A 56,160-nucleotide genomic window follows, 5' to 3' on the forward strand; every position below is an offset into this window, starting at 1 on the left:
AGCGGGCTCTCGTCGGCGAGCGCCTTGGCCAGCCGCTCGGCGAACTCGGCGGCCGGCTTCTCGATCTCCTCGGCCTCCATCTCCTTGGGGAGGTCCCAGACCGGGACGACCAGGCCGCAGGCCCGGAAGGCGCCGACGTAGCGGGTGTTCTCGCCGAGGTTGGACTGCTTGGCGGCGTGCAGGCGCGCCAGCGCGTCCATCAGCTTCTCCTCCTCGTACGGCATGACCCAGCGGAGGTGGCCCTTCTCGCGGATGCGCGTCCAGTACGCGGAGGGGACCGACTCCAGCTTCTTGGTCGGGTACGCGGCGGCGTTCGCGTGCTCCAGCGAGAGCTGCGCCTCGGCCGACACGTCCGCGCCGTCGATGATCCAGAAGGAGAAGTCCTCGTGGACGGTGATGTCCAGGCTGTCGCCGCTGGTGTCCAGCAGGTCCCGCAGGCGCGGGCCGTCGCTGGTCGGCGCCGCCGAGTCCACGACCGTGCCCGGCTCGCTGTCCAGGGCGCGCAGCAGCGCGTCGGCCAGGTCGCGGTCCGGGTCGCCGGAGGTGGCCAGCGTCTGGAGCGCCAGCATGATCTCGCCGGTGTCCCGGTGCACCGCGGGCGCGGCCATCGGCAGCACGGTGGCCAGGGTGACGCTGCGGCCGGCGTGCTCGCCCGCGAGCTTCAGCGGCGCGGTGGCGGCCGGCACCAGCTCGCGCATCGCCACGATGTCGGCCTCGCCCGGCAGGCCCTCGAACGGCCGCTTGTTCGCGGTCACCTCGGCGGCCTGCTGGTGCGCCGCCGCGGCGGCCTCGCGCCCGTGGCAGGCCTTGTAGCGGCGCCCGGAGCCGCAGGGGCACGCCTCACGCGCTCCGACGACCGGGATCTCGCCGTCTGCTGTCTTCACGGCGGCGGACTGAGCCGGCCCGGCCTTAGCGGTCCTGCTCGACTTCTTGCCCATGCGTGCCGGCCCTTCCTTGCTGGGGAGTTTGCTTCCTGCTCAGCCTAGTAGGCCCGGAGGGTGAGACGAGCCCACACAGCGGGTGACACCCTGCTACTGTGCGGTCATGCGCTCTTTCCCACAACAGTGGTGGTGGTCCGTCCCAGGCGGACCCCGGTAAAAGCGCGCACCCACGCTCCCGAACCGGCCGCCTTGCGAGGCGGCCGGTTCTGTTTTCTCGGAAGACCTTCCGACAAGACCCGGTGAGCCTCACGGAGCGGCCTCCACAGAGAGGCATCGCCATGGCACACCAGGACTTCCCGGACCGCCTCCCCGACGGACCGTTCGCGCTGATCCGGCGCGGCGCCGAGGCGGAGGTCGAACTGCTCACGGGACAGGCTTTCGAGCAGTTCCCGGCACTGGCGGATCTCCCTACAGAGGACTCCGACTCACTCCTGGCGCTCGTCCCCTACCGACAGCTCACGGAGCGCGGGGACGAGTGCCACGACGACCACGCGCCGCTCCTGGCCATGCGGATCACCGGACGCCACCGATACGGCATCGCGCAGTTGCCCCCGGCGACAGCGCCGGTGCTGCGGGACGGCGCCTTCGATGTGGACGACGAGGCGTACGGCGCGTCGGTGAAGCGGGTTCTGGACGAGGAGATCGGGGCGGGCGAGGGATCGAACTTCGTCCTGCGCCGGACGTTCGTCGGGCACTGTGACTCGCCCCGGGACACGGCTTACGGAGCGTTCCGCGCCTTGTTGGAGAAGGAGAGGAATGCTTACTGGACGTTCCTCATCGACACCGGCGAGGGACTGATGGTCGGTGCGACACCGGAGCGGCACGTGTCGCTGGCCAGAGGCGTCGCGGTGATGAACCCCATCAGCGGGACACTGCGCGAGGCCCCCGCGACGGCTTCGCGCGAGCGCGTGGTGGCGTTCCTGAAGGACGCCAAGGAACGCGAGGAGCTGGCGATGGTCGTGGACGAGGAGCTGAAGATGCTCGCCGAGGTGGGCGACCTCGGCGGCCGGGTACGCGGCCCGTTCCTGAAGGAGATGGCGAACCTCGCGCACACGGAGTACTACATCGAGGCGCGCACGACGATGGACCCGCGCCAGATCCTGCGCACCACCATGTTCGCCCCCACCGCCACCGGCTCCCCGATCCGCAACGCGTTCCGCGTGATCAAGCGCCACGAACGCGGCGGCCGCGGCTACTACGCGGGCGTCGCCGCCCTGATCGGCCGCGACGGGGAGGGCGCGCCGACGATGGACGCGCCGCTGCTGCTGCGGGTGGCGTACGTGGGGACCGACGGGACGGTGCGGGTGCCGGTCGGGGCGACGCTGGTGCGCGGGTCGGATCCGTACGAGGAGGTGCGGGAGACGTACGCGAAGGCGGCGGGGGTGCTGCGGGCCTTCGGGGTGGGGTTCGGCGCGCGGGACGGTGACCTGTCCTTGTCCGTTTCTCGGTCTCAGTCCCTGTCCCCGCTCGGCGAGCCCTCGAAGGCCGTCACCACCCCGGACGCCGCGACCGTGCGCACCGAGCCCTGGTCCGAGGACCCGGAGATCGCCGCCCTGCTGGCGTCCCGCAACGCATCACTGTCGGCGTTCTGGCTCAACGAACACGAACCCGCGGACCTCGTCGACCCGGCCCTGGCCGGCCGCGAGGTGCTGATCGTCGACAACGAGGACGCCTTCACCTCGATGCTGGCCGTCGAACTCCGGGCCCTGGGCCTGCACACAACCCGCGTCGCCCACGACGAGGTCCCGGATCACACCGCCTACGACCTGGTCCTGCTCGGCCCCGGCCCCGGCGACCCCCGCGACCAGACCTCACCGCGCATGAACAGCGTCCGCAACCTGGCGAAACTCCTCATCGACCACCGCACCCCGACCCTGGGCCTGTGCCTCGGCCACGAAGCACTGGCGGCGGCCCTGGGACTGGAACTGGTACGGCTGCCCACCCCGATGCAGGGCACGCAGGTCGAGCTGGACCTGTTCGGCAGCACGGAGCGCGTGGCCTTCTACAACTCCTACGCGGCCCGCATGCCGGAGTTCCTGGTCCTCGACACGGTCGCCCTGCCCGGCACCAGCCTCACGGCGGCCCTGCGCGGCCCCTCCTTCACCGGCCTGCAGTTCCACCCCGAATCGGTGGTGACGATGGACGGCCTCGGCATCCTCGGCCGCGAGATCCGGCGCCTGCTCGACCGTTGAAGGGCCGAGGGCGCGGTCGGACGGGAGACCGACCGCGCCACCGCCGGATGCGAGTCAACCTCCGCATCCGCCGGCAGCTCACCGCAGTCGCATGCCAAAACCCTGCTCGGCCGCGCCGCACCGCCGCCAAGGCGAGTCAGCCCTCGCCTCAGGAGCAGCGCACCACAGCCTGCCTGCTCAGTCCGCACCACTGCGGCATCGCTCGGCCGCACCGCGCCACCGCCGAAGCGAGTCAGCCCCCACCCCACCAGCAGCGCGCCGCAACCGAACCTCCGCTCACATCACTCACATCCCTCACACCCCCGCAGCCCGATCCCGCTCAGGCCGCGGCCGCGCACCCCACCCGGGCCTCCGGGTAGCGGGGCACCCAGGCCGTATCCGACCCGACCGCGTCCCCGTCCGGTCCGCCGCGGGCCTCGCCCAGGCGCGAGCCGCCGAGCCTGCCGCGCATGCGGCCGCGGCCGGTGCCGGGCAGGTGCGCGGTCAGCGCCACGCGCATGCGGCGCCACCAGCGGCGGTCGTGGTCGTCGGGCGGTGGCGGCGCGGCGTGGCGGGCGTGGAGGCGGACCGCTGCCCAGACCGTTTTGGGGGCGCTGGGGTCCGTCGGGTCCAGGGGGCCCGTCCGGGTCTTGGCCGCGTCGTGCAGGTACTGGCCCGGGGCTTCCGTCTCCGGGGCGTACCAGGGTTCCACGCCCCAGGAGTCGGCCAGGAGGCCCACAATGCCGAGTCCGCGGCCGTCCACCGCGGACTCGTCTACGTCGTCCAGGTCTGTCGCCACCAGATCTGGAGCCTGTGGTCGCGGGTCGGGGGCCGGCTGCTGGCGGCCTCCGTCGGTCACGGCGATGCGCAGGACCTTGTCGTCCGCCATCCACCACGCCACCCGGATGGTGCCGCCGGCCAGCGGCAGAGCGTGCCGCAGTGCGTTGCTCACCAGTTCCGAGAGGATCAGGACCGCGTCGTCCGCGGCCGAGGGTGCCACGCGCATGCGCTGCAACGCGTCGGCCAGCGCGTGGCGGGCCGTGCCGACGCTCTCGGGTGTGTACGGGAACTCGATCCCGCCTATGCCTCTGGTGTCCGTGGGCCGCGGCGCCGGGGCGCGCGTGACCGTATGGGACATCCTTGCTGTTTCCCGGGGATTCTCCGGTTGCACCGACATGACGACCCCCACGGCTCCCTCCCTGCCGACGAGGAGCTACTCGCGGTAGATGCCCGGTTCGTCCTTGCGGAAAACGACAAACTCAGGGTGAATCAGGGTTCAGCTCGATGACGCCATGCCGCGCCGTGGCCGGGGGCGCCGTGCCGTCCCGGCCCAGCCTGGCCAGCACCGCTTTCGGGCGGTTGGAGATGATCGCGTCCACGCCCAACTCGACGCACAGGTCGATGTCCGAGGGCTGATCCACCGTCCAGACGTGCACGCGATTTCCCATGGAATGCACGCGCTCCACATATTCCGGATGCGTTCGCAGAATATGGATTCCCGGTCCGGCGATGCGCACTCCGCGCGGCAACGACCCGTCCCGCAACCGCAGCGGCACCCGGTCCAGCAGCAGCACCGTGTCCAGGGACGGGGCCAGGCGCCGGATCCGGCGCACCGACATCGCCGAGAACGACATCACCCGCACCGGCGAGGTCTGGCCGAGCCGCGGGTGCGCCAGCCCGAACCGGTCCAGCAGCGCCACCAGGTGCTCCTCGACCAGGCCGGCGTAGCGGGTCGGGTGCTTGGTCTCGATCGCCATCTCCACCCGGTACGGGTGCTCCACCACCAGCTCCAGCAGCCGCTCCAGGGTCAGCACCCGGTGCGCGCCCTCGCGCCGCAGGTCCGGGTACTCGGCGTACTCCTCGTCGCCGGCCGCCGGCTGCTTCCAGGAGCCGAAGTCCAGCTGCCGCAGCTGGGCCAGCTCGAGTGTCGAGACCACGCCGCGGCCGTTGGAGGTGCGGTTCACCCGGCGGTCGTGCACGCACACCAGCTGCATGTCGGCCGTGAGGCGCACGTCACACTCCAGGCCGTCGGCGCCCTGCAACAGCGCGGCCTCGTACGCGGCCAGCGTGTGCTCCGGCACGTCCTCGGACGCGCCGCGGTGGGCGATGACGGGGATCTCCAAAGCCGTCCGGCGGGGGAGCGCGGGACCGGAGGCGCCGGCGCGCGGCCCGGCACCGGGCCCGTCTGCCGACACCGGCTCGGAGCGGCGCCGTTCGGACGGACGGGGCTCTGGGCGGCGCAGGGATTGCACACCCCGAATCTTTCCAGACGAGCCAGGCTGCGGGGCACCGGAGTCGATCAGAAAGAGCCAGGTGTTCAAAACGCTTTCACCGGCCCTTGGGGCTGCGGACATACTGGCCCACCAGACCGGGGGTCCCTTGTCGTATCGTCGTAGCGACGGACCACCCACCGATCGCCCAAACCCAGGGGGACACATGAGCCAGCAGCCGTACGGTCAGCCCGGTTACCAGCAGGGGCCGCCGCCGCAGCAGGGGTACGCGCCCCCGCCGCAGCAGCAGCCGCAGTTCCAGCAGAACTTCCTGTGCGTCACCACGAACGACATCCCGGGCTACCGCATCGACGCCGTGTACGGCGAGGTCTTCGGCCTCACCGTCCGCAGCCGCAACGCCTTCAGCCAGATGGGCGCCGGCCTGAAGTCGATGTTCGGCGGCGAGCTGAAGGGCATGACGAAGGCGCTGATGGACAGCCGCAACGACGTCATGCAGCGGATGATCCAGGAGGCGATCAACCGCGGCGGCAACGCCATCGTCGGCATGCGCTTCGACACCTCGGAGATGGGCGACGTCTGGACCGAGATCTGCGCCTACGGCACGGCTGTGACCATCAGCCGCCAGGGCTGATCCCCCGCGTCGGCGCTCCTCGGGCGCGGCCCCCGCTTCCGGGGTCCGCGCCCGACGCGTGTCCACGCGGGCTGGATGCACGACCGATGCAGGACCGATGCACGACTGGCTCATGCGCACGGTTGCCGAGCCCGGCCCCGCGGCGGATATCGTGAAGCGATGATCCGACGCTCACTCACCGCGCTGGCCGCCGCCGTGGCCGCCGAGCTGTGCTGCGTCGCGGGCAGCTTCCTACACGCGGTACGCCTGGTCGCGCACGTGGAAGGCGTCTCGGTTTGGACCGCGCTGAGCTCGCACTGGAACACCTCGCTCACCGCCTGGCGCGCCTCCCTGACAGCCGGCGACCGCCTGCTGTTCGTCGCCGTCGCCGCGGTGGCCGCGGCCGCGGTGCTCGCCGGGCCGTACCTGAAGCCGACATTCGGGCGTATCCGTACCCGAATCACCGGCGTTCGCAGGCAGCCGCGTGCATAGGGGATAATCTGCGACCATGGCCGAGCTCGTCTTCTTCACCGGAACCATGGACAGCGGCAAGTCGACCCTCGCCTTGCAACTCGACCACAACCACAACGCCCGCGGCCGCGCCGGGCTCATCTTCACCCGCGACGACCGCGCGGGCAGCGCCACCATCTCCAGCCGGCTGGGCCTGAAAGCCGCCGCGGTGGAGGTCGAGAACACCACCGACCTGCTCAACCACGTGGTGCAGATGATGTCCTCCGGCGGCAAGGTGGACTACGTGGTCGCCGACGAGGCGCAGTTCTACACCGAGGACCACATCGAACAGCTGGCGCGCATGGTCGACGAGCTGAGCATCGACGTCTACGCCTTCGGCATCACCACCGACTTCCGCACCCGGCTGTTCCCCGGCAGCAAGCGCCTGATCGAACTCGCCGACCGCATCGAGGTGCTCCAGGTGCAGACCCTGTGCTGGTGCGGAGCCCGCGCCACGCACAACGCGCGCACCGTCGGCGGCGAGATGGTGGTCGAGGGCGAGCAGGTCGTGGTCGGCGACACCGCGGTCGCCGACGAGATCGGCTACGAGGTGCTGTGCCGCCGCCACCACCGCCGCCGGCTGACCGCGGCCCGCTCGGGAGCTGCCGCGCTGAGCCCGGACACGCTTCCGTTCGGCGCCGCCTGAGGGCCACGGGCCGCGACCGGATTGTGAGAGACTTTCTGCTCACGAGCGCCTGGGCGCTCGTGAGGAGGATTTGCCTAGTGGCCTAAGGCGTTGGTCTTGAAAACCAAAGTGGCGAGAGTCACCGTGGGTTCGAATCCCACATCCTCCGCACGATCAATTCATGCCTTGACCTGCGGTTATGTGATTTAAGCAAGCTGACTCACGCCGGGGACGTGGGAGCGTGCGGGGTTCATCATCCTCGGTCTTCCTCATCGGGCCACGGGGCGCGGCCCGCGTCGGCAATTCTGGGACGCACGCTGGGCGATCAAGGCTTCCAGACCCGTTCAGGATGCGCTCGATTCCAAAGGCCAAGGCCTGGCCTCCGCCCCCGACCGACGTGGTAGTCGCCGCCCGAAGGGATGAGTACGCATCGCGGTGCTCCCGCAGCACGATGTCGAGGGCTGCGATGAGATCAGCTTCGGCATCCCGCACGCCATGATATCATTTCCCTGGAGAAACGATATCATCAGCCGGAGGCGCCCCCATGGCCAGGACCGTCATCGACTTGGACGAGAAGACCGTTGCCGAGGTCATGGAGATCTTCGGCACCAACGTCAAGGCGCAGGCCGTACGTGCCGCACTTGAGGACGTGGTGAAGCGTCGCCGCCGACAGGTGGGGATCGACATGCTCAAGTCCGGGGAGCTCGTCATCCAGGACCGGAAGGGCGGGGCAGGGGCGGACGCCGCGTGAACCATCGCAGTGCCCTTTTCCTCATCGACAACTCCGCCTTCGCCCGGTGGCGCCAGCCTTCCGTAGCGGCCGTGCTGGACCCGCTGCACGAGCGTGGGTTGCTGGCTGTCACCGGGCCGATCGAGATGGAGGTCATGTACTCCGCACGCAATGCGAAGGAGGCGATGGTACTACGCTCCTTCCTGTCAGGCTTCGACTACCTGCCCTGCGATGACGAAGCGTGGACCCGTGCATTCAACCTGCGCGAGCAGGCCGTAGGGCGGGGCAACCACCGCGCCCTGTCCACCACCGATCTGCTCATCTGCGCTGTCGCCGAACTTCACGGGGCCACGGTGCTGCATTATGACCAAGACTTTGAGCAGATCGCCGCGTTGGCCGGTAACAGGTTCACCCACCAGTGGGTGGCTTCGGCAGGGCTGGCGGACTAGGCATGAACGTGCGGCATTTTGCAGCGACCTGCGGATGCTGCTGGAGCCAGTTCCAGGCGGCGTCGCTGATCGTCCACTGGCCGGTGAGCAGGATCGGTTCGCCGAGGTCCGCTGCCAGCGGTCCGGCCGCCAGCGCGTCGGCGAAGTCGGTGCCGGTGGCGATCACGGCGCCGGGTGCGGACGGGAAAGCCTGCTGCGCGACGGACAGCGCGGTTCCGGCACGATCCGCGCCGAAGTAGCGGACGACGCGGTAGCCGGCGGAGACCAGCCCCTTCTCGATCGCCGGCGAAACCGCCGACTCGCCACCGAGGATGTACACAGTCCGGTGGGATGCCGGGCCCCCGAGGACGCGGTCGATCTCGGCGCGGGTCGTGGCCTCCAGCGCCGCCGGATCGGTCAGCAGCAGGGGACCGCCGACGTGAGCGGCCGACGGGACACCGGACAGAGCGTCAGGGGCCTCATCGCCGCGGGCCAGCACGACGGCCCGAGCCGAGCCGCTGGTCCAAGCACTCCGCGAAACCGCGATCGCGGTCCCGTAGCGGTCCGATCCGGAGATCCGAGACACCACGTGAGTCCCCGGCGGCAGCGTGGACGCAACAGTCACGTCCACCCACGCGACGGCCGTACCCGTCGAGCCCCCGGAGTCGGTGTCGGTCAGCTCGACCTGATACCGGCCGCTCGCCTGGTAGGTGTAGTAGACCTGGGCCTGGCTATCGGCACCGCGCAACGTGGTGCCGTCGCCCATGGAGAGCGAGTACTGGCCGCCGAGGTCGGGCATCGTCACCGCGACCAGGCCGTGGTCGTTCTGTGCGGTGACCGTCACCGACGGCTGGAACAGCGATGCCGCGGGAACCGCATCGGCCGGGGCCAACGGTCGGAGGTTGGTGCCGAGCACGGCGACGAGCACCAGGCCGAACCCAATGGAACGACGCATTTCTCCCCATGCATGAAGCAGAGCCGCGAAGAACGTCGCGATCCGGCCCCGTCCGGAAAGACCTGGGCTCACGGATTCTGACGGCGCCTGATACGTGAGTCAACCTCTGATATTGCGGCATTCCCTGATACCCCCGCCTCGCCGGAGGTGCTGGGCTACCTCGCCTCGCAAGATCGACCTGGGCGGTCCGAATCCTCAACATCACCAGGTTCGACGGGCTGACCAGGTGAAACCCTGGCAGAATCCTGAGTCGGAACCCCAGCTCCGCTCAAAGAAGGCACCGACGATGGCCAAACCCTTCCGCATGGACGATGTCGTCCGCGTCGACGACGACGTCCACGCCGTCCTCGGCAGCGACGTCACCTGGGTCGTGGTGAAGGACGGCGACAGCGCGACGCTGATCGACACCGGCTACCCCGGCGACTACGACAACCTCCTGGCCTCGTTGGCGATGCTCAAGGTGGCGCCGGAGGCGGTCAGCGCGATCCTGGTCACGCATGCCCACAACGACCACATCGGCTCCGCCGAGCGGCTGCGGGCCGCGTACGGTATTCCGGTCCTGATGCATGCCGAGGAGGTGCCGCACTCGCGGCGCGAGTTCCTCGACCAGGTGTCCGTGGGGCAGGTGGCGGCCAACGCGTGGCGGCCGGGCGTCGTGCCGTGGGCGGTGCGGGCGTTGCGCAACGGTGGTACCGCGGATGTCGCCGTCGCCGAGCCGCAGGCCTTCCCCGCCGACGGGCCGCTCGACCTGCCCGGGGCGCCGGTGCCGCTGCACACGCCCGGGCACACGGCGGGGCACTGCGCCTATTTCTTGCCGGCGCGGGGGATCGTGGTCTGCGGGGACGCCCTGGGCACCGGGCATCCGACGTCGCGGGTCAGCGGTCCGCAGTTGCTGCCCGCCATGTTCCAGAAGGACCGGGACGGCGCGCTGGCCAGTCTGGGTGTGCTGGCCGAGACCGACGCGGATGTGTTGATCCCCGGGCACGGGCCTGTGCACCGCGGGTCGGTGCGGGACGCCGTCGAGCGGATCCGGGAGCGCGGCTAGCTCTTGACCTTCAGCTCTTGACCTTGCCCCGGGGGGCAGGGTTTACGGTCGGTGCACAAGCTCCCCCGGCACCGAGCGAGGAACCATGAGGATCGGCGATCTGGCCCGCGACGCCGGTGTCACGCCCAAGGCGGTCCGCTACTACGAGTCGCTGGGCCTGCTGGTCCCCGCGCGGTTGGGGAACGGCTACCGCGACTACTCCGGGCAGGACGTCCGGGTGGTGCGGGAGGTCCGGCGGCTGATCGGGCTCGGCATCCCGGCGGCGCGGACCCGGCCGTTCCTGGACTGCCTCGCCGACCACGGGGAGATCGACGACTGCCCGTCCTCGCTGGCCGAGTACCGGGACGCCATCGACGACCTGGACCGCCGCATCAGGGAGCTGACGCGGCGGCGCGACACCCTCGCCGCCCGCCTGGACCGGGCCGCGGGCCGCTGCCCCGGCGACGCCCCGGAGGACGGCGCGGCCCCCGAACCCGAGGAAGCCATCGTGGACGACATCTACACCCTCCCGGCCGATCTGCCGGTCCCCCAGGACGACGGCGCCGCCGGCCATCTCCCCGGCGTCGCCGTCCCGGGGCTCGCGCTCCCGAGCACCGCGAAGGAGACCATCGAGCTGGCCGCGCTGGGTACCGGCCGAACGATCGTCTATATCTATCCGCTCAGCGGCCGCCCCGGCGAGGACATTCCCGAGGGCTGGAACGCCATCCCGGGCGCCCGAGGCTGCACGACACAGGCCTGCGACTTCCGTGACCACCACGAGGAACTGCTCGACGCCGGCGCGACGCGGGTCTTCGGTCTGTCCAGCCAGGACACCGCTTATCAGCGGGAGTTGGTGGAACGGCTGCGGCTGCCGTTCTCCATGCTGTCCGACACCGGGCTCCGCCTTGCCGGGGAACTGAACCTGCCGACATTCGAGGCGGACGGCCAGGTCCTCTATAAGCGCATCACTCTCGTCATCCGCGACGGCCAGGTCGAGCACGCCTTCTACCCGGTCTTCCCGCCGAACCGCCACGCGGGTGAAGTGCTGTCCTGGCTTAAGGAGAATCCCGTATAAGCGTGGGGGCTTTAGGCGCTAAAGCTGTCAGTGACTCAGCGATTCGGCGGTCGTCCTGGCCGTCGCGATGTCCTGGGTCACCGCCGCCGCCGCCGTGTCCAGGGCCGCCTGTGGCGCCGTTCCCTGTTGGTACTGCCCGGCGGTGGCGACCCAGTCACCCATATCGGACTTGAGCTTGGCCATGTCCTTCAGCCACTGATCGAGCCGTCCGCCGTGGTCGCCGCCGTAGGCCGCGGCGGCTTGGCGTTCGGCGTCCAGATAAGTCGTGTCGCTCTCGGGGTTCGGCGACGTGCGGAACTTCGAGAACTGCGAGGCCGGGGAGTTCGGGTCGCTGAAGGCGTTGCCGTAGGCCGTCATGTCGGCGTAGTGCGTGTGGCCCACGATCTTCTGCCCGTCCGCCAGCAGATCCGCGTAGTGCTGGACCGATCCGAGCAGGATCTGCGTGGTCTTGGTCGCGTCCTTGGGAGCCGGTGGGGACACGGCTCCGCCGGATATGCCAGGGGCCGTATCCGCCCCGGAAGGCCGGCCGGACGTGGGCGAACCGGAGTCGTCGAACGCGCCGAACGCCGCGGCCATGGCGAACACGACGGCCACGACGGCCAGTCCGTACATCACCAGCAGGCCTTGTTGTTGGCCCATGCCCAGCACCCGGCGCAGCGGCCTGCCGCGCCGGCCCCGTCCCGGAGTCCAGTCAATCTTCGGCACCTGGAGAACCTACCGCCGATCACCGGCTATTCACCAGGGCGTCAATAAGTCCGCCACAAGGTCGATTCCGCCAGGTCACGAACTGATAACGACACGCTTGAGACTGAACGGACCCCTTCACCTTCGCTTCAGTTACTGGGGACAACCTCTGGCGCCATGACCGATAGCCCGCGACTCTCTAAAGGGGTCTGGATAAACACCTCGCTCGCCGTGGTGGTTGCCGCCGGTGGAGCGGGCGCCTGGGCGCTGCTCGGCTCGTCGAGTTCCGACAAGTCGTCCTCCGGCCGCACCGTCGCCGTTCAGCGCGGTGATGTCACAGCCCAGGTATCCGCCTCCGGCAATGTCACGCTTCCCACCCAGCTCGACTTGGCGTTCACCGCTTCGGGCACGGTGACCGAGGTGGACGTGAAGCCCGGCGACGAGGTGAAGGCCGGCCAGGTGCTGGCCAAGATCGACACCACCGACGCCAACCAGCAGCTCGCCTCCGCGCAGGCCCAGCTGACCACGGCGCAGGCCCAGCTCACCAAGCTGCAGCAGGGCCAGACGCCGCAGCAGGCCGCGCTGAGCCAGCAGCAGCTGACGACCGCCGCCGACTCGCTGTCCTCGGCGAGGACGTCGTACTCGGACACCCAGAACAGCCTGGCGCTGGATGCCAGCACCCTGGCTTCCGCCGTCACGACGGCGAAGAACAGTCTGAGCGCTGACGAGGCCCAGCAGACGACCGACTGCGCAGGGACGAGCGCCGCAGCGCAACAGTCTTGTAACAGCGACAAGAACAAGGTCACCCAGGACACCAACGCTGTCACGACGGCCGAGAACGCTCAGAAGACCGGCGCGGAGAAGGACACCCAGTCCCTGCACCAGGCGCAGTCCTCGCTGACCCAGGCCCAGAACTCCTACAACACCGCGGTGGACCAGCAGGCGGTCTCCGCCGCGCCGGCCACGCCGGACCAGATAGCCTCCGCCGACCAGTCCGTCCTCAACGCCCAGAACGCGGTCACCAGCGCGCAGAAGGAGGTCGCCGGCACCGTCATCACCGCGCCCTCGGCCGGGACGGTCCTGTCCGTCGGCGGTTCGGTCGGCGACTCGGTGTCCGCGGGGTCGACCTCCTCCACCTCGGCCGCGTCCTCCTCGAGCGGCTCTACTGGGGGTTCTTCTGGGGGTTCTTCTGGGGGTTCGGGCGGCGGCGCCTCCGGGGGGTCGTCGAGTTCTTCGTCGTCCGCGTCCTCCGGCGCCAAGTCCGGCAGCGGCTTCGTGGTGCTGGGCAACATGTCCAGCCTGACGGTGCGCGCCGAGTTCGCCGAGACCGACGCCTCCAAGCTGAAGGCCGGTCAGGACGCGCAGGTCTCGATCAACGCGATCCCCGGCTCCTCGCTCACCGCGACGGTGCAGTCCATCGACCCGACCTCGACCGTGGTGTCCAACGTCGTCGAGTACGGCGTCACGCTCCAGTTCACGGCCGGCCAGCAGGACCTCACGGCCCTGAAGATGGGCCAGACCGCGTCGGTCTCCGTGGTCACCGACAATGTGACCAACGTTCTGTACGTGCCGTCCTCGGCGGTCACCAGCTTCGGCGGCCAGAGCTTCGTCACCGTGGTCAGCGGCAAGACCCAGACCCAGACGCCGGTGCAGGTCGGCGTGGTCGGCGACACCAGCACCGAGATCACCTCCGGGGTGAACGAGGGCGACCAGGTCCTGCTGTCCTCGCGCACCACCAGCGGCTCGAGCACCGGTTCCCGGACCGGCGGCTTCGGCGGCGGGGCGGGCGGCCTCGGCGGCGGTGCCGGCGGTGCCGGCGGCGGCGGCCTCGGTGCGGGCGGCGGCGGACGGTTCGGCGGGTGACCGGCATGAGCGGTTCGAGCGGTGTGAAGCCGGTCATCGAGCTCGCCGACATCCGCAAGACGTACGGCATGGACGGCACCGCCGTCCATGCCCTGCGCGGCGTCAGCCTGACCGTCCCAACCGGCGACTACGTCGCGATCATGGGCGCCTCGGGCTCGGGCAAGTCGACGATGATGAACATCATCGGCTGCCTGGACGTCCCCACCTCCGGGCAGTACCTGCTGGACGGCATCGAGGTCGAGCACCTGTCGGACCGCCAGCTCGCGCTGGTCCGCAACCGCAAGATCGGCTTCGTCTTCCAGTCCTTCAACCTGCTGCCGCGCACCACCGCGCTGGACAACGTGGAGCTTCCGCTGGTCTACGCCGGCGTCGGCACCACCGAGCGGCGCCAGCGGGCCAGGGCCGCGCTGGAGCTGGTGGGCCTGGGCGAGCGCCTGAACCACAAGCCGAACGAGCTCTCCGGCGGCCAGCAGCAGCGCGTGGCCGTGGCCCGCGCGCTGGTCACCGCGCCCAGCCTGATCCTGGCCGACGAGCCCACCGGCAACCTGGACAGCACCTCCTCGGCCGACGTCATGGCCCTGTTCGACCGGCTGCACCGCGCCGGGCGCACCATCGTCCTGATCACCCACGAGCACGACATCGCAGAGCACGCCGAGCGTGCGATCCGGCTGATGGACGGACAGATCGTGTCCGACGAACGCAACGGCGAGCGGGGCTGGATCTCCGAACAGCACAGCGCGAGGCACGGGAGCGCCCGATGAGATTCCGCGAAGTCTTCCGGTTCGCCTTCGCCGGCCTGAAGGCCAACAAACTGCGTTCGTCGCTGACCACCCTGGGCATCCTGATCGGCGTCGGCGCCGTCATTCTGCTGGTCGCGGTCGGCAAGGGCTCCGGCGCGCAGGTGCAGGCGAACATCGACAAGCTGGGCACGAACCTGCTGGAGGTCTCCCGGCAGGCCGGCGGCTTCGGGGCGCGCGCGTCCCGCAACACCGGGACGCAGAGCTCGGTCGGGGCGCTGACCCTGGCCGACGCGCAGGCGCTGGTCGACCCGGTGAACGCCCCGGACGTGCTGGACGAGGCCCCGGTGGTGACCGCCTCGCCGACCGCCACCTACGAGGGCGCCACGCACCCGATCGCGCAGCTGGTCGGCACCTACCCGGCCTACCTGACGGCGACCAACTGGACGATCGCCGAGGGCTCCTCGATCACCGACGACGACGTGGCCCAGGCCCGCAAGGTGATCGTGATCGGCCAGACGGTGGCCACCGACCTGTTCAACACCGCCGACCCGGTGGGGCAGCAGGTCATGATCAACAGCGTCCCCTACACCGTCGAGGGCGTGCTGCAGTCCAAGGGCTCCTCGGGCCTGCAGGACGCGGACGACTTCGCCATCGCACCGCTGACCACCGTGCAGGACTCGCTGAGCGGCTTCGGGTCGCTGAGCCAGATCGTGGTGCAGGCCAAGTCGGCCGGCGCCACCACCGCGGCGCAGGACGAGATCACCTCGATCCTCACCGCGCGGCACCACCTGGCGGCCACCGCCTCGCCGGACTTCCGGGTGCTGAACCAGCAGTCGCTGCTGGCCACGTCGAACTCCACCACGCACACCTTCACGGTGCTGCTGGGCGCGGTCGCGGCCATCTCGCTGCTGGTCGGCGGCATCGGGATCACCAACATCATGCTGGTCACGGTGACCGAGCGGACCCGGGAGATCGGCATCCGCAAGGCGCTGGGCGCGCCGCGCGCGGCGATCCTGGGCCAGTTCCTCATCGAGGCGGTGCTGCTGTCCCTGATCGGCGGGGCCCTCGGGGTGGCCGCCGGACTGATCGGCACCAGGTTCACGGTGGCCGGGGTGAAACCGGTGATCGTGCCCGCCTCGATCGCGCTGGCCTTCGCGGTGTCGGCGCTGATCGGGCTGTTCTTCGGGTCGTTCCCGGCCAACCGCGCGGCCAAGCTGCATCCCATCCAGGCACTGCGGCACGAGTAGAAACCCCCTTCAGAGCAGGAAGAGTCGGAAGTCACAGATGTCTGAGAAGCCCGGCGGCGAGGCCGCCAACAACAACGCAGAGTTCGAGCTCCTGTCCCAGGCCCCGTCCGCGCCGGACATCAGCGGCCAGCTCAAGCCGGCCCGCAGCGGCGGCGGCACCGGGATCCCGAAGGTGACGCTGGGCCTGGTCGGCGCGGTGCTGCTGGCCGGCGGGTTCGTCGGCGGGATCGCGGTGGGCAAGAACAACAGCAGCAGCACCTCCAAGTCGACGAACACCGCGGCGGGCACCCGCACCCGGGGCGGGTACGGCTTCGGCGGCACCGGGGGCACCGGCGGGACCGGCGGGACCACCGGCGGCGCGAACGGCGGCGCGCGCGCCGGCGGCGCCGTCGTCGGCACCGTCACCGCGGTCAACGGCACCACGATCACCATCACCGACAGCACCGGCAAGACGGTGACGGTGAACACCAGCCCGCAGACCACCGTCACGATCGGCAAGACCGGCGCGGTCACCGACCTGACGACCGGTTCTCAGGTGACCGTCCTGGGAACTCCGGAAAGTAGCGGAACCATCACGGCCCGTTCCGTTGTGAGCGGTATCACAGGCTTCGGGTTCGGCGGACGCGGTGGAAACCGCACCCCCGGCGGCGCCGCGTCTTCGCCGGGTGGGTCAAACGGGTGATACTGGACGGGATGGACACCCGGGAATCCCGCAACTTGCTGGTCGTCGACGACGACACCGAGATCCGTGACGCGATCGCGCGCGCGTTCCGCCTGCAGGGCTATCGCGTGCGCACCGCGGCCGGCGGCCTGGCCGCCCTGGAGCAGATCGCGGCCGACCCGCCGGACGCGATCGTGCTCGACGTGATGATGCCGGAGCTCGACGGGGTGGAGGTGTGCCGGCGCCTGCGCGGTGTCGGCGACCACACCCCGGTGCTGCTGCTGACCGCGCGCGACGCGGTCGGCGACCGGGTGGCCGGGCTCGACGCCGGCGCCGACGACTACCTGGTGAAGCCGTTCGCGCTGGCCGAGCTGCACGCCCGCATGCGGGCCCTGCTCCGGCGCGCCGAGTACGACCCGGTGCCGGAGTCCGAGCGGCTGGTGTTCGAGGACCTGGAGCTGGACCCCGAGTCCCGGCTGGCCTACCGCGGCGGGCGGACGATAGAGCTGACCCGCACCGAGTTCGCCCTGCTGGAGCTGCTCATGCGCAACGCCGGCCGGGTGCTGCCCCGGGAAGTGATCTCGGACCGGATCTGGGGATACGAACTGGGACCGGAGTCGAACTCGCTGGAGGTGTTCGTGTCCTGCATCCGGCGCAAGACGGAGGCCGGCGGCGAGCCGCGGCTCGTGCAGACGGTGCGCGGGTTCGGGTACACGCTGCGAGTGCCGGCGTGAAACGGGAGCGGTTCGGGAAGCTGCGCCTGGTCGCGGCCAAGCAGAGTGCCGACCTGCGGGCCGAGCCGGACCTCGGCGACGGCGACGGCGCCGGCGCCGGGCCGGCCGTCCAGGACGGTCCAGCCGAGTCCTCCCGGCGCCGCTCCCCCGTCGCGGTGTGGCGGCGCACGCCGCTGCGCGCCCGACTGGCCCTGGCGGCCACCATCGCGGTGGCGGCCGGCGTCGGCGGGGGCGTGGGGTTCGCGTACGTCGCGGTCCGGCACTCCCTGACGCAGCAGATAGACGACGCGCTGCTGAAGCAGGGCACGCGGATGCAGTCGCAGCAGCTGCGCCCGCGGAACGGCTCCCAGCGTCCCGACAAGATCAACCCGCTCGACTCCACGCCGCAGGTCGGCGAGACCCGGCTGAACTTCCAGTTCATCGACGACAAGGGCCGGGCGCTGGTGCTGCAGCGGCCGCCCGCGCCGACCGCGCGCTCCATCGCCGCGACCTCGGCGGCCTTCCCGGCCCTGCCGCAGCCGCTGCCGGTCACGCCGCAGGACATCCAGGTCGCGGCCGGGACGCTGGCCAGCTACATCCACTCCACGCAGTGGAACGGCCAGCATGTGCGGATCCTGACGCTGGCGCTCGGCAACGGCCACGCGATGCAGATCGAGAACCCGCTGACCACGATGGACGAGCAGCTGTCCACCCTGGGCTGGCAGCTGTTCGGCGCCGGGGTCGCGGGCATCGTGCTGGCCGCGGGCCTGGGCTGGCTGGTGACCCGTACCACGCTGCGTCCGGTCGCCGAGCTGACCAGCACCGCCGAGCGCATCGCCGCCACCCACGACCTGGCGCACCGCATCGCCATAGACGGCACGTCCGGCGAGCCCCGCGACGAACTCGGCCGCCTGGCCGCCACCTTCAACAGCATGCTGGACGCGGTCCAGGAGGCCACCGACCGCCAGCGCCAGCTGGTCGCCGACGCCTCCCACGAGCTGCGCACCCCGCTGACCTCGCTGCGCACCAACGTCGAGGTGCTGGCGCACGCGCACCGCCTGGACCCGGAGGACCGCGAGGCGCTGGTGACCAGCATCATGTCCGGCCTGGACGACCTGACCACGCTGGTCAGCGACACCGTCGAGCTGGCCCGCGGCGAGGAGCAGGCGGCGCTGTTCGAGGAGATGCGCTTCGACCTGATGGTCCAGCGCTGCGTGGACCGCGCGACCACGCACTGGCCGAAGGCGGTCTTCAAGGCGGACCTGGACGAGGCGGTGGTCTACGGCGTCACCGACCGCCTGGCCAAGGCGGTCCGCAACCTGCTCGACAACGCGGCGAAGTTCAGCCCCGACGGCGGCCTGGTCGAGGTGCGCACGACGACGGGCGCCGACGGCACGGTCACGCTGACGGTCCGCGACCACGGCCCCGGGATCCCGGAAGCCGACCTGCCGCATGTCTTCGACCGCTTCTACCGCGCCGCCAGTGCCCGCGACCTGCCCGGCTCCGGACTCGGGCTGGCGATAGTGACGCAGGTGGCGGTCGGGCACGGCGGCGGGGTGACGGCGGGGGCCGCTTCGGGCGGCGGGGCCGAGTTCCGGCTGACGCTGCCGGTGGCACGGGGCTGAGGCGGCCGGGCGGCGGCAGCGGATAATCACGCGGCGGCGGTGGCGTGGGCGGCGGCTCGGGCCCGGCGACACGGCTCAGCCCTGCCGACAGCACCGCTGAGCAACCGCAACCGGCACTTCGCTACCCAGCCCCGCCCAGCCTCTCGTAATCCGCCCCCCGCTCCTTCCGCACCCACACCGCATCCCCGCCGACGTCCCACCACCCCTGCTCCCGCAGCGCATAGCGCGACACCTTCTCCGTGGCGGTGGTCGTCAGCGCGGCGGCGATCCGGAGGTAGCGCGGCGCCATCTTGGTGCCCAGATCCGCTTGGGCCGCGAGGAAGTCCGCGAAGGCTCCCGGGTCGAAGACCGTGCCCGGCCTCAGCACCAGGGCACACATCACCGCGTCGCCGGTCACCTCGTCGGGGACCGCGTACGCCGCCACCGCCTCGGCGGGCTCCCAGCGGGCCAGGATCGCCTCCAGGAGGGCCACCGAGATGTTCTCGCCGTCCACGCGCATGCGGTCGGCCTTGCGGGCGGCGAAGTAGAGCCAGCCGTCGGTGTCGGCGTAGAACAGGTCGCCGCTGCGGTACCGGCCTTCGGAGAAGCGTTCGGCGTCGGCGGCGGGGTTGTTCCAGTAGCCGGTGAAGCCACCGGGGCCGGTGCGGACGAGTTCGCCGATGGCGGCGGCGCCGTTCAACAGGCGGCCCGCGGCGTCGAAGGCGGCCGGCGGGCAGGGTTCGCCGGTTTCCAGGTCCACGATCGACAGGGTCGGGTCCGTGGTGCCGACCGCGGCGCCGCGGGCCAGGACCGAGGGCGGGAAGGTGCGGGGCGCGACGATGTTGATGCCGCCCTCGGAGGCGCCGTAGCCCTCCGACAGGTGGCAGCCGAAGCGGCGCTCGAAGCGCTCCCGGTCGCGCGGGCCGGCCTCGGTGCCGAAGCCGGCGCGCAGGGGGTTCGCGGCGTCCGAGGGGTGCTCCGGGGTGGCCAGGATGTAGGAGATCGCGCGGCCGACGTAGGTGAAGTACGTGGCCTGGTACGCGCGCACGTCGGGCAGGAAGCCGGAGGCCGAGAAGCGGTCGCGCAGCGCCACGGCGGCCCCGGCGACCAGGGCCGGGCCCCAGTTCGCCAGGATCGCGTTGCCGTGGAACATCGGCATCGGGATGTAGCAGACATCCGACGCCGTCAGGCCGAAGCGCTCCGCCATCGCCGCGCCCGAGGCCGCGACCCGGCCCTGCCCGCACGTCACCGCCTTCGGCGCCCCGGTCGAGCCCGAGGTGAAGTACAGCAGCAGCCGGGTGTCCTCGGTGACCGGCGCCACCGGCACGACCTGCGCGGCCTTCGCGCCCCGGTACGGCGCCAGCGCCTCGGCGTACGCCGGCTCGTCGACCACCAGCAGCGGCAGGTCCTCCAGACCCAAGCCGGCCAGCAGCGGCAGGTGGCCGCGGGACGTCACCAGCAGCTCGCACTCCGCGTGCCGGATGTCGCGCGCCAGCTCGGCGCCACGGCGCGTGGGGTTCACGCCGACCAGCGCCGCCCCGGCGAGCGCCGCGGCCGAGAGCCAGAACACGAACTCGTCGGTGTTGCCCAGCAGGACCCCGATATGCGGCTGCATGCCCCGGCGGTGCCGGTCGCCGAACAGGGCGGCCCTGGTGGCCGCCTGCGCCGCGATCTCGGAGTGCTGATACCGCAGGCCGCCGGGGCCGAGCAGCCCCGGGCCCGGGTGCCGCGACTGTTCGCCGATCAACTCCGCGACCGTGGCCATGTCGCGTATAGAAGGCCATCCCGCGTGAGGCCGCAAGAGGTTACCCTGAGTGCGTGGACGTGAACGTATCGGCGACGGTCAAAGTCCGAGTGACGGTGGATGCCGACAAGTGGGCGGCGGAAAGCGGTGTGGAGACGGTCCAGGCCAGCGCATCCCTGGCCACCGCGCTGAGCGCGGCGCTGGAGCGCTTCTGCGACCTGGTGCCCGAGGTGGACCGGGCCGGCGGCCAGACCCGGGTGGAGAAGCTGACCTGGACGGCGTCCACCACCAATCCCGCGCGCCCCTCCTGACCTCGGCGTCCGGCGGCCGTCCCGGGCCGGTGGCGCGACCCGGCGGCGCGACCCGGTGGCGCGACCCGGTGGCGGGACCGGGTGGCGGGACCCGTCGGCGGCTGGGCGATGATGGTAGGGATAACCGGGGGTTGAAGTTCCGAGGCCGCACCGTGGGCGGCCGTCCCATGATCGGCGAAGCTTTTCCCATGAAGCGTTTCCTGTTGAGCCCGGTGTCGGGGCGGACCGCACGCCAGTATCTGTTCGCCCTGCTCAGTGCGCCGCTCGGGATCGCGGGTTTCGTCTACGTGGTGGTCACGCTGTCCGTCGGCGGCGCGTTGTCCTTCACCTTCATCGGCCTGCCGCTGATCGCCACGGCGATCTTCCTGGCCAAGAAGTACGGCGGCGTGCAGCGCGCGATGGCGGACCGGCTGCTCGGCGTGGACATCGAGGCCCCGCTGCCGAACGCCCGCTGGCGCACCGCGCACGGGCTGCTGGCCAAGCTCGGCGCGGCGCTCGGCGACCTGGCGGCCTGGCGCGCTCAGGCCTACCTGCTGCTGCGCTTCCCGCTGGGCGTGGCGTACCTGGCAACCCTCGGCCTGGGCGTGGTCGAGGGCATGGTCATGGTCGCCTATCCGATCTGGTGGTCGGTGTTCGACGTGCAGAACAAGGACAGCCACGGCGTCGTGCACCACTCGGCCCTCCAGCTCGGCGACGGGTTCTACTTCGACACCTGGCCGCGTGCGCTGCTGGTCACGGCGGCCGGCGTGGTGTGGGTGTACGCCGCGGTCTGGCTGCTGAAGTTCTGGCTCTGGCTGGACACCCTGCTGATGCGCGGGCTGCTCGGCCCGACCAGCAGCGAGCGCCGGGTCGAGGAGCTGACCGTGAGCCGCGCGCACGCCGTGGACGACTCGGCCGCGCGGCTGCGCCGGATCGAGCGCGACCTGCACGACGGCGCGCAGGCCCAGCTGGTCGCGCTGGCCATGCAGCTCGGCGAGGCCAAGGAGAACCTGGACGCCACCGGCGGCGGTGCCGAACTGGACCTGATCGAGACCCGGGCGCTGATCGACACCGCGCACCGCAACGCCAAGCAGGCCATCAACGAACTTCGGGACCTGGCCCGCGGGATCCACCCGGCGGCGCTGGACAACGGCCTGCGGGACGCGCTGGGCACGCTGGCGGCCCGCTCGGCGATGCCGGTGACGGTGAACGTGGCGCTGGCCGAGCGGCCGGACCGGGCGATCGAGACCATCACCTACTTCTGCGCCGCCGAACTGCTGACCAACGCGGCCAAGCACGGCGCCCCGTCCCGGGCGGCGATGTCGGTGGTGCAGGAGGACGGGAAGCTGACCCTGCTCGTCGAGGACGACGGCCGCGGCGGCGCCCACGTCGGCTACGGCGGCGGCCTGGCCGGGCTGCTGGACCGGGTGCGGACGGTGGAGGGGTCGCTGGAGGTGGACAGCCCTCAGGGCGGCCCGACCCGGGTCGTGGTGAAGCTCCCGATGCACGTGTGACGCCCGGGGCGGGGCCGGCCGGACTCAGCGGGGTCCGGCCTGCTCCGCGCGTTTCGGCTATCTTCGGACGGGTTGAGGACCGCCCGCCGAAGGAGAACCAGCCCGTGCGCATCATGATCGCCGAAGACTCCGGCGTCCTGAGGGACGGTTTGGTCCAGATCCTCACCAAGCGCGGCCACGAGGTACTGGCCGCCGTCCCGAACGCGGACGAGCTGCTGGCCGCGGTCGCCGCCGACCCGCCGGACGCGGTGGTGCTGGACATCCGGATGCCGCCGACGCACACCGACGAGGGCCTGCGCGCCGCGATGGAGCTGCGCAGGAGCCACCCGGACGTCGGGGTGCTGCTGTTCTCGCAGTACGTGGAGACCCGCTACGCCCGCGATCTGTTCAGCGGCCGGGTCTCCGGCGTCGGCTATCTGCTCAAGGAGCGGGTCGCCGACGTCAGCGAGTTCGTCGAGGCGCTGGCCAAGATCGCCGCCGGCGGCACGGTGCTGGACCCGGAGGTCGTGGTCCAGCTGCTCGGCTCCCGGCCCACCGACGCGCTGACCGCCCGCGAGCGCGAGGTGCTGGGGCTGATGGCCGAGGGCCGCTCGAACGCCGCGATCGGCAAGCAGCTGGTGCTCGCCGACAGCTCGGTGGAGAAGCACATCAGTAACATCTTCACGAAGCTGGGGCTGCCGCCGGCGGACGAGGACCACCGGCGGGTGCTTGCGGTGCTGAAGTACCTCGGGGTCACGCCGTAAGAGTCGCGACAGAAGCGCCCTGACCGAGGCTCAGCGGCCGGTCGCCGAGGTCGGCGAGGACGGCGAGGATGGCGAGGACGGCGGCGCACCGGTCGCGGCCGTCACAGAGTTCCACAGCTGCGCGTACCAGGCGCTGGAGCCCTGCGAGGGGCCCGTGGTCCCGTCCGGGCCGCCGCTGGCCGCGTCCCCGGCCCCGAGGAGCCGCAGACCGGTCTCGCCGGGGAACACGTAGTGCAGCCGGAGCCGGGCCTGGATCTTGACGTAGTCCGGGTCCTGCCACTGCGCCAGCTGCTGCTCGAGCTGGTCGACCTCGGCACGCTTGTCCGCGTTCTGCTGCTTGAGCTGGTCGATCTGCGAGCTCTGCGAGAAGTACTGCTGCAGCGGATAGGCCAGGGCCAGCACGAGCGCGCACAGCACCAGCATCAGAATCGCCGCGCGCGCGGTGTAGCGCGTCCGCTTCTTGTTCGGGCCGCCCGATCCCGGGCCCCCGTCGCCGGAGCGCGAGCCGGAGGAACGCGAAGGTCCCGACGCGGCGTCCTGCCGTTGCGTCGGGACCGCGCTCAAGCGCCGGGGTGCCGGACCCTGGCTTGCCGGTCTCATGCCTGCGACCATACCGCCTGCCGGTCGGGGCAGGCGGTATCAGCCGACGGTCGAGGGTGTCAGCCCTCGTGCGTGAAGCGCGGGAAGGCCGAGCCGCCCGCGTAGCGCGCGGCGTCGTCCAGCTCCTCCTCGATGCGCAGCAGCTGGTTGTACTTGGCGACGCGGTCCGAGCGGGCCGGGGCGCCGGTCTTGATCTGGCCGCAGTCCACCGCGACGGCCAGGTCGGCGATCGTGGTGTCCTCGGTCTCGCCGGAGCGGTGCGACATCATGCAGCGGTAGCCGTTGCGGTGCGCCAGCTGCACGGCGTCGAAGGTCTCGGTCAGGGTGCCGATCTGGTTCACCTTCACCAGCAGCGCGTTGGCCTGGCCGCCGGCGATGCCGCGGGCGAGGCGCTCGGGGTTGGTGACGAACAGGTCGTCGCCGACGATCTGCACCTTGGCGCCCAGGCGGTCGGTGAGGATCTTCCAGCCGTCCCAGTCGTCCTCGAACAGCGGGTCCTCGATGGACACCAGCGGGTAGGCGTCGACCAGCTCGGCGTAGTAGTCGGTCATCTCCGAGGCGCTGCGGGACTTGCCCTCGAACTGGTAGGCGCCGTCCTTGTAGAACTCGGACGCGGCGACGTCCAGCGCCAGCGCGATGTCGCGGCCGGGCACGTAGCCGGCCTTCTCGATCGCGACCAGGATCAGGTCCAGCGCCTCGCGGTTGGACGGCAGGTTCGGCGCGAAGCCGCCCTCGTCGCCCAGGCCGGTGTTCAGGCCCTGCTCCTTCAGCACGGACTTCAGCGCGTGGTAGACCTCCGCGCCCCAGCGCAGCGCCTCGCGGAAGCTGGACGCGCCGATCGGGGCGATCATGAACTCCTGGATGTCCACGTTGGAGTCCGCGTGCGCGCCGCCGTTGAGGATGTTCATCATCGGCACCGGCAGGGTGTGCGCGTTCGGGCCGCCGAGGTAGCGGAACAGCGGCAGCTCGGCGGACTCGGCGGCGGCCTTGGCCACGGCCAGCGAGACGCCGAGGATCGCGTTGGCGCCCAGGCGCGCCTTGTTCGGCGTGGCGTCCAGGTCGATCATCGCCTGGTCGATCAGCCGCTGGTCGGAGGCGTCCTCGCCGACGACCGCCGGGTAGATCTCGTCCAGCACGCCCTGCACGGCGCGCTCGACACCCTTGCCGCCGTAGCGGGCCGTGTCGCCGTCACGCAGCTCCACGGCCTCGAAGGCACCGGTGGAGGCGCCGGAGGGCACCGCCGCGCGGGCGAAGCTGCCGTCTTCCAGGAGCACCTCGACCTCGACGGTCGGGTTGCCGCGCGAGTCCAGGATCTCCCGCGCGTTGATGGCTTCGATGGACGCCACGTCGCATCTCTCCTTCAGCTCTGTTGGTTTCGCTCCAGAGCCTATCCTTCGGCAGGCCGGGCACCGTGCTCAGCAGGGTCGAGGGGTGAGACGGCGGGGTCGCGGCGCGCGCTGTTCGCCACGAATTCGCCGAGCAGGCGCTGAACAGAGGCGCTGAGGCCGTCTCGGGTGAGACCGAAGAAGGCCAGAAGCCGGGCCGACTCGGAGTCGGGATCCGTCGCGAGCGCCAGGAGAAGGTGTTCTGTGCCGATGTAGTTGTGGCCGAGGCCGAGGGCGGCCCGGACGGCGAGGTCGAAGACCTTGCGGGCGTCCGAGGTGAAGGGCAGTGATCCGCCTGGCGGCCGGTCGGAGGGGACGGGCCCGGCGTCGTTCGGGTCGGGCGCGGCGGCCCCCGCGGGCAGGAACTGTGCGGCGACCCGGACCCGGACCGGGTTGACGCCCCCGTCGGCGATGGCCCGGACGGCCACCGACTCGGGCTCGGCGAACAGGCCGGCGAGCAGGTGCATCGGAGAGACGCTGTCGGCTCGGGCCTCGGAGGCGGCCTTCTCGGCGGCCAGGACGCAGTTCACGCAACGGCCGGTGAAGCGGCTGAAGCGTTGCCGGTCGATGTCGAAGTCGGCGACGGTGGCCGGCTCGCGCGGCACGAAGCGCTGCTGCACGGCCTGCTTGGAGACGCCGAGCGCGACGCCGATCTGCGCCCAGGAGGCGCCAGCGGCCCGGGCCTGGTCGACGAAGTGCCCGACGAGGTGGTCGGCGAGGGCGGAGACGGCGTCCGCGGTCTCGACGGCGTCGGCGAGGCGGGCGAGCGGATCGGAGGCCGGATGTCCGGACTCCACGCGGGCGATCAGGGCCGGGAGGGTCGGGAGCTCTTCCATGCGTCAAGACTGCCTTGACGGTTCGCGCGCGTCAAGGAAAGGTTGACGGTGCTGGCGCCGGGGGGCCGGCCTCCGCGAAGAGTAGGGCCACCCCCATCGGAATCCCCGCCGCAGTCCTCGATGCTGGACCTATGATCACGACTGTGGGAGCCAAGGTTGCCGGCCGGCGGGCTGAGGACGCCGCGCCGATGCTCGGCCCGGGGGAGTTGCTGAAGGGCCCCTTCACCGGACGCGCGCTGCGTCAGCAGGGTTATCTGGTGGCCTCGTTCGCCAGCGCGTTCGTCCAGGTGCTCTGGTTGACCGTGGTGCTCGTCGTCGGCGGGCCGCTGATCCTCGTGGTCGTCGGGCTGCCGCTGCTGCTGGCCGGCATCGCGGGCGTGCGCTGGAACGCCCGGCGCGAGCGGCTTCGGATCCTGAACCTCACCGGCGAGCAGGTGCCCGAGCCGTACCGCGAGCCGGCCCCGGCCGGCAACGTGCTGCAGCGGCTGCTGGGCCACGTCTCCGACCCGGCGACCTGGCGGGACCTGGTGCACCTGATGCTGTCCTCGGCGCTGGGGTTCGGCTGGTTCCTCGCGGTCGTCAACGTCTGGGTCCTGACCCTGGGCGCGGTCTCGCTGCCGTTCTGGTACCGCGCCCTGCCGAACCACCGCATCCCGCTGATGCACGGCTACGGCAGCGAGTACTACATCAGCACCCTGCCGTCGATCCTGACGCTGTCCGCCATCTCGCTGGTGTTCGCCTGGCTCGTCGGGCCGACCGTGCTGGAGCTGGCCACCCGCGCCCAGACCAGCCTGGGCCGGGCCCTGCTGGGCCTGGGCCGGCCCGAGCTGGCGCGCCGGGAGACGGCGCTGCGCACCTCCCGCGGCCAGGCCGTCAGCGCCGCGGAGGCCGAGCGCCGCCGCATCGAGCGCGACCTGCACGACGGCGCGCAGCAGCGGCTGGTCGCGCTGGCGATGGACCTGGGCCGGGCGAAGTCGAAGCTGAAGAGCGGCGACGAGGCCGAATCCGCGGCCGCCGCGCAGCTGGTCGCCGAGGCGCACGAGGGCGTGAAGCTGGCCCTGACCGAGCTGCGCGACCTGGCCCGCGGCATCCACCCGGCGGTGCTGACCGACCGCGGCCTGGACGCGGCGCTGTCCGCCCTGGCCGGCCGCTCCCCGGTCCCGGTGGAGGTGGACGCCGCGCTGCCCTGGCGGCCCAGCCCGGAAGTGGAGTCGGCGGCGTACTTCGTGGCCTCCGAGGCGCTGGCGAACATGGCCAAGCACGCGGACGCCACCCGGGCCTGGATCGAGCTGGAACTGCGCGAGGACAACCTGCGGATGATCATCGGCGACAACGGCGTCGGCGGCGCCGAGGCCGGCCCCGGCGGCGGGCTGGCCGGATTGTCCGACCGCATCGCGCCGCTCGATGGCATCCTGTCGGTCAGCAGCCCGCTCGGGGGACCGACCCAGATCATCATGGAGATGCCATGTCCCAAGCCATCCGCGTCCTGATCGCCGAAGACGCGGTCCTGCTCCGCGAGGGCCTGGCCAGGCTCCTCGCGGATTCGGGGTTCGACGTCGTGGCCAAGGTCGACGACGGCCGGGGCATGGTGGAGGCCGCCGACGCCCTCAAGCCGGACGTGATCGTCGCCGACGTGCGCATGCCCCCGAGCTTCACCGACGAGGGGCTGCGCGCCGCGGTGGAGGTCCGGGCCAAGAACCCGGACATGGCCATCCTGGTCTTCAGCCAGGCCGTCGAGGCCGCCTACGCGCAGGAGCTGTTCTCCACCAGCGCCAACGGCCTCGGCTACCTCCTGAAGGAGCGCGTCGCCGAGGTCGAGGAGTTCGTCGACGCCCTCAAGCGCGTCGCCGCCGGCGGCACCGCGCTGGACCCCGAGGTCGTGGCGCAGCTGCTGGGCCGCCGCAAGAAGAACGACCCGCTGCAGACCCTGACGCCGCGCGAGCGCGAGGTGCTCTCGATGATGGCCGAGGGGCGCTCCAACTCGGCGATCGCGGCCGGGCTGTTCGTGACCGAGAAGGCGGTGGAGAAGCACACCTCGAGCATCTTCACCAAGCTGGACCTCACCCCGGCGGCGGAGGACCACCGCCGGGTGATGGCGGTCCTCCGTTACCTGAACGTCTGAGACGAGCCGCCGGGAGCCTGCGCTAGGCGGCGATCAGATCCCTGAGATACCGCACGGCCGGCGAGCCGTGCGCCAGCACCGCGTCGTGCAACTCCCGCTCCGACCACTCGGGATGGTCCGCCCGCAGATCGCGGATCAGGTCGGAGACCTCGACGTAGCCCACGTAGTACGTGGACAGCTGAGAACTGCTCAGCAGCGCGCGCCGCCACTTGCCCGCGGCCTCGCCGTCCTCCTGGTATCCGCGGCCGGTCATCAGCGCCATGGCCTCGTCCTCGGTCATGCCGTGGCAGTGGACGCGGCCGTCCAGGACGGTGTTGATGATCATGCGGAGCTGCATCTTCAGCTGCTGCATCCGCACCGCCCGCGCGTCGCCGTCGCCGGGATACCCGTGGCGGGCCATCAGTTCCTCGGCGTACACGGCCCAGCCCTCGACGAACGAGCCGGACCACAGCGCGGCGCGCACCGGCGTCGGGGCCTGCTGGCGCCGCGAGTGCTGCAGCTGCAGCAGGTGCCCCGGCATGGCCTCGTGGACCATCAGGTTGTGCAGCATGTGCAGGTTGTACTCGCGGAAGAAGGAGTCGACGCGCTCCGGCGTCCAGTCCTCCGGCGTCGGCGAGATCGCCAGGATCGTCTGCACCTCGGCCGGCTCCAGCGGACCCGGCGGGTCGCAGTAGGCCACGGCCACGCCCCGGTGGACCTCCGGCATCGCGGCGACTTCATAAGGGTCCGGATACACGGTCACGAGGTCGTGCTCGCGCACGAAGGCGAACTGCTTCAGCAGCGCCTGCCGGCTGTACTCCAGGATGGTCTCGTTGTCCGGCGCGGCCTCGGCGAGCCGGTTCAGGACCCGCCGCACCAGCGCCGACCGATCCGCCTCGTCCGAGGGGACCGCGACCCCCTCGTAGTCCGCGGCGGCCTCCACGATCTCGGCGGAGACCCGGTCCAGATCGGCTTGCGCCCTCGCGAGGATCGCCGCCGCGTCCGACTCCGCGTCCAGGCTCAAGGACAGCTTGCGGGCGAACAGTTCCGCGCCTATCCGCGGGTCGCGGAACTCCTCCATGCCCGCGTCGCCGGCGGCCAGCCGCTCCTTGAGCCAGACGATGTGCTCCCGCAGAGCTTCCAACGCCGCCGGCCGGACCGCGTCGATCGCCGCCCGCGCCTCGGCGAGGCCGACCGCGGCCGGATCAGCCTTCGAAGCCTGCTCGACCGCCGCGTCCAGCTCGGCCCCGACCAGGTCCACGGTGCCCTCGAACTGGCCTATCGCGAGCTCCACGTGGATGCGCGACAACGGCTTGCCGGCCACCAGCGACCGGCTGCCCGCCAGCGCCGACGGCACCTGTTCTAGCCGTCCCGCGAAGGCCGTCAGCCGCTGCGCCGCCGGGGCGTAGTCGCGGGCCAGGAGCGTGTACAAGGCGATGCCGGGGTTCGCCTCCGCCGGGTTCCACTCGTCCTCGCGCAGGTCCTCGATCTGGAAGCGCAGCGCGGCCAGGTGGTTGGCCAGGATCGCGGCGTCCGCGCGGTTCGGCACGGACAGCTCCGCGCCGTCCAGATCGGCCAGGTCCGCCGCGCGCCCGGCCAGCCAGGCGGATTCGGCGGCCAGGCCGCCGGCGGACCGGTCCGGCAGCTCCGCGTCGTACTCGTGCAGGCCCAGTGTCCCGGCCCAGTCCGGATGGCGGCGGCACAGGCCGTCCAGGATGTCGGCGGCCAGTGCCTCGAAGCGTGCGTCAGGGGTGTCTGCCATCCTCAGACCATAGAGGACTGCCCGCAGCTGAGTTCGAGTGAAGAGTCTGCACTCCGGTCATCAGTACTGCATATGCTGTGACCATGTCTTCTCAGCCGCCTTGGGAGACCCAGATCCAGCCGGGTTGGGGGTCCCAGCCACCGCCGGAGCAGCCGCAGCCCGGGCCGCAGCAGCCGCAGCAGGGCGAGGGCTGGAATCAGGGCTCGTATCCGCCTCCGCAGCCGCCCCCGGGGCCGCCGCCGCAGCCGAACCGGATCCAGTTCCCGCAGGCTCAGCCGCCGCAGCCGGACCAGGGGCCGTTCCCGCAGGGCCAGCCGCCGCAGCAGGACCGGATCCCCTACCCCCAGGGCCAGCCGCCGCAGCCGGACCAGGGGCCGTACCCGCAGTTCACCGTGCAGCCGCCGCCTCCGCAGTTCACGCCGCCGCAGATGCCGGGCATGCCCTATCCGGGCGAGGAGCCGCCGCCGAAGAAGGGCAACACCGGCCGGATCCTGGCCGGCGTCGCCGCGGTCGTGGTGCTCCTCGGCGCCGCGGGCGGTATCTATGTGCTGACCAAGGGCGACAGCAAGAAGGACACCAAGGCGCAGCCCGCCGCGGCGACCTCGTCCGCGGCCCCGACGACCCCGGCGTCGTCGAGCTCGGCGTCGTTCCCGGACAACAGCTACACCGGCTCGGCGGCCCCGCCCGCGTCGGCCTCGTCCACCGGCGGCGGCGCGAGCCTGGACAACGCGGCCACGGACAAGACGCCGTTCACCGCGCAGGCTCTGGTGGCGCAGTCGTTCACCGACGACAAGAACGTCACCTACGCGCTGAAGTACGCGCAGGCCCAGCCGTGCGCCAAGATCGGCGACACCGCCGTGCAGAACATCGTGAAATCCGCCAAATGCACGGACCTCATGGCCGCCTCCTGGATCGACCCGGACAACAACCGGATCGTCGTCAGCGCCATGATCATCCCCTACCCGGACGCCGCCACCGCCTCAGCGGTCTACAAGAAGCTGAGCGCCACGCACACGGGCGACTACGCGCAGTGGTGTCCGCCGGCCGGGCAGCCCGGCGCCGACACCTGCACCAAGCTCGCCAAGGCCGGCACGGTCACCCGCGAGGGCAAGTTCGGCAGCTTCCACCGCTACGTGCTGATCACCACGGCGGTCTACGTCGACCTGCGCAACGACGACAGCCAGAAGGACTGGCTGACCTCCGCCGCGCACGGCGCGTTCCAGAACACCCTGCCGGGGCAGTGATCCCCCTGGCGTCCGCACCGGCCCGCCGGTGCGGACGCGGACTTCCAAGGCAGCACTCAAGGCGCAAGGCAGCACTGAAGGGCCTCTCGCGAATCGCGGGAGGCCCCGAGGTGTTCAGTGGTGAAGCGCGGACCGGTCAGACGGTGTCGGTGTGCTTCTGGCCCTGGTCGGTGACCGTCGGCTGGCCGGAGTTCTCCACGGCGGGGGTCACGCGCGCGGAGTCATTGGCCTGCTTGGCGACTTCCTCGGTCTCCTTCTGGCTCTGCCGCATCTCGGACTTGAAGATGCGCAGCGACTGCCCCACAGAGCGGGCCATGTCCGGCATCTTCTTCGCCCCGAAGAGCAGGAACAGCACAACAAGGATCACGATGATGTGCCATGGCTGCAATTCGCCCATGAGTGGTCTCTCTTCTCCCGGTCAGCCAACGATTCGTGAGGAGAAGTCGGCCGGTCCGCTTCGCCTACCGCGTTCAGACTAACCCGGCACCCCTACCCTCTGGCTACCTCCACCTCGGCCGTAATGACGCGGTCACGGTACCGACGCGCGGCCGTTCGCAGGGCTTCTTCCGGATCCCAGCCGGCCGCGGCCGCCGCCACCGCCGTCGCCAGCAGCTGCTCGCCCAGCTCATCAGCGGTTTCCGGGAGGTCGGGGGCGGGACCTGCGGGCACGGCGAGGCCGGCCTTGCGGACCCGGCTCGCCAGTTTCGCGGCCAGCGCCAGCGCCGGCTGGGTCATCGGCACGCCCTCGGTCACCGACGCGCGCTGCTTCTCCTCGGCCTTGATCTGCTCCCAGTTGGCCGCGACGTGCTCGGCGGTCGGGGCGTCGACGTCCCCGAACACGTGCGGGTGCCGCCGGATCAGCTTGGCCACGATGCCGTCGGCGACGTCGTCGACGGAGAACGGATCGGATTCGTGCTCTTCGGCGATGCGTGAGTGGAACATCACCTGGAGTAGCACGTCGCCGAGCTCTTCACGCAGCGCGTCGCGCCCCGGGCCGGGGGTCAGCGGGTCGCCGTCCTCGATCGTCTCGACGGCTTCGTAGGCCTCTTCGAGCAGGTACTTCACCAGCGAGGCGTGGGTCTGCTCGGCGTCCCACGGGCAGCCGCCGGGCGAGCGCAGCCGGTTCATGACGTCCACGAGGTCCAGCAGGTGCGCGCCGGGCAGATCATAGGAACCGGGCAGGACTTCGAGCTCGGGCAGCGCCGCCGAGGCGAGGTTCACCAGACGGTTCCCCAGCGCGACCGCCAGTTCCTCGTCGAACTCCTCGTCCTCGGCGAGCCAGACGACCGTGCGGGACGGCGTGGCGGCCTCCAGAAGCCGTTCGGCGGCCATCGCCGGGCTGTGGTCCGGCAGCGCCACCACGGCGCCGGTGGCCTGCTCGACGTAGGGGATGTGCGGGTGCTCGGCGTCGGCGGCGAAGACCACGTCGGCCGCGCGCAGCGTCTCCCAGGCCGGCCAGGACAGCAGCCCGAGGGCGACCCGGGGCGAGGTGGCCAGGAAGACGATGCGGCCGGCGTCCGGCGGCGGGGCTTCGGTCATGGAGTAGATCGTAGGCGGGGCCGCGGATCGAAGCCGCTGAGATCGGCTTCGAGGAGGGCGAAGGCCCGCTGTGCGGCGGCGGCGACGGCCTCCACCGTCTCCGGGCCCTGCAAACCGTCCAGCAGCAGGCGGCGGCCGACGAAGTACAGGACCCGGTAGACCCCGGCGATCTGCGCGGCGACCACCCGCGCCGCCAGCTCCTCGGCCGGTGCCGCCTGGGCCACCAGGACGTCGGCCAGCGCCTGCTCGCGCTGGTCGTGGATCTGCCGCTCGCGCGCCGCCAGCGCCGGGCTGGCCAGCACCATCAGCGAGAAGTGCACGCCGAGGTGGCCCAGCGTCGGGTCCCCGGCCGCCAGCCGCTCGGCGTGGTAGCGGCGGGCCGCGGCCAGGACCGGCTCGCCCTCCGGCCGCGCCGCGATCGCCTCGGCCAGCCCGTGGACGATGTGCTCGGCCCGGTCGAAGACCAGGTCCTCCTTCAGCGGGAAGTGGTTCGTGACGGTCATCTTCGCCACGCCGGCGGCCGTGGCGACCTCGGCGATGGTCACGTTCTCGAAGCCGCGCTCGGCGAACATCGCGGTCGCGACGTTGGCGATCTCCTCGCGGGTCTGCCGCTTCTTGCGTTCCCGCAGCCCTGGGGCGCTCGGTGTCTCCATGCCTCCATATTAGGCTTGACCTAATAACTAGGTCCAGCCTAAAGTTTGGTCAGACCTAAGGAACTCGTCCGGGAGGGGACTCCGATGACCGCCGTCATCACCGACACCATGACCGCCGCGAACACGAACGACACGAACACCGCCGCCGCGCAGCCGAACCCCCTGAAGCAGACCTTCGGGCCGCTGGTCATCGACATCGCGGTCCCGCTCGGCGGGTACTACGCGCTGCACGCGGGCCTCGGCGTCGGCACCGCCGCCGCCCTGGGCCTGAGCAGCGTGGTGCCGGCGGCCCGCACGATCTTCGCCGCGGTGGCCAAGCGCCGGCTGAACGCGCTGGCCATGCTGATGCTGACGGTGAACGTCGTCGCCATCGCGCTGACCTTCGTCTCGGGCGACGCTCGCCTGATGCTCGCCAAGGACTCCGCGGTGAGCAGCACGATCGCGCTGGGGATCCTGTGGTCGGTGCGGGGCGGCAAGCCGATGATGTCGGCCGGGCTGAAGCCGTTCGTCACGAAGGGCGACGCGCGGCGGACCGCGGCGTGGGACGCCTTGCAGTCCGAGAGCGGGGAGTTCCGGAAGAAGGAGAACCTCTACAGCCTCATCTGGGGCGGGTGGCTGCTGGCCGAGTGCGTCGCCCGGCTGATCGGGGCGTTCACGCTGCCGGTGTCCACGATGGCCTGGCTGGGCACCGTGGTGCTGGTCGTGGCGATCGGCGCGGCCTGCGTCACCGGCGGGGCCGCGGTCGAGCCGCTGGAGAAGATGATCGAGGCCCGCGCCGGGGCCGCCTCCGGCGAAGAGCGTTGATACGATATATCGCGTCTGAGGACAGTGAACGACACAGCCATCACGGAGGGGCGGGCACCATGCGCGGCAAGGGCATCAACTACGACACCGGATTCTTCCCCGGCGGGACCGACTCGCGGCCGGACTTCGACGCCGAGACCGCCCGGCGCGAAATGGGGATCGTCGCCGACGGCCTGCACTGCACGGCCGTCCGGATCTCCGGGGCGCGGCCGGACCGGCTCGAGGCCGCCGCGCAGGCCGCGGCGGACGCCGGGCTGGAGGTCTGGTTCGCACCCTTCCCCTGCGAGGCCACGCGGGGGGAACTGCTGGAGATCCTGGCCGACTGCGCCCGGCGCGCCGAGCGGATCCGCGCGGCCGGCACCGAAGTGGTCTTCGTGGCGGGCTGCGAGACCTCGCTGTTCTGCCCCGGCTACTTCGACGGCGACGACAGCTACGCCCGCATCCAGACGCTGGGCGGCGGCGGGATGGAGCTGTGGAGCCGGCTCGGGGAGATCATGGCCTCGTTCAACGGGTACCTGGCCGAGGCCGCCGCGACGGTGCGCGAGCACTTCCACGGGAAGGTGACGTACGCGGCCGGGCCGTGGGAGTTCATCGACTGGACGCCCTTCGACTTCGTGTCCGTGGACGCCTACCGCTCGACGGAGAACAAGGACAAGTTCGCCGAGGAGATCCGCGTGCACTTCCAGCACGGCAAGCCGGTGGTGGCCACCGAGTTCGGCTGCACACCCTACGTCGGCTCCGGCGACCGGGGCGGCATGGCCTGGGCGATCCTGGACTCCTCGGTGGAACCCCCGGTCGTGAACGGCGACTACGTCCGCAGCGAGGACGAGCAGAGCACGTACTTCACAGAGCTCTACGACGTCTTCGAGGAAGCCGGGCTCGACTCGGCCTTCTGGTTCACCTTCGCCACCTACCGGGCCCGGCACGACCCGGCGGACCCGCGCCACGACCTGGACCTGGCCGCGTACGGCACGGTGAAGATGACCGGCCCGGACTCCCCCGAACTGAACTGGGAGCCGAAGAAGGTTTTCCACACGATCGCGGAGCGCTACGCGGCTTCCTGAGCCGGCACCGCGGACCCGCGACCGTGCCCGGACGTCACTGCGCCTGCTGCTGCTGGGCGGCGGCCGCGGCGGCGATCTGGGCCGCGGTCGGCCGGATCCACGTGGTCTGCGCCGCGACGATCTGCCGGGTGGCCGGGTCGAAGCTGCCGTAGCGCGGCGAGATCTTCACGTTGATCTCGGTGGCCGCCTTGGACAGCATCGGCGTGATCGCGCCCTGCAGGGCGGTCAGGCTGTTCTGGTCGTTGGGGTCCACGTGCAGCTTGGCCGCCTCGGCGTCGATCACCGCGGTGACCAGAGCCTGGATGTGGGTGTAGACCGGCACGCTGCTGGGCGCCAGGCCCGAGGAGTTCTGCTGCGACTCGGCGTCGGCCAGCGCCACCGCCTCGTTGTCGCTGCCGGTGAACCGCGCCGAGGCCAGCGAGGCCCGGGCCTGCTCGACCAGGGAGGTGTGCTCCTTGGCGTCGTCGGCCGCGGTGACCGTGATGCCCTGGTCGTCGGCGACCTTCTGCCACACCGCCTGCTGCACCAGCAGGTTGATCTGCGCCTTGGCCAGCGCCGAGCGCTGGGCGTCGGTGATGTCGCCCTGGGTCAGGCCGTTCTTCTGGACCAGCGAGACGATCGAGGCGACCTGGTCCTGCACGGTGGCGTCGGTGGTGCGCTGGCCCTGCACCACGGCCGCGGCCCCGGCCTGCATCGGGCCGCCGCACGCGGAGGTGGCCAGGGCTACAGCCCCGCCGAGGACGATGACGGCGGCGAGACGGACGGAGCGAGCGTGGTTCACGGTCCTGAACCTTCCTGGCGGCACATCAAGAAATACAGATCGACTCAGATCGACACCGCATCGTAGCGTTCCGCCACCGGCTTTGTGGAGTGGATCACACCAAGATCCTGATGAGGAAGCCGCGCCCGCCGCACCACCCGCGGCTGCGCGATCGCCATGCATCCGCACACCGCGGCGCTCACACCCCACAGCAGACCCGGCCCCGACAAGCCGAGCAACCACGTCCCCACCAGCGGCGCGAGCAGCGTGGCCACTCCCCAGCTGAGGCCGTAGACGGCGAGGTAGCGCGCCGAGGCCTGGACCGGAGCCAGTTCGCTGACCATCGCGAAGGACCGCCCCATGACGAGCAGATTGCCGAGGCTGTAGAGCGCCGTCGGCACGAGCAGAGTGGGCAGGGTGTGCGCGATCGCGTAACCGCCGAAGCCCGCGGCCATCATGAGGTAGCCGATGACGAAGGTGGCCGGGTGCGAGAGCGTCGCGAGCCGCCGGTTCCGCAAAACAGGGCGCGCGAGGACGAGCGTGCCGGTGGAGGCAGCCATGATCAGGCCGGCGTTGGCGGGATTCAGGCCGACGGCTCCGAGCGAGAGCGGCAGCAGGCTCACCATGAACATCGAGACCAGGGCGAAGACAGTCCCTGAGGCGGTGACGATGAGGAGAGTCCGATCTCGCCATGGCGAGATCGGCTGCGCCGCGACCGGTGCGGTCGGCTGGACGGTCGGCTGAGCGGTCGGCTGAGCGGTGGGCTGGACGGTCGGCTGAGCGGTCGGCAGCGCTCGGTCGGCATCCGCCTGGCCGCTGACCGGTTCTGCCTGCCGTTCCTCTGGTTTCCTGTGATCCGGCGCCAGGGCCAGCAGCACGATCACCGCGCACACCAGCCCCGTCCCGGCGTCGACCACGAACAGCCAGCGCAGACTCCAGCGCCCGACCACGTCGGCGATCACTCCGGCCGCCAGGCTCCCCACCGCCATGGCCGTGGTCAGCAGTCCGAAGGCGGCGGCCCGCCCGCCCGGCGGCACCGCGTCGGCGATCAGCGCCTGGCTCGGCGGCTCGAACAGCTCGAAGGCGAGCCCCATCGCCACCGCGCACAGCGTCGCCGCGAGCAGGTCGGGCGCGGCCGCCAGGCCCAGCTGCGCGACCGCCAGACCGACCAGCCCGGCCACGATCGTGCGCCGCCGGCCCCAGCGGTCCGCGAGCCGACCGCCGGCCAGCCGGCTGGGGATGGTCGCGAGCCCGAAGGCCGCCGACACGATCCCGGCCGCCGTCAGGCCCGCGCCGAAGGACCGGGTCAACAGCACCGTCAGGAACGCCAGCGAGAACCCGCCGAGCTGGTTCACCGCGCGCGCCATGATGAGCGCCTTGACCTGCCCGGGAAGTCGATCCGTCGCGCCCATTGCGTCCCCTGTCGCCGACCTGGTGTGCAAACTACTCGCAGTTGCAAATGATTCGCAAGTAATTCCACCAGGCCCCGCCGACAGGTTCGGGCTACATCTTCAGCACCGCGTCGATCAGGTCCCGCGCCCAGCCCAGCAGCTCCTGGTCGCGCAGCGGCTGCCCGCCGACCCGGGCGGTCATCGGCTTGGGCACCAGCATGGTGTCCGTGGCCGCCTTCACCAGCGTCTTCGGGTACAGCCGCAGCAGCCGCATCTCCTGCGACTCGCGCAGCTTCACCGGGCCGAACTTCACGAAGTTGCCCTGCACCGCGACCTCCGCGAGCCCGGCCGCGCGCGCGTCGATGCGGAACGCCGCGACCGCGAGCAGATTTTCCACAGGCTGTGGAAAACGTCCGTAGCGGTCGGTGAACTCCTGGCGGACCTCGGCCAGTTCCTCGTGCGAGCACGCGCTCGCGATGCGCTTGTAGGCCTCCAGCCGCAGCCGCTCGCCCGGGATGTAGTCGTGCGGCAGGTGCGCGTCGACCGGCAGGTCCACGCGGATCTCCACCTGCTCCTCGACCTCGCGGCCCTCGGCCTCCGCACGGTACTGCTCGACCGCCTCGCCGACCATGCGGATGTAGAGGTCGAAGCCGACGCCCTCGATGTGGCCGGACTGCTCGCCGCCGAGCAGGTTGCCGGCGCCCCGGATCTCCAGGTCCTTCATCGCCACGTACATGCCGGCACCCAGGTCGGTGTGCTGCGCGATGGTCGCCAGGCGCTCGTGCGCGGTCTCGGTCAGCGGCTTCTCGGGCGGGTAGGTGAAGTAGGAGTACGCGCGCTCGCGGCCCCGGCCCACCCGGCCGCGCAGCTGGTGCAGCTGCGACAGGCCGAAGTTGTCGGCGCGCTCCACGATCAGCGTGTTGGCGTTGGTGATGTCGATGCCGGACTCCACGATCGTGGTGCAGACCAGGACGTCGTACTCCTTGTTCCAGAAGTCGACGATCAGCTTCTCCAGCACGTGCTCGTTCATCTGGCCGTGCGCCGTGGCGATCCGCGCCTCGGGCACCAGCGCGCGCAGCCGGGAGGCCGCGCGGTCGATCGACTCCACCCGGTTGTGGATGTAGAAGGCCTGCCCCTCGCGCAGCAGCTCGCGGCGGATCGCCGCGGAGATCTGCCTCTCCTCGTACGGTCCGACGAACGTCAGCACCGGGTGCCGCTCCTCCGGCGGGGTCTGGATCGTGGACATCTCGCGGATGCCGGTGACCGCCATCTCCAGGGTGCGCGGGATGGGGGTGGCGGACATGGTCAGCACGTCCACGTTGGCCCGCGCCTGCTTCAGCTGCTCCTTGTGCTCGACGCCGAACCGCTGCTCCTCGTCCACGATGACCAGGCCCAGGCGCTTGAACTTCACCGAGTTCGCCAGCAACCGGTGGGTGCCGATGACGACGTCGACCGACCCGTCTGCGACGCCGCGCAGCACCTCCTCGGCCTCCTTGTCGGTCTGGAACCGGGACAGGCCCTTCAGGGTCACCGGGAACTGCGCGTAGCGCTCGGCGAACGTCGAGAAGTGCTGCTGAACCAGCAGCGTCGTCGGCACCAGCACCGCCACCTGCTTGCCGTCCTGCACCGCCTTGAACGCCGCGCGCACCGCGATCTCGGTCTTGCCGTAGCCGACGTCGCCGCAGATCAGCCGGTCCATCGGGACCGGCTTCTCCATGTCCGTCTTCACCTCGTCGATGCACGCCAGCTGGTCCGGGGTCTCGACGTAGGGGAACGCGTCCTCCAGCTCCCGCTGCCACGGCGTGTCGGCGGCGAACGCGTGCCCCGGCGCGGCCATCCGCGCGCTGTACAGCTTCACCAGGTCCCCGGCGATCTGCTTGACCGCCTTGCGGGCCCGGGACTTCGCCTTCTGCCAGTCCGCGCCGCCGAGCCGGTGCAGCGAGGGCGCCTCGCCGCCGACGTACTTGGTGACCTGGTCGAGCTGGTCGGTGGGGACGAACAGCCGGTCGCCGGGCTGGCCGCGCTTGGCCGCGGCGTACTCGATCACCAGGTACTCGCGGGTGGCGCCGGCGACGGTGCGCTGCGCCATCTCCACGTAACGGCCCACGCCGTGCTGCTCGTGCACGACCGGGTCGCCGGCCTTGAGCTGCAGCGGGTCGATGACGTTGCGGCGCCGCGAGGGCATCCGCCCCATGTCCTTGGTGGTGGCGCGCTGCCCGGAGACGTCCTGCTCGGTGATCACCCAGAGCTTGAGGGCCTCGGCGAGGAAGCCGTGGTCGATGCTGGCCGTCGCGACCGTGGCCAGCGCCGGCTCCGGGGCGGTCTCCAGCTCCGGGACGTACCGGGCGCCGATGTCAGCGCCCTTCAACACCTCGACCAGGCGCTCGGCCGAGCCGTGGCCGGCGGTGACCAGCACCACCCGCCAGCCCTCGGAGATCCGGGCCCGGACGTCGGCCAGCGCGCGGCCGGTGTCGCCGCCGTACTGCTCGGCGTCGTGGATCTCGCTGACCTCGGTGGCGTCCTCCTCCGGCAGCAGCTCCAGGTCCGGGGCGAAGGGCGTCAGCGACCACCAGGGCAGGCCCAGGGTGATGGCGTGCTCGCGGACCGACGCGAGGTCCTTCAGCGAGGCCGCGCCGAGGTCGATCGGGCTCTGGCCGCCGCCGGCCGTGGCGGCCCAGGAGGCGTCCAGGAACTCGGCGGAGGTGGCGGCCAGATCGGCGGCGCGGGTGCGCACGCGCTCGGGGTCGCACAGCACCACCGGCGAGCCGGCCGGCAGCAGGTCGATCAACAGCTCCATCTCGTCGACCAGGACCGGCGCCAGGGACTCCATGCCCTCCACGCCGATGCCCTCGGAGACCTTGCCCAGGATGTCGGTCAGCTCGGGGTGTTCCTCCATCAGCGCCGCGGCCCGCTTGCGGACCTCGTCGGTGAGCAGCAGCTCGCGGCACGGCGGGGCCCACAGCCCGTGCTCGGCCACCTCCAGCGAGCGCTGGTCGGCGACCTTGAAGTAGCGGATCTCCTCGATCTGGTCGCCCCAGAACTCCAGCCGCAGCGGGTGCTCCTCGGTCGGCGGGAAGACGTCCACGATGCCGCCCCGGACGGCGAACTCGCCGCGCTTCTCCACCAGGTCCGTCCGGGTGTAAGCGGCGGCGCCGAGCCGGTTCACCAGCTCGTCCAGCTCGACGTCCTCGCCGGTGCGCGCGGCCACCGGGACCAGGTCCGCCAGCCCCTTCACCTGCGGCTGGAGCACCGAGCGGATCGGCGCCACGACCACCTGGAGGGCACCGGCGCCCTCGGTGGCGGCGTCCGGATGGACCAGCCGGCGCAGCACGGCCAGCCGGCGCCCGACTGTGTCGCTGCGCGGCGACAGGCGCTCGTGCGGCAGCGTCTCCCAGGAGGGGAAGTCGACGACGGTCTCCGGGTCCAGCAGCCCGCGCAGCGCCGCGACCAGGTCCTCGGCCTCGCGGCCGGTGGCGGTCACGGCCAGCACCGGGCGGCCCGCCGGGCCTTGCGCGCGGGCCAGCGCGGCCAGCGCGAACGGCCGCACCGAGCGGGGCGCGGCCAGGTCGAAGGAGGTACGGCCGGCGGTGGCCGACGCTTCCAACAGCGCGGCGACACCCCGGTCGTCGGATACGGCGTCAAGAAGTCCGGACAGGCTCACAGGGGCCACCCTTCGCGCACGACGAACAGCCCGAAGCCATGAGACGGCGTCGGGATGCCTCTAGAGTACGCCTGGCTTACGACACTCGTTTGGGGATTATTCGGGACGAAGTCGCTCTCCAGGGGGCGACCTGGTCAGGCGACATACCCCTGACCGGTTCGGAGCCGGTACCTTTCTACCGGACCCAACAGATGTAAATAAGGCCGGAGCGAGACCTCAGATGGCACAGGCATCCGCACAGCGGCACGGCATACCGAACGGCCAGTTCGCCGGACGGATCATCGAGTTCAGCGACCCCGAACTCGACCGCAAGTTCCCGCACGGTATCTACCTGACCATGCACGGCTACCCGGAGTTCGCCGTCTACGCCCGCCACACCGTGCAGATCGCGGACCCGCCGTCCGGCCTGTCCGTGGACGAGATCAGGGTCACCGACGTCATCGCGGCCAACCTGCTGGCCGCCGACGCCGGCGACCCGCTGTGGAGCGGCCGGCCGAGCACCGCCACGCCGCAGGGCTGGACCTGGGCGCACGCCGCCGAGAGCCGCATGCTGCACTGCGTGCCGATCGAGCTGCACGGGGCGTTCCGCCACCACGGCGGCATGGCCACGCTGAAGGCCGACCGCAGCCGCTCGGGGCTGTTCACCGAGGGCATGCTGGAACCGGTCGCCTTCGAGCGCAGCGGCTCGGTCCCCGAGGACGCGATGGCGCAGTTGGAGCAGCACCTGGGCTTCGCGCTGCCGCCGTCCTACCGGCGCTTCCTGGCCGGCACCGACGGCGGCCGGCCGATCAGCCCGGCGGTGAACCTGGCCGGCGGCTTCATCGCCGACCAGTGGATGTTCGGCCTGCGCCGCGAGGACCCGCACCAGGACCTGGTGTACGCCAACCAGGCGCTCTACGACCGGTTCACCGAGGAGTTCCTCGGCATCGGCTACGTGCAGGGCGGCATGCTGGCGCTGAAGATCCGCGGCACCGAGGCCGGCTCGGTCTGGCTGTTCGACGACGACGACCCGCGCGACTCCGAGAGCCGCGACGCCGGCAGCGTGTGCGCCGAGCTGCTGAAGAAGGTCGGCAACGACTTCGACGACTTCGCCCGGCACCTGGTCGCGCTGCCGCAGCAGATCGTGGACATCGCGCGCTCCGCGGTGGACTCCGGACACGCCAAGGCCGTCACCGACATCGAACACCTGGGGGCGGCGCTCCCGGAGGGGCTGAAGGCGCCGCGGCGATGATGTGAACTCCCGTGGCGCAGGTCACACCAGACCGTGTCACGGGAGCCGGGGCTTCCCCGTCCTAGTGGTGTACCCAGCCAGAACAAGCCAGGGAGCACACCATGGAAGCCCGCATCGACACCTTCGCCACCCCGACCGGCGCCAAGTTCGCCAAGTACCTCATCGGCGCCAGCCGGGTCCTGCACGAGGGCAGCGTCCCGGTCTCGACCCTGCACCTGGTCGAGATCCGCGCCAGCCAGATCAACGGCTGCGGCTTCTGCCTCGACATGCACACCAAGGACGCCGCCGCGGCCGGCGAGACCCCCGAGCGCCTGAACCTGGTCGCCGCCTGGCGCGAGGCCGGCTGCTTCACCGACGCCGAGCGCGCCGCGCTGGAGCTGGCCGAGGCGGGCACCCGGCTGGCCGACGGCACCGGGGTGAGCGACGAGGTGTGGGAGAACGCCGCCCAGCACTACGACGAGGATCAGCTGGCCACGTTGGTCGCGCAGATCGCGCTGATCAACGCCTTCAACCGCGGCAACATCCTCGTGAAGCAGCCGGCCGGCGACTACGTGCCCGGGCAGTTCGACGCGCTCAAGTAGCGTGCCCCGTCGGGACGGCGCACCCCGACCCACCCCCCTTTGTCAGCCCTCTGGCACCGGCCGCCCAGCAGGGGCGCCGGTGCCTGCTTTTTGTTAAGTACGCCCGCACGCCACCCGAATGCTGCCTTGTGCGTGACCTGCCGATCTTCCTCCGCGTTGAGGGACCAGTTCCCCCATTCACGAACGCGATGAAAGGAGTCGGCGATGCGCAAGTACCTGTCCCTCGCCGTTGTGGCGTTGTCTTCCGGCGGGGCGCTGTTCGCCGCCGCCGGCGCGGCCAGCGCGGCCAGCGCCAACGACAACCTGGCTGCCGCCCCGTGGCTGAGCTCCAGCCCGATGGCGATGCACGCGGCGCCCTTCACCCACCACCACGATGACGACGACGCCCTGTGCGGCGTACAGAAGGCCGACTACCGCATCGGCACGCTCGACGCGAAGCTGGTCCAGAAGGGCTGCATCGGCGGCGACTGGGACCAGCAGATGCCCACCGTGCCCGGCCCGCCGCCGGTCGGCTCGCCGGATCCGTGCCCGACCAGCTGCACCCCGACCCCGCCGACTCCTCCCACGCCCCCCACCCCGTCGGTGCCCCCGCCGCCGCCGGTGCCGTGCCCGCCTCCGGTCATGACGCCGCCGCCGGTTCCGTGCCCGCCCCCCACGCCGGACCCCTGCCCCCCGGGTGACGACCACGGCTGGGCGGCGGCTCCGGCCGACGCCACCCAGGCTCCGGCCGACGCCACCCAGGCTCCGGCGGACGCCACCCAGGCTCCGTTCGCGACGGGCAACACCACCGCGGGTCTGCCGATCGCCGGCAACGCGCCAGGCGGCCTGCTCTAGCAAGCGGTGCGGGCCCGGCACCGACCGCCGGGCCCGCGCTTCGAAAGTCAAGGGAGTACCACCTTGCGTGCCCGAGCAATCCTGACAGCGGCGGCCGCGACCGCGGCCACGCTCGGTGGCGTTCTGGCCTCGGCCGGCAGCGCCGCGGCGAGGACCGCACCGCTGACGACTCCGGCGCCCCCGACAGCGCCCAAGGCCGCCCCGGCCCCGGGGATCCTGGCTGTCGAGAACGCCTTGGAGTTCGTCGACAACTGGTGCGTCGCCCCGCTGCGGTTCACCGGACCGCTGGCCGCGAACCCGTTCCCGACCGTGTCCGACGCCTGCGGAAGCCACCGCACCGGCGGCGGTGTCCGTGTCCTGAGCAACATGTGTATCGCGCCGATCACCATGGACGACCCGATGGGATCCGGTCCGGCGCTGACCACGGTGTGCAGGAACGACGACGCACCGGGACCCGGATTCGAGATCCTGCGCAACGTGTCCGTCGCGGGCGTTCAGGCCACATACTGAGCGCCGCATTCCGACCCACATTCCACACCGGCCCCGCCAATACATTTTATCTGGCGAATCGTTGGTCATACCGAACCGGCCGGACGACGGTACGCCGCCAGACCTCCGAAGGGGTCAAGAAATGCGGAATATCGTCGGCCGACCACCCTTCTCGACATTGCCCGGCACCATCCGTGAGATGTCGACAGGTCATACATCTGACCAGCTCAGATGACATGGACAGGCACCGTGGAAAGTACGAAGAATGACGTCCTATCAATCACTCGTCAGCGTCTTGGGCCGCGCGCCTCCCGACTTGATATACGATTCTTCGCGAATGGCAGTATGGTTCAAAGCAACAAGGTGGCGGGCTTCGGATTCCTCGCCCGTCAGGTCACCATCGATCCACATCGACAAGGAAGAACGATCAACATGGCATTTCTGAAGCACGCCACCGTTATCGCCGCGCTGGCCAGCGCGGGTGTCGTGGGCACGGCCGGCATCGCCTCCGCGGCGGCCGACGACGCCTGGCACGGCGGCCGCGAGCACCACAAGGTCGGCGACAACAACGTCGGCCAGGGCGGTCTGATCCCGGTCAACACGCTGAACAACGTCAACGTCGCCCCGAACCTGGGCTGCCTGGCGCACAACACCGTGCCGGACCTGAACGTCCAGTCCCTGGTCGGCGCGGCGCCGATCGGCGTGACCCTCAACCACCTGCTGGAGCACACGCACCTGAACGTGCTGTCCAACGGCAACATCGACACCGACGTCTACGACAACTCCTGCACCTCGAACCAGGGTTCGTCGCAGGCCGGCAACAACAGCCACGGCAGCGTGGGCGCGGGCGACAGCAGCAACACGCACGCCGACGGCACCGGCGCGGGCTCGCAGAACAACGGCGCGGGCGCCGGCGCGGGCGGCCTGATCGGCTCCTCGGGCCTGCTGGGCAAGGGCGGCCTGAACCTCGGCGGCTGAGCCCACACACCCTGGTGTGACGCGTGCCGGAGTCCGCTCCAGCACGCACCGCCGACGGAAGACGACGGGGACTGATCTCCCTCGTCGCCTGATCGGGCGACAAGCCCGCATCGCTCGTCGGAGTGAAACGAAAAGCGTAAGAAGGCCCCGCGGGATGCGTACCGCGGGGCCTTGTCCATGTGCGAGTACCGCCCCGGCACCGGCCGGAGATCCTCAATTGGCAGAGGTCCGGTGGAGGGGCGGTGCTCAGCTCACTGATTCTCTGGTCGTCGACGCACTCGTCGTCACCGGCGGCCGGGCGTCCCGACCCGGAGCGCCGGCGGTGGGGTGTCCTGTCAGCCGTTCGACGTGCTCTTGGCGCCCTTCAGCGCGTCGCGCACGGTCTTGGCGTCCGTGATCGCCTTCTTGAGGTCCGCGCGGGCGTCCTTGGCGGCGCCGCTGACGCCCTTCACCGACGCGGTCAGGGCCTTGCCGTCCGGGCCGGGCTGCAGGCCCAGCAGGCTCGCGTCCTGACCGGAGATCCGGGTGGTGGCGGCCTGGACCGCGCTGCTCATGTCGGCCAGCAGGTCCTTGTTCGCCTGGGTGTCGGCGGCCGGGTCCTTGGCCAGCCGGTCGGCCAGCTCGTCGTGCACCTTCACCAGACGCGCCGCGGCGGCGGTCTCGACATCCATCGCGTGCGTGAGGTGGACCTTCGGCGCCACCAGGATGTAGACGCGGTAGTCGTCGACCATCGCCTTGCCGTCCGCGCGGACGGCGGCCTCGGTGGTCTCGCCGGCCACCTTCGTCTTCAGCGCGGTCAGGCCGGAGACGTCGGAGGCCAGCAGCTGGGTGAGGGTGGCGCGGGAGGCGTCCGGCACGTCCTTGTAGGCGGCCAGCGCCGTCTGCATCTTGCCCAGATCGGTCAGCCGGCCGGTGATGCCGTCGGTGACCGCGGCCTTGGCCTTGGCCAGGCCGGCGGCGTTGTCGGAGGTGGTGGCGGCCTGCGCCGGCAGGGCGACGGCGCCGACGGCGATGAGGGCGCCGACGGCGGCGGCGCTCAGACGGGTACGCATGGACATGGTGGTCCCTCCTTGGAGGATTCGAGGACGAAGGAAGATGTGGGGGCCCGGCGGGCTCAGCCGTTGTCGCCGGCCGTCTGGGTCGGCTCGGCCGAGCTCAGCGCGCCGTCGATGTCCGACAGCTGCTGGTCCAGCGAATTCAGGTCGCCGTCCGGGTCGTCCGCCACGCCGTGGGAGTCGGTGCTGCCGACGGTGCCGGCGCTGCTGGCGCCCGCGGCCGCGCCGCCGGGCGCGGTCGAGGTGGCGGTCACGCCCGCGCCGGCCGGGGCGGATCCGCCCGTGCCGACCGATCCCTTGCCCGAGCACGCGGCCAGGGCGCCCACACAGGCCAGAACGGCCAGGGCCGATGCGATTCTCGACTTCATGCCTCGATGGTCGCCCCCGCGCGGTAAGCCCTCGATCAATAAGGGATGCATAAACGCCCCGGGGGAGATCCCCCGGGGCGTTCGGTGCGGCTCGGCGCGGCTCGGTGCGGTCAGCCGGTGATGATCGCCGGGTCGCTCACGCTCGGCCGGCCGTTCTCGACGTGGCCGGCGAACCGCCGCACGTACGCGGCGTCGTGGTCGGAGGTGACCGTGGCGTCGTACCAGCCGTCGGCGCCGGAGGCGTTCACGACGTACGTCACCTGCTTGCCGGCGCGCACCCGGTGGGTCGTCTTGGCGTCGCAGCCGTAGGAGTCGGTGACGGTCGCGGTGACGTCGGCCGAGCCGGTGTTGGTCAGCGTCAGCTTCAGGTTCCGGCTGTTCCCGACGTGCTCGGCGACGACCTCCAGGCCGGCCTTCGCCGCGTCGCCCCGGAACTCGCGCAGGAAGCCGTTGGCCCCGCGCACGTCGTAGTCGTAGGCGCCGGCGAGCTTCCAGGAACCGTCGATGCCCTGCCCGGCGCCGACCGTGTAGCTCCACGGGCCGGTCTTGTCCACGGTCGAGGTGACCACGAAGTTCGCGCCCGCGCCGCCGCGGCTGGCGAAGGCGATCCGCAGCGCCCCGCCCGCGATCCGGCCGTCCGCCGCCAGGTCGTACGGCACCGCGCGGGCGGGGCGCCGGCCGGCCTCCTGCTTCGGCATCGACGCGGTCGCCGGCAGGGTCACGGGGTAGCTGGCGTGCCGGGCGTGGTCCGGCGGCACGTAGGAGGCGGTGCTCGGCAGCGGCGGGACCTCGGTCTGGCCCAGGCCGAAGTCGAAGGCGCTGGTCAGGTCGCCGCAGACGGCCCGGCGCCAGGGCGAGATGTTGGGCTCGTGGACGCCGAACCGCTTCTCCAGGAAGCGGATCACCGAGGTGTGGTCGAAGGTCTCGGAGTCCACCCAGCCTCCCTTGCTCCAGGGCGAGACCACGAACATCGGCACGCGCAGGCCCAGGCCGTAGGAGCCCTCGTCGAAGCCGCCGCCGGCGGAGTAGTACTCGGTCGAGGTGTCCACCGTGGAGCCGCCGCCGACCGGGCCGCCGGGCACGAACGGCGGGACCACGTGGTCGAAGAAGCCGTCGTTCTCGTCGTAGGTGATGAACAGCGCGGTCTTGCTCCACAGCTCCTCGTCCGAGGACAGGATGTCCAGGACCTGCGAGACGTACCAGGCGCCGTAGTTCACCGGCCAGTTCGGGTGCTCGCTGAACGCCTCCGGCGCGGTGATCCAGGAGACCTGCGGCAGCGTGCCGTTCTTCACGTCCTGGGCCAGCACGTCGAAGTAGCCCTGCCCGGCCGCGGCGTTGGTGCCGGTGCGCGCGTTGTCGTACAGCGGGTCGCCGGGCTTGGCGTTCTGGTACTGGTGGAAGTACAGCACCGAGGTGTCGCCGTAGTTGCCGATGTAGGCGTCGTCGGTCCAGCCCCAGGACCCGTTGGCGTCCAGGCCGGTGCCGGTGTCCTGGTAGATCTTCCAGGAGACGCCGGCGGCCTGCAGTCGCTCGGGGTAGGTGGTCCAGTCGTAGCCGGCCTCGGCGTTGTTCAGGACCGGGCCGCCGCCCTTGCCGTCGTTGCCCGTGAAGCCGGTCCACAGGTAGTAGCGGTTGGGGTCGGTCGAGGTCATCAGCGAGCAGTGGTAGGCGTCGCAGACCGTGAAGGCGTCGGCCAGCGCGAAGTGGAACGGGATGTCGCTAGCCACGTATGTAAGTACGTTATAGGACTGCAACAAAAGGGCCTGTGGCCAGGCACGCCGCAACTCTCTTCTAGGTTTTGATCATCTCGTCGGTCGGGCAGGCTGCGCCTTGCCGGGCGTCGTCCCCATCGTCAAGCGCTCTCCTTGACGATGGGGATGGCGTCTGGCAACCCTCGTGGTGTCCGACCGGGGAGATGATCAAAACCGGACGCAACCAAGATCGCTCGGGAGTGATCTTCGCGGCCATCTCGGAGGGAGGGCTCGCCGAAGGCGTCGTTTCAGCTCTTCGCTTGTGGCCAACTGCAAACGGCCACCTGTTGGCCTGTTCCGGTGACCACGCGTCCCAAGAGCGGAGGGGGTGTCTTCGTAGGAGGGCAAGGGCTAACGAAGTGCCCTTGACGTCCGGAGAAGGCGCCACCGTAGCGGCGGCAAAGACTCGTAAGTAACAAGACCACAATCCGGACGTGCGTCGCCGAAGCGAACTCGCCGGCCGAATAGCGCCAGCGCTCTCAGCTTGCAGTCGCAAGCTGAGCCATCAGAATATCCGCTTGAACTGTGCATCTAAATCCGGTGTCGTCGTCGGACATGTCAGCCGACGCATCGTTGAAGAGTGAGGGCATCGCCCGCGATAGAGGGCTAGTCCACGCGCTACCTTTCAGCTCGAAGCGTCTGGGCTCCGTCTCCGAACTGCACCACTCCCACGTGTTACCGCACATGTCGTACACGTCGAACGGGCTGACACCACTGTGGAATCGGTCGACGGGCGTCGTCGACGCGATGCGACCTTCACGAACATTGCACTTCGCGGGGGTGGGCTGATCGCCCCATGGGTATAGATCGCCTTTCGTGCCTCTGGCGGCCTTCTCCCATTGCTGGCCGGACGGTAGCGACTTCTGCGCCCAACTTGCGTAGGCACTCGCATCTCTCCACGTCACGAACACAACCGGATGGTCTCGAAGCTCTGGCGCCATGTTGCCCTTGTCCCAGTGTGCTGGGGGTTGGTGGCCTGTTGCAGCGACAAAGCGTGCGTAGTCGGCATTGGTGGTGGGGAACACGTCAATGTAATAGGCGGATAGCCAGACAGGTTCTTTGTCTGCTCCCGCAAGGAAGACGCCAGCGCTGATCAGCGTCATGAGCTTGCCGTCAACAGGGTGCCTGACCTGTTGAAGCGCCTCGGCAGCCATGGACAAGTCGGAGCTGGGATCAAGCATGATGGACGCGAGCCCCATGGTCGCCTCGGCGAATCGGGCTTGAACGTCCTGGTTTGAGGTGGCAAGCACGGTATCTAGCGCCTCCTGGTTGACCGGACGCGGCCGAATCTGCTCACCGCCGGCTTCCCACTTGGAGATGATGCGAGGGCTGATACCGAGGTAGTCAGCGAACGCGCGCACGCTCATGCGCTTAGCTTCTCTGAGCGCACGCGCTTCGATTCCTGACCAGCGACGGACGGTGATCACGGCAACTCCCCATGGTAGGTGCTCCGATCACCGTATCGTCACTTGGGGACGACCGTCAGTAACTAGAGCGCTTCCCCAAGGAACCGCAGGTACTTCGCTTGCAGCTCGCCAAGGATTGGATGCTCGTCAGCAAAGACCCGTCCATCGATGGCGCTGATGGGGCGGACGCCGATTGACGTATTGGTCGCGAATGCCGCTTCCATGCCGTGCACCTCGTTCAGGTTCACACGTGCTGTGACGCTGGGTCCGTGAACCTCGGTCAGCACGTCCATGGTCACTCCGGGCAGGACGTCACCTTGCGGCCAGACGATCTGATCTCCGTCGAAGAATCCGCAGTTCCAGGTAACGCCTTCGGAGATGAACCCGTCGCGATCGACGAAGATCGCATCGTCGTATCCGTTGAGCTGGGCAATACGACGATGGCGAAGCGAACCCATCAGGCCAATGTGCTTGACCTGCGGTAGGTCTCGCGTGAACTGAGCGCTCTGGACTCGAAGGGGAGACAGCGGCAGGACGGCAGCCGGTCGGCTTGTCACCAATACCTTTGGGTCTGCCTTCGAACCGGGGTGTCCCATCTCCAACTCAGGGTCGAAGATCGTCACACGAATGACGAACGAGCCGGTCTGGTCGGCCGTGGCCTTGCGTACAAGGAAGAGGACATACTCGGGGTCGAGGTCAGCATCGAAGACGGTTCGACAGTCGCGGACCAGCCGGTTCATGTGAAGAGTGAGCCCTCGGACTCTGCCGCCGTCAACGCGCATCGACGTGAAGTGTCCGTAGTTTGTGAGCGCGAGGGCCCTGAGCTCGTCGGCAGTCACAGGTACGCCGTTCAGTTCAGCCATGGTCGCAGTGTTGCACGAGTTCGGGATGAGATCGACTGATCTTGTACTAAGACTTCCTAAGTTCCACGCTAGTTCCACAGTGAGGCGACACAGGGTCATTCCCGGCAATGCGCCTGTTCAGCATCCTTGAAGCGTGAGGACGAGAACGAGTGCTAAAGGACCTACCCGGAAGGAAGCGCCCGGCACGAAGTCACAAGCCGAGGCTCCGAACGTGCTGTCGCGGAAGGCACAGCTGCGTGCCATAGCGGTTCGTGACTACGCCCGGCTACGGGCACATGCTCGCAACTGCACGGATTGCAGGCCAGGTGTTGCGGACACCGATCCGCCTGTCATCAATCGGATCTGTCGAGCTGGCATGGCTGGCAAGTTCGACTACAAGCGGTCGTATCAGGCCTGGTTGAACTGCCCGGACAGGGAGGCGTCGTGAGCCTGCTGAATGACGGCCAGCCTGTAGCGCTGCACGAGATTCCTCGCGGGTCGTATGTCCTGGTGTCCGAGTCAAGGTGGCTTCGCCTCGAAAGCTGGACGGTGTTGGACAAGAGCGCGCGTCCCGATGCAGCCCGCTACATGGTGGCGTTCACTGGAGTGGCCGAGCGTCGATGTTCCACAGTGAGCCGTGTTGGCCGGTGTGGTCTGGTGAGGAACCCCCGAGTGTGACGGCGGTCTTGTCGTGACGTCGCAAAAGGCTGGCACGCACGCCGAGTCGGGTGAGTCGCGGGGGTACACCCTGTGGCTTTTTGTGATCACCACCGTGACGTCGGCCCTGACCGTGGCGGTGGTCGCGTTCGCGGACATGGCCATAGGCGGTGTCCACCAGTGATGGCCAAGAGTTTGCGTGTGACCCGCGTCGCCGAGGGGTGGCGTGGAGGGCGGGCCGTGGTTGCCAGACTCGGTGCCGTCGCGCGCGGGGTGGGGGCGGTGGTTGTCGCCCGGCCTGGCGTCCTCGCCTCGCGCGCAAGACTTCCTCGGGGAGCACCCGGGGGTTGAGCTTGTGGAATCCGGATCCTAGGGATTTATCGTCCGGGTTCTGCAAGGCGGTGGCGGAGGCGCTTCCGCTGTCGCGCACGTGACCGGTCGTTTCCTGGTCAGCCACGTGTGAGGTTGCCAAGCCGGGCCACCCCACTTCTCGCTCAAAGGTGCGGGGTGGCCCGGCGGGTCAGCAGACCCGGTGCCGATGGTATCGGGGTGTTCTGACATGCCTACATCACCTGATACCTCGGTGCGGTCCTGTTGGTCCGTTTCGGGGAGGTCGGTTTCTGCATGGATGTTTGGGGGGTCCACCCGGATTTTTGGGAGTACCGGGTGGGGGTGAATTACGTTCGCGCACGTGAGCGGGCGCAGTGGCTTGCGAGTGCGTTGCTCGATGTGGCTGGAAGCGAGTCGGCGCCGGAGCGTGTGCGCCTGGCGGTTGAGCTGTACGGCGTGAGCCTTGCGGTTCGGGTGGATGGGACGGTGGCGGCGTGGATCGGTCCGGATCCGGATGACGCTGAGATGTGGGGCGAGGTTGGGCCTGATGAGCCTGTCTGCCTGGGGCTTGGGGGCTTTCGGGCTGTGGCCTGAACCTGGCGGTTGGCGTTTCGTGAGTTGTCTGCGGCGGGTTCGGCCGGCGGGGCGTTCTGTGCCCCGCCTGCCGGTTCCGCTGGTGAGTCCGGCGTTCTTCGGGACGGCGTGACCTATTTCGACAAGGTGCGGTGAGGCGTGGTTTGGCGGGCAAGCCCTCTGGTACTCAAGCGGCTGGCTGCGATGCAACGGCAGTTGGCGACTGCCCGGCGCTCGGCACAGATTGAACGTTCCGCGTTGGCTGATCGGCTGGGATGCCGAACCGTCCTGATGCCTGAGTGGTCGTAACGGCATGGTGCTGCGGGTTGATGCCGAGGCGGAGTGGATGCTCTCGGGGATCGTTCACGGGTTGCGTTCCGCGCGTGAGGCGGCGGGCCTTAGTCAGAATGCGACGGCTACCAATCTGCCGGTGCGTGGTAGAGCGGTTTCTGAGTGGGAGACCGAGGTCATCATGCCGGGTCTGGATCACCTTGTTTTGTGGGCTGATGAGCTTGAGTTGCGTCTGGTGATCAGGGATTGCGGTGTCGAGTTGGGCGTGTCTTTGGCGCGAAGGCCGGGGGAGACATGGGTTCACTACGAACGGCGGCGGCTGGTTCTTCCGATGCGGCTGCGTCGGGAGGCTTGGGGCATGACGCAAGGAGAGGTGGGCGGGCGTATTGGCGTGTCTAGGGACTCGATTCAGCGGTGGGAGTGTGCTGACGTGCCGACTCGGCCGATTGCGTTGGTGGTGTGGGCTCGGGAGATGGGCTTTCGTGTTGGGCTGTGTGCGGCGGGGCGGCCGGGCGCTGCATCGCGTCTGCGTCGGCTTCGGTATGGCGCGGGCGTCGCTAACGTGCGCCGCGATGACCAGGTTGTGTGAGCGTGAGCCTGCGTAGGGCGGGTGGGTGGGGCGCGGTTCCGGCGGCCGCTTGGTTGGCGTGGGCCTGTGGTTTCTGCTGCGGGACGGTGTGTGTTGCTGCGCCTGGTTGTGCGGGTTCGGCCGCGGGGCCCGGGGTTTGGCCCCGCGGGGGGTTCCGCTGGTGAGTCAGGCGGTCTTGAACAGGTAGGTCAGCATGGCTGCGATGCCGTCGGCGTGCATGGTGTAGAGGGTGGTCGGGATGACGTACAGCAGCCAGGCGGCGGCTGTGTAGCGGGCGATGGTGGCCAGGGTCAGGCTGAGGTCTGAGGCGTTGGGGTCGGCGGAGTGGCGGGCTGTTTTCATGGCGGCGCCTGCGGCTGCGGCTGTGGTCCACAACGCTGTGGCGTAGAGGCCAGTCGGCCATGTCCAGGCGTAGAGCGTGAGTCCGGTGGCGACAACAGCGCGGATGCGCAGGAACCCTTTCGGCTCGTGCTGGTTCGGCCGGGTTGTGTTTCCCGGGGTGAGGTGCCGGATCCGGTCGACGTGGTAGCCGGGTCGGCCTATCTCGTCGTCGGGATGGTTGGTCACGTTCATCAGCTCCCTGATTTGTGGTCTCAGGCTATGTGTGTCCGGTGACGGGTGGGAGCGGATTTTAAGTAGGCCGGCGGGCGGCTGGCGTGGTCTCGCGAGCGGCAGGAGTCCGTGCCGCCCGCCTGCCGGTTCCGCTTGGTGACTGTGCGGGTTCGTGTGTCTGGTGGCCGGTGCCCCGGTGCCGGGCCGATAGCGAGCAAAGGCCGGGTGAGGCTGCCGCCGAAGGCGTCCTTTACCCCCGGCTCCATGATCACGTTTGGTGCCTGGGGCGGTTCTTCACGTGCTGGCTGGGGCGGTCTGGGTTGTGCGCGTGGGCGTGACGCGCCGAGCCGCGTGGACCGGCCGAAGGCCGCATGCCGCGCGGGCGCGGGCGCGGTGCGGCCGCGCGCGGCGGCCGTAGGCCGCCCCTTGAGTAAGTAAAGGACAGTTCCGGCGCCTGGTGATCCAGGGCTCGGGGGTGGGTCGCTTCGTGTGGGTGACCACGCACGGGCGTGGCGGTGGTGGAGGGGGCGGGGGTGGGGTACGGATCCGGCGGCCGCCGACGCGGCGCTGACCGTACGGCCGGGGTGCGTGGCCGGCTGTCTGCTCGCGGGCTTCACCTGGTCGGCGGTCTGCTGCTCGTCGTCCTCGGGGGGTGGGTCGCCTTGGGTGGGTGACCACGCACGGGCGTGGCGGTGGTGGAGGGGGCGGGGGTGGGGTACGGATCCGGCGGCCGCCGACGCGGCGTTGATCGCGCGTGGTCGGCGGCCTGCGGCGTTCTACTTGATGGCGTAGGCGAGTCGGATGGCTTCGGCGCTGGTGGTCTCGGTTTCGGCGAGTACGGTCCGCCCCTTGGCGGAAGTCACCAGCGTGGTCTCCAGAATCGGCGTGATGTCTGGTAGCGCTAGCGCCTTGGACTCGTCAGGGGTGGGCATGCGCGCTGCCACAAGCTCTTTGGCGGCGAGTTTGCCGTGTCGTGCAGATAGCGCCGACAGCAAAGCTGGACGCTCGGGGAACGGATCGGTCTCCAACCCGGTGCCCTCGGCGGCGGCGAAGGGCAACAGGGTGCGGGTGAGAACTCTGCGGCCGTTGGCCGGCTCCACCCCGGTTGCCTCACAGACGTACAGGGCGCTGCCCTCGGGTACATCGATGAGTGCAGCAGTGGCAGCATCGGCATCCTGCCGGAAAATGTGTGCCGAGCCGAGCGGGTCCAATAGGACCGCGCGTGGGCGCGTCTTGATGGCGGCGGTGGTGTTGCGGCTGCGGACGAAACTGCCTCTGCCGTGCTGGATCTCGATCAGGCCCTCGGTGCGAAGAATGACAAGGGCCTGGCGCAGGGTCGTGCGTGATACGCCGTACTGGTCGAGCATCCGGGCCTCGGACGGGAGGGCCTCGCCTGGTCCGTAGACGCCTTGCGTGATGTCGTCGCGGATGGCTTCTGTGACCTGCTTGTATAGCGCATCGTTTCTGACGATCCGTGCCATGTCTGGCCAGCCTTAGCTTGAGGGCGCTTGTTGCGCGCTGGTCCCGGCCTCGCTCGGCCGGTCACGTTTCGGTAACGGTTCTTGAGTCTGTTTGCCGGTCGCCCGGGGCTGTCGAGTCGGTATCAGAACCCTGCTACCTGCGCTTTGATGCCCGTCGGCCGGTAGTCATCATGATAAGTAATGAGTGACGTCTGTCAAAGGGCACGGATACTCTCGTTCTAACTCGTCATGATGAGTTACGTCCTACAAGTGAGGGCGTCCTCGTCGGGCGTGTGGCGCCTACGCGGGCGGCCTGCCGGGGTCCATTCGGCCGGCCGTCTGCGTGGGCACCGGTGGGGCGGCTCGTTCCTGGTCCGCCCTGAGTGGGCCTGAGGGCCCGGAGACGGGAGTGTGAAGGTGCAAAACGTCAGGGTGGATACCGGCGATTGGATCAGGCCTCGCCTGATCGCCGATCCGGAACCGGTGACCGATTTCGACACCGGGGAGATCAAGATCAACCCCAAGACTGGGGAGCGGGACTATGTGCTGTCGGTGGCCGTGCGTCGGGAGGGCCAGCGACGCGGTAGCGCCGTAGAGGTCAAGGTGCGCGGGATGAGCGCTCCGGACGTGTCTGAGGGCGACGTGGTCTCGCTGAACGGGCTGATCGTCACCTATTGGGAGCAGAACGGCCGGTCTGGCCTGGCCTTTCGTGCGGATTCTGTCACCCGGGCCACCGTTCCCGGGTCGGGGAGCGCGGGGCCGGCTGCGCCTTCGCGTACCGCACCGAGTGGAACCGGGGCGCAGCCTGCCCCAACCACGGCACCCCCGACCGGTGGGCCTCGGTCGGCCAAGGGCGGCGAGTCCGGGTGAGCTGCCGAAGCGAGGCGATAGCCCGGATCAGGGAAGGTGTCGAGTCCCTGGCAAAGCTCGCCGACCTGGCAGAGGGCGCCGAGAAAGCAGGGAAGCACGCTGAGTGCAGCGGCTACCTGTTCCAGATCTGCACAGTCGGCACCGCCTTGGCGGACTTCGCGGGCCTTCGTGCTGAGGCGACGGACGGGGAGGGCTGAGGCGATGTCGTCAAACGCTGCCCTGTCGGTGGCGCTGCTCCTGGTGCTCGCCGTGCTGCTGGTCGCCAGCCCGACCCTGCGTAAGCGGTACCCGCGAACGTGGTGGTATGCCGTGTCGTTCCCGATCCTGTGGGGACGGATCCGGTTCACCTGGCGTCGGCTGGCCTGGGAGTGCGACCTGGCGGTGACGCGCAAGCGGGCAC

General features: G+C 70.3%; 53 protein-coding genes and 1 tRNA gene (2 of these 54 running past the window's edge). 31 read left to right on the forward strand and 23 right to left on the reverse strand.

Translation table 11 applies throughout. From position 1 onward, the window contains the following. Positions 1–938, reverse strand: partial view of a DUF5926 family protein gene (locus ABH926_RS07695; RefSeq protein WP_370364686.1) — the 5' portion only. 61 nt of this gene lie to the left of the window's left edge; only the first 938 of its 999 coding nucleotides appear in the window; the start codon lies at positions 936–938; its stop codon lies off the left edge, out of view. 281 nt (positions 939–1,219) lie between these two features. Between ABH926_RS07695 and ABH926_RS07700 the strand changes: the two genes are divergently transcribed. Further along, on the forward strand, positions 1,220–3,133 hold the full coding sequence (locus ABH926_RS07700) for an anthranilate synthase family protein (RefSeq protein WP_370364687.1): 1,914 nt from the start codon (positions 1,220–1,222) through the stop codon (positions 3,131–3,133). Between the two features lie 319 nt (positions 3,134–3,452). On the opposite strand, the gene ABH926_RS07705 is transcribed toward ABH926_RS07700, so the two are convergent. Then, complete coding sequence (locus ABH926_RS07705; RefSeq protein ID WP_370364688.1) at positions 3,453–4,250, reverse strand: ATP-binding protein; 798 nt, start codon at positions 4,248–4,250, stop codon at positions 3,453–3,455. Positions 4,251–4,371: 121 nt separating this feature from the next. Further along, the gene (locus ABH926_RS07710; protein ID WP_370365185.1) at positions 4,372–5,235 is read right to left on the reverse strand and encodes a glycerophosphodiester phosphodiesterase; all 864 of its coding nucleotides are present in this window, start codon (positions 5,233–5,235) and stop codon (positions 4,372–4,374) included. A 418-nt stretch (positions 5,236–5,653) separates the two neighbouring features. Between ABH926_RS07710 and ABH926_RS07715 the strand changes: the two genes are divergently transcribed. The 6 genes from ABH926_RS07715 to ABH926_RS07740 all read left to right on the forward strand — a co-directional run bounded on the left by ABH926_RS07715 (position 5,654) and on the right by ABH926_RS07740 (position 8,267). Then, a complete protein-coding gene (locus ABH926_RS07715; RefSeq protein WP_041540931.1) occupies positions 5,654–5,974 on the forward strand; it encodes a YbjQ family protein in 321 nt (106 codons plus the stop codon). 159 nt (positions 5,975–6,133) lie between these two features. Continuing rightward, entirely contained in the window at positions 6,134–6,445 is a 312-nt protein-coding gene (locus tag ABH926_RS07720; protein WP_370364689.1) for a hypothetical protein, read from the forward strand. A gap of 16 nt (positions 6,446–6,461) precedes the next feature. Then, positions 6,462–7,109 carry a thymidine kinase gene (locus ABH926_RS07725; protein ID WP_370339905.1) on the forward strand — a complete coding sequence of 216 codons (648 nt, stop codon included), beginning with the start codon at positions 6,462–6,464 and terminating at the stop codon, positions 7,107–7,109. Positions 7,110–7,172: 63 nt separating this feature from the next. Continuing rightward, positions 7,173–7,257 (forward strand) — tRNA-Ser (locus tag ABH926_RS07730). Positions 7,258–7,632: 375 nt separating this feature from the next. Then, a complete protein-coding gene (locus ABH926_RS07735) occupies positions 7,633–7,839 on the forward strand; it encodes a type II toxin-antitoxin system VapB family antitoxin (RefSeq protein WP_370364690.1) in 207 nt (68 codons plus the stop codon). Beyond that, the gene (locus tag ABH926_RS07740) at positions 7,836–8,267 is read left to right on the forward strand and encodes a PIN domain nuclease (RefSeq protein ID WP_370364691.1); all 432 of its coding nucleotides are present in this window, start codon (positions 7,836–7,838) and stop codon (positions 8,265–8,267) included. The genes ABH926_RS07735 and ABH926_RS07740 overlap by 4 nt, the downstream gene beginning before the upstream one ends. On the opposite strand, the gene ABH926_RS07745 is transcribed toward ABH926_RS07740, so the two are convergent. Then, positions 8,227–9,201, reverse strand: a complete 975-nt coding sequence (locus ABH926_RS07745) for a cell wall-binding repeat-containing protein (RefSeq protein ID WP_370364692.1) — start codon at positions 9,199–9,201, stop codon at positions 8,227–8,229. The genes ABH926_RS07740 and ABH926_RS07745 overlap by 41 nt on opposite strands. A 286-nt stretch (positions 9,202–9,487) precedes the next feature. Here ABH926_RS07745 and ABH926_RS07750 point away from each other — a divergent pair, with 286 nt between their 5' ends. Beyond that, positions 9,488–10,246: an MBL fold metallo-hydrolase gene (locus ABH926_RS07750; protein ID WP_370364693.1), complete on the forward strand. Its 759-nt coding sequence runs from the start codon at positions 9,488–9,490 to the stop codon at positions 10,244–10,246. Between the two features lie 85 nt (positions 10,247–10,331). Continuing rightward, entirely contained in the window at positions 10,332–11,300 is a 969-nt protein-coding gene (locus tag ABH926_RS07755; protein WP_370364694.1) for a MerR family transcriptional regulator, read from the forward strand. Positions 11,301–11,327: 27 nt separating this feature from the next. Here the strand turns inward: ABH926_RS07755 and ABH926_RS07760 are convergent, their stop codons facing one another. After that, on the reverse strand, positions 11,328–12,005 hold the full coding sequence (locus ABH926_RS07760; protein WP_370364695.1) for a hypothetical protein: 678 nt from the start codon (positions 12,003–12,005) through the stop codon (positions 11,328–11,330). A gap of 213 nt (positions 12,006–12,218) precedes the next feature. On the opposite strand from ABH926_RS07760, the gene ABH926_RS07765 reads away from it, so the two are divergent. Genes ABH926_RS07765 through ABH926_RS07790 form a run of 6 tightly spaced genes read left to right on the forward strand, consistent with a single transcriptional unit; the run spans position 12,219 to position 18,833 of the window. Then, positions 12,219–13,847: a biotin/lipoyl-binding protein gene (locus ABH926_RS07765; protein ID WP_370364696.1), complete on the forward strand. Its 1,629-nt coding sequence runs from the start codon at positions 12,219–12,221 to the stop codon at positions 13,845–13,847. A gap of 5 nt (positions 13,848–13,852) precedes the next feature. Next, a complete protein-coding gene (locus ABH926_RS07770; protein ID WP_370364697.1) occupies positions 13,853–14,608 on the forward strand; it encodes an ABC transporter ATP-binding protein in 756 nt (251 codons plus the stop codon). Further along, positions 14,605–15,834: an ABC transporter permease gene (locus ABH926_RS07775; protein WP_370364698.1), complete on the forward strand. Its 1,230-nt coding sequence runs from the start codon at positions 14,605–14,607 to the stop codon at positions 15,832–15,834. Before ABH926_RS07770 ends, ABH926_RS07775 begins: the two co-directional genes overlap by 4 nt. A 37-nt stretch (positions 15,835–15,871) precedes the next feature. Continuing rightward, positions 15,872–16,516, forward strand: coding sequence for a hypothetical protein (locus ABH926_RS07780; RefSeq protein WP_370364699.1), 645 nt, complete (start codon positions 15,872–15,874; stop codon positions 16,514–16,516). 11 nt (positions 16,517–16,527) lie between these two features. Continuing rightward, a complete protein-coding gene (locus tag ABH926_RS07785; RefSeq protein WP_370364700.1) occupies positions 16,528–17,229 on the forward strand; it encodes a response regulator transcription factor in 702 nt (233 codons plus the stop codon). Beyond that, the gene (locus ABH926_RS07790; RefSeq protein ID WP_370364701.1) at positions 17,226–18,833 is read left to right on the forward strand and encodes a sensor histidine kinase; all 1,608 of its coding nucleotides are present in this window, start codon (positions 17,226–17,228) and stop codon (positions 18,831–18,833) included. The genes ABH926_RS07785 and ABH926_RS07790 overlap by 4 nt, the downstream gene beginning before the upstream one ends. Before the next feature lie 121 nt (positions 18,834–18,954). Here ABH926_RS07790 and ABH926_RS07795 read toward each other — a convergent pair whose 3' ends face one another. After that, the gene (locus ABH926_RS07795) at positions 18,955–20,577 is read right to left on the reverse strand and encodes an AMP-binding protein (RefSeq protein WP_370364702.1); all 1,623 of its coding nucleotides are present in this window, start codon (positions 20,575–20,577) and stop codon (positions 18,955–18,957) included. 53 nt (positions 20,578–20,630) lie between these two features. Here ABH926_RS07795 and ABH926_RS07800 point away from each other — a divergent pair, with 53 nt between their 5' ends. From ABH926_RS07800 to ABH926_RS07810, 3 genes are all read left to right on the forward strand, one after another. Further along, entirely contained in the window at positions 20,631–20,867 is a 237-nt protein-coding gene (locus tag ABH926_RS07800) for a hypothetical protein (protein ID WP_370364703.1), read from the forward strand. Positions 20,868–21,055: 188 nt separating this feature from the next. After that, positions 21,056–22,360, forward strand: coding sequence for a sensor histidine kinase (locus ABH926_RS07805; protein ID WP_370364704.1), 1,305 nt, complete (start codon positions 21,056–21,058; stop codon positions 22,358–22,360). Positions 22,361–22,473: 113 nt separating this feature from the next. Continuing rightward, positions 22,474–23,103: a DNA-binding response regulator gene (locus tag ABH926_RS07810; RefSeq protein WP_370365186.1), complete on the forward strand. Its 630-nt coding sequence runs from the start codon at positions 22,474–22,476 to the stop codon at positions 23,101–23,103. Between the two features lie 30 nt (positions 23,104–23,133). On the opposite strand, the gene ABH926_RS07815 is transcribed toward ABH926_RS07810, so the two are convergent. Genes ABH926_RS07815 through ABH926_RS07825 form a run of 3 tightly spaced genes read right to left on the reverse strand, consistent with a single transcriptional unit; the run spans position 23,134 to position 25,924 of the window. Then, positions 23,134–23,703, reverse strand: a complete 570-nt coding sequence (locus ABH926_RS07815) for a septum formation initiator family protein (RefSeq protein WP_370364705.1) — start codon at positions 23,701–23,703, stop codon at positions 23,134–23,136. A 59-nt stretch (positions 23,704–23,762) separates the two neighbouring features. Continuing rightward, positions 23,763–25,049 carry a phosphopyruvate hydratase gene (gene eno, locus ABH926_RS07820; RefSeq protein WP_370364706.1) on the reverse strand — a complete coding sequence of 429 codons (1,287 nt, stop codon included), beginning with the start codon at positions 25,047–25,049 and terminating at the stop codon, positions 23,763–23,765. Between the two features lie 41 nt (positions 25,050–25,090). Further along, complete coding sequence (locus ABH926_RS07825; RefSeq protein ID WP_370364707.1) at positions 25,091–25,924, reverse strand: Clp protease N-terminal domain-containing protein; 834 nt, start codon at positions 25,922–25,924, stop codon at positions 25,091–25,093. Positions 25,925–26,067: 143 nt separating this feature from the next. On the opposite strand from ABH926_RS07825, the gene ABH926_RS07830 reads away from it, so the two are divergent. Next, positions 26,068–27,414: a sensor histidine kinase gene (locus ABH926_RS07830; protein WP_370364708.1), complete on the forward strand. Its 1,347-nt coding sequence runs from the start codon at positions 26,068–26,070 to the stop codon at positions 27,412–27,414. Beyond that, on the forward strand, positions 27,390–28,046 hold the full coding sequence (locus tag ABH926_RS07835; RefSeq protein ID WP_370364709.1) for a response regulator: 657 nt from the start codon (positions 27,390–27,392) through the stop codon (positions 28,044–28,046). The genes ABH926_RS07830 and ABH926_RS07835 overlap by 25 nt, the downstream gene beginning before the upstream one ends. Positions 28,047–28,068: 22 nt before the next feature. Here the strand turns inward: ABH926_RS07835 and ABH926_RS07840 are convergent, their stop codons facing one another. Further along, complete coding sequence (locus ABH926_RS07840) at positions 28,069–29,787, reverse strand: DUF885 domain-containing protein (protein WP_370364710.1); 1,719 nt, start codon at positions 29,785–29,787, stop codon at positions 28,069–28,071. A gap of 83 nt (positions 29,788–29,870) precedes the next feature. On the opposite strand from ABH926_RS07840, the gene ABH926_RS07845 reads away from it, so the two are divergent. Beyond that, the gene (locus ABH926_RS07845) at positions 29,871–31,031 is read left to right on the forward strand and encodes a hypothetical protein (RefSeq protein WP_370364712.1); all 1,161 of its coding nucleotides are present in this window, start codon (positions 29,871–29,873) and stop codon (positions 31,029–31,031) included. 136 nt (positions 31,032–31,167) lie between these two features. Here the strand turns inward: ABH926_RS07845 and tatA are convergent, their stop codons facing one another. The 3 genes from tatA to ABH926_RS07860 form a co-directional block, all read right to left on the reverse strand. Continuing rightward, on the reverse strand, positions 31,168–31,428 hold the full coding sequence (gene tatA / locus ABH926_RS07850; RefSeq protein ID WP_370364714.1) for a Sec-independent protein translocase subunit TatA: 261 nt from the start codon (positions 31,426–31,428) through the stop codon (positions 31,168–31,170). Between the two features lie 92 nt (positions 31,429–31,520). Beyond that, a complete protein-coding gene (locus ABH926_RS07855) occupies positions 31,521–32,570 on the reverse strand; it encodes a nucleoside triphosphate pyrophosphohydrolase (protein WP_370364715.1) in 1,050 nt (349 codons plus the stop codon). Then, positions 32,567–33,223, reverse strand: coding sequence for a TetR/AcrR family transcriptional regulator (locus ABH926_RS07860; protein WP_370364716.1), 657 nt, complete (start codon positions 33,221–33,223; stop codon positions 32,567–32,569). The genes ABH926_RS07855 and ABH926_RS07860 overlap by 4 nt, the downstream gene beginning before the upstream one ends. Before the next feature lie 84 nt (positions 33,224–33,307). Between ABH926_RS07860 and ABH926_RS07865 the strand changes: the two genes are divergently transcribed. Both ABH926_RS07865 and ABH926_RS07870 read left to right on the forward strand, forming a co-directional pair. Continuing rightward, positions 33,308–34,027, forward strand: a complete 720-nt coding sequence (locus ABH926_RS07865; protein WP_370364717.1) for a VC0807 family protein — start codon at positions 33,308–33,310, stop codon at positions 34,025–34,027. Between the two features lie 59 nt (positions 34,028–34,086). Next, positions 34,087–35,091, forward strand: a complete 1,005-nt coding sequence (locus ABH926_RS07870) for a hypothetical protein (RefSeq protein ID WP_370364718.1) — start codon at positions 34,087–34,089, stop codon at positions 35,089–35,091. Positions 35,092–35,125: 34 nt separating this feature from the next. On the opposite strand, the gene ABH926_RS07875 is transcribed toward ABH926_RS07870, so the two are convergent. From ABH926_RS07875 to mfd, 3 genes are all read right to left on the reverse strand, one after another. Further along, entirely contained in the window at positions 35,126–35,872 is a 747-nt protein-coding gene (locus ABH926_RS07875; RefSeq protein ID WP_370364719.1) for a hypothetical protein, read from the reverse strand. Positions 35,873–35,916: 44 nt separating this feature from the next. Beyond that, the gene (locus ABH926_RS07880) at positions 35,917–37,263 is read right to left on the reverse strand and encodes an MFS transporter (protein WP_370364720.1); all 1,347 of its coding nucleotides are present in this window, start codon (positions 37,261–37,263) and stop codon (positions 35,917–35,919) included. 91 nt (positions 37,264–37,354) lie between these two features. Then, positions 37,355–40,903 carry a transcription-repair coupling factor gene (mfd, locus tag ABH926_RS07885; protein WP_370364721.1) on the reverse strand — a complete coding sequence of 1,183 codons (3,549 nt, stop codon included), beginning with the start codon at positions 40,901–40,903 and terminating at the stop codon, positions 37,355–37,357. A 220-nt stretch (positions 40,904–41,123) separates the two neighbouring features. Between mfd and ABH926_RS07890 the strand changes: the two genes are divergently transcribed. From ABH926_RS07890 to ABH926_RS07910, 5 genes are all read left to right on the forward strand, one after another. After that, positions 41,124–42,134, forward strand: a complete 1,011-nt coding sequence (locus ABH926_RS07890; protein ID WP_370364722.1) for an SMI1/KNR4 family protein — start codon at positions 41,124–41,126, stop codon at positions 42,132–42,134. A gap of 101 nt (positions 42,135–42,235) precedes the next feature. Next, positions 42,236–42,715: a carboxymuconolactone decarboxylase family protein gene (locus ABH926_RS07895; protein ID WP_370364723.1), complete on the forward strand. Its 480-nt coding sequence runs from the start codon at positions 42,236–42,238 to the stop codon at positions 42,713–42,715. A 204-nt stretch (positions 42,716–42,919) separates the two neighbouring features. Then, the gene (locus ABH926_RS07900) at positions 42,920–43,549 is read left to right on the forward strand and encodes a hypothetical protein (protein WP_370364724.1); all 630 of its coding nucleotides are present in this window, start codon (positions 42,920–42,922) and stop codon (positions 43,547–43,549) included. Positions 43,550–43,612: 63 nt separating this feature from the next. Beyond that, positions 43,613–44,059, forward strand: a complete 447-nt coding sequence (locus ABH926_RS07905; RefSeq protein ID WP_370364725.1) for a hypothetical protein — start codon at positions 43,613–43,615, stop codon at positions 44,057–44,059. Positions 44,060–44,470: 411 nt separating this feature from the next. Next, the gene (locus ABH926_RS07910; RefSeq protein WP_370364727.1) at positions 44,471–45,016 is read left to right on the forward strand and encodes a hypothetical protein; all 546 of its coding nucleotides are present in this window, start codon (positions 44,471–44,473) and stop codon (positions 45,014–45,016) included. Positions 45,017–45,351: 335 nt separating this feature from the next. On the opposite strand, the gene ABH926_RS07915 is transcribed toward ABH926_RS07910, so the two are convergent. The 5 genes from ABH926_RS07915 to ABH926_RS07935 form a co-directional block, all read right to left on the reverse strand. Continuing rightward, a complete protein-coding gene (locus ABH926_RS07915; protein WP_370364728.1) occupies positions 45,352–46,074 on the reverse strand; it encodes a hypothetical protein in 723 nt (240 codons plus the stop codon). A 56-nt stretch (positions 46,075–46,130) separates the two neighbouring features. Then, positions 46,131–46,439, reverse strand: coding sequence for a hypothetical protein (locus tag ABH926_RS07920; protein WP_370364729.1), 309 nt, complete (start codon positions 46,437–46,439; stop codon positions 46,131–46,133). A 110-nt stretch (positions 46,440–46,549) separates the two neighbouring features. Then, positions 46,550–48,166: a phosphocholine-specific phospholipase C gene (locus ABH926_RS07925; protein WP_370364730.1), complete on the reverse strand. Its 1,617-nt coding sequence runs from the start codon at positions 48,164–48,166 to the stop codon at positions 46,550–46,552. Between the two features lie 503 nt (positions 48,167–48,669). Beyond that, the gene (locus ABH926_RS07930; protein ID WP_370364731.1) at positions 48,670–49,617 is read right to left on the reverse strand and encodes an SUMF1/EgtB/PvdO family nonheme iron enzyme; all 948 of its coding nucleotides are present in this window, start codon (positions 49,615–49,617) and stop codon (positions 48,670–48,672) included. Positions 49,618–49,679: 62 nt separating this feature from the next. Further along, a complete protein-coding gene (locus ABH926_RS07935) occupies positions 49,680–50,459 on the reverse strand; it encodes an aminotransferase class IV family protein (protein WP_370364732.1) in 780 nt (259 codons plus the stop codon). Between the two features lie 670 nt (positions 50,460–51,129). On the opposite strand from ABH926_RS07935, the gene ABH926_RS07940 reads away from it, so the two are divergent. Next, complete coding sequence (locus tag ABH926_RS07940; protein ID WP_370364733.1) at positions 51,130–51,279, forward strand: hypothetical protein; 150 nt, start codon at positions 51,130–51,132, stop codon at positions 51,277–51,279. Positions 51,280–53,043: 1,764 nt separating this feature from the next. Here ABH926_RS07940 and ABH926_RS07945 read toward each other — a convergent pair. Together ABH926_RS07945 and ABH926_RS07950 are read right to left on the reverse strand one after the other, a co-directional pair. Next, a complete protein-coding gene (locus tag ABH926_RS07945) occupies positions 53,044–53,451 on the reverse strand; it encodes a hypothetical protein (protein ID WP_370364734.1) in 408 nt (135 codons plus the stop codon). Between the two features lie 755 nt (positions 53,452–54,206). Further along, entirely contained in the window at positions 54,207–54,911 is a 705-nt protein-coding gene (locus ABH926_RS07950; RefSeq protein WP_370364735.1) for a GntR family transcriptional regulator, read from the reverse strand. Between the two features lie 390 nt (positions 54,912–55,301). Between ABH926_RS07950 and ABH926_RS07955 the strand changes: the two genes are divergently transcribed. Beyond that, positions 55,302–55,760, forward strand: a complete 459-nt coding sequence (locus tag ABH926_RS07955; RefSeq protein ID WP_370364736.1) for a hypothetical protein — start codon at positions 55,302–55,304, stop codon at positions 55,758–55,760. A 201-nt stretch (positions 55,761–55,961) separates the two neighbouring features. Then, a protein-coding gene (locus ABH926_RS07960; RefSeq protein WP_370364737.1) for an FtsK/SpoIIIE domain-containing protein crosses the window boundary here: on the forward strand, positions 55,962–56,160 show its 5' end (the start). 1,190 nt of this gene lie beyond the right edge of the window; 199 of the gene's 1,389 nt are visible here — the first part of the coding sequence; its start codon is at positions 55,962–55,964; its stop codon lies off the right edge, out of view.

The organism is Catenulispora sp. GP43, from assembly GCF_041260665.1.
GTDB lineage: Bacteria > Actinomycetota > Actinomycetes > Streptomycetales > Catenulisporaceae > Catenulispora.

Coding starts and splice junctions, on each gene's coding strand:
- ABH926_RS07735 (WP_370364690.1), top strand. CDS start 7,633: ATGGCCAGGACCGTCATCGACTTGGACGAGAAGACCGTTGCCGAGGTC.
- ABH926_RS07845 (WP_370364712.1), top strand. CDS start 29,871: ATGTCTTCTCAGCCGCCTTGGGAGACCCAGATCCAGCCGGGTTGGGGG.
- ABH926_RS07935 (WP_370364732.1), bottom strand. CDS start 50,459: ATGGCTGAACTGAACGGCGTACCTGTGACTGCCGACGAGCTCAGGGCC.
- ABH926_RS07725 (WP_370339905.1), top strand. CDS start 6,462: ATGGCCGAGCTCGTCTTCTTCACCGGAACCATGGACAGCGGCAAGTCG.
- tatA (WP_370364714.1), bottom strand. CDS start 31,428: ATGGGCGAATTGCAGCCATGGCACATCATCGTGATCCTTGTTGTGCTG.
- ABH926_RS07705 (WP_370364688.1), bottom strand. CDS start 4,250: ATGTCCCATACGGTCACGCGCGCCCCGGCGCCGCGGCCCACGGACACC.
- ABH926_RS07880 (WP_370364720.1), bottom strand. CDS start 37,263: ATGGGCGCGACGGATCGACTTCCCGGGCAGGTCAAGGCGCTCATCATG.
- ABH926_RS07835 (WP_370364709.1), top strand. CDS start 27,390: ATGTCCCAAGCCATCCGCGTCCTGATCGCCGAAGACGCGGTCCTGCTC.
- ABH926_RS07950 (WP_370364735.1), bottom strand. CDS start 54,911: ATGGCACGGATCGTCAGAAACGATGCGCTATACAAGCAGGTCACAGAA.
- ABH926_RS07860 (WP_370364716.1), bottom strand. CDS start 33,223: ATGGAGACACCGAGCGCCCCAGGGCTGCGGGAACGCAAGAAGCGGCAG.
- ABH926_RS07920 (WP_370364729.1), bottom strand. CDS start 46,439: ATGAAGTCGAGAATCGCATCGGCCCTGGCCGTTCTGGCCTGTGTGGGC.
- ABH926_RS07775 (WP_370364698.1), top strand. CDS start 14,605: ATGAGATTCCGCGAAGTCTTCCGGTTCGCCTTCGCCGGCCTGAAGGCC.
- ABH926_RS07780 (WP_370364699.1), top strand. CDS start 15,872: ATGTCTGAGAAGCCCGGCGGCGAGGCCGCCAACAACAACGCAGAGTTC.
- ABH926_RS07825 (WP_370364707.1), bottom strand. CDS start 25,924: ATGGAAGAGCTCCCGACCCTCCCGGCCCTGATCGCCCGCGTGGAGTCC.
- ABH926_RS07910 (WP_370364727.1), top strand. CDS start 44,471: ATGGCATTTCTGAAGCACGCCACCGTTATCGCCGCGCTGGCCAGCGCG.
- ABH926_RS07750 (WP_370364693.1), top strand. CDS start 9,488: ATGGCCAAACCCTTCCGCATGGACGATGTCGTCCGCGTCGACGACGAC.
- ABH926_RS07895 (WP_370364723.1), top strand. CDS start 42,236: ATGGAAGCCCGCATCGACACCTTCGCCACCCCGACCGGCGCCAAGTTC.
- ABH926_RS07840 (WP_370364710.1), bottom strand. CDS start 29,787: ATGGCAGACACCCCTGACGCACGCTTCGAGGCACTGGCCGCCGACATC.
- ABH926_RS07870 (WP_370364718.1), top strand. CDS start 34,087: ATGCGCGGCAAGGGCATCAACTACGACACCGGATTCTTCCCCGGCGGG.
- ABH926_RS07805 (WP_370364704.1), top strand. CDS start 21,056: ATGAAGCGTTTCCTGTTGAGCCCGGTGTCGGGGCGGACCGCACGCCAG.
- ABH926_RS07865 (WP_370364717.1), top strand. CDS start 33,308: ATGACCGCCGTCATCACCGACACCATGACCGCCGCGAACACGAACGAC.
- ABH926_RS07915 (WP_370364728.1), bottom strand. CDS start 46,074: ATGTCCATGCGTACCCGTCTGAGCGCCGCCGCCGTCGGCGCCCTCATC.
- ABH926_RS07785 (WP_370364700.1), top strand. CDS start 16,528: ATGGACACCCGGGAATCCCGCAACTTGCTGGTCGTCGACGACGACACC.
- ABH926_RS07815 (WP_370364705.1), bottom strand. CDS start 23,703: ATGAGACCGGCAAGCCAGGGTCCGGCACCCCGGCGCTTGAGCGCGGTC.
- ABH926_RS07890 (WP_370364722.1), top strand. CDS start 41,124: ATGGCACAGGCATCCGCACAGCGGCACGGCATACCGAACGGCCAGTTC.
- ABH926_RS07770 (WP_370364697.1), top strand. CDS start 13,853: ATGAGCGGTTCGAGCGGTGTGAAGCCGGTCATCGAGCTCGCCGACATC.
- ABH926_RS07945 (WP_370364734.1), bottom strand. CDS start 53,451: ATGAACGTGACCAACCATCCCGACGACGAGATAGGCCGACCCGGCTAC.
- ABH926_RS07755 (WP_370364694.1), top strand. CDS start 10,332: ATGAGGATCGGCGATCTGGCCCGCGACGCCGGTGTCACGCCCAAGGCG.
- ABH926_RS07745 (WP_370364692.1), bottom strand. CDS start 9,201: ATGCGTCGTTCCATTGGGTTCGGCCTGGTGCTCGTCGCCGTGCTCGGC.
- ABH926_RS07810 (WP_370365186.1), top strand. CDS start 22,474: ATGATCGCCGAAGACTCCGGCGTCCTGAGGGACGGTTTGGTCCAGATC.
- ABH926_RS07855 (WP_370364715.1), bottom strand. CDS start 32,570: ATGACCGAAGCCCCGCCGCCGGACGCCGGCCGCATCGTCTTCCTGGCC.
- ABH926_RS07720 (WP_370364689.1), top strand. CDS start 6,134: ATGATCCGACGCTCACTCACCGCGCTGGCCGCCGCCGTGGCCGCCGAG.
- ABH926_RS07700 (WP_370364687.1), top strand. CDS start 1,220: ATGGCACACCAGGACTTCCCGGACCGCCTCCCCGACGGACCGTTCGCG.
- ABH926_RS07795 (WP_370364702.1), bottom strand. CDS start 20,577: ATGGCCACGGTCGCGGAGTTGATCGGCGAACAGTCGCGGCACCCGGGC.
- ABH926_RS07900 (WP_370364724.1), top strand. CDS start 42,920: ATGCGCAAGTACCTGTCCCTCGCCGTTGTGGCGTTGTCTTCCGGCGGG.